At 71.2% G+C, this 57,671-nt stretch carries 43 protein-coding genes and 1 pseudogene (1 of these 44 running past the window's edge); 17 read left to right on the top strand and 27 right to left on the bottom strand.

Translation table 11 applies throughout. The annotated features are described in order from the left end of the window. The 7 genes and pseudogenes from ABH926_RS14840 to ABH926_RS14810 form a co-directional block, all read right to left on the bottom strand. Window positions 1–1,535 carry the 5' portion of an MFS transporter gene (locus ABH926_RS14840; protein ID WP_370366114.1) on the bottom strand. Its footprint begins 157 nt before the window's first position, so 1,535 of the gene's 1,692 nt are visible here — the first part of the coding sequence; it begins with the start codon at window positions 1,533–1,535; its stop codon lies off the left edge, out of view. 336 nt (window positions 1,536–1,871) lie between these two features. Then, the gene (locus tag ABH926_RS14835) at window positions 1,872–2,456 is read right to left on the bottom strand and encodes a flavin reductase family protein (protein ID WP_370366113.1); all 585 of its coding nucleotides are present in this window, start codon (window positions 2,454–2,456) and stop codon (window positions 1,872–1,874) included. A gap of 95 nt (window positions 2,457–2,551) precedes the next feature. Beyond that, a pseudogene (locus tag ABH926_RS14830) lies at window positions 2,552–3,019 on the bottom strand (acyl-CoA thioesterase); the annotation flags it as partial. Between the two features lie 2 nt (window positions 3,020–3,021). Beyond that, window positions 3,022–8,892, bottom strand: coding sequence for an SDR family NAD(P)-dependent oxidoreductase (locus tag ABH926_RS14825; protein ID WP_370366111.1), 5,871 nt, complete (start codon window positions 8,890–8,892; stop codon window positions 3,022–3,024). After that, complete coding sequence (locus ABH926_RS14820) at window positions 8,889–9,926, bottom strand: enediyne biosynthesis protein (protein ID WP_370366110.1); 1,038 nt, start codon at window positions 9,924–9,926, stop codon at window positions 8,889–8,891. The genes ABH926_RS14825 and ABH926_RS14820 overlap by 4 nt, the downstream gene beginning before the upstream one ends. Further along, window positions 9,923–11,905, bottom strand: coding sequence for a CRTAC1 family protein (locus ABH926_RS14815; RefSeq protein ID WP_370366109.1), 1,983 nt, complete (start codon window positions 11,903–11,905; stop codon window positions 9,923–9,925). Before ABH926_RS14815 ends, ABH926_RS14820 begins: the two co-directional genes overlap by 4 nt. 285 nt (window positions 11,906–12,190) lie before the next feature. Then, a complete protein-coding gene (locus ABH926_RS14810; RefSeq protein ID WP_370366108.1) occupies window positions 12,191–13,102 on the bottom strand; it encodes a maleylpyruvate isomerase family mycothiol-dependent enzyme in 912 nt (303 codons plus the stop codon). A gap of 204 nt (window positions 13,103–13,306) precedes the next feature. On the opposite strand from ABH926_RS14810, the gene ABH926_RS14805 reads away from it, so the two are divergent. From ABH926_RS14805 to ABH926_RS14785, 5 genes are all read left to right on the top strand, one after another. Further along, complete coding sequence (locus ABH926_RS14805) at window positions 13,307–14,467, top strand: sensor histidine kinase (RefSeq protein ID WP_370366107.1); 1,161 nt, start codon at window positions 13,307–13,309, stop codon at window positions 14,465–14,467. After that, the gene (locus ABH926_RS14800) at window positions 14,464–15,123 is read left to right on the top strand and encodes a response regulator (RefSeq protein ID WP_370366106.1); all 660 of its coding nucleotides are present in this window, start codon (window positions 14,464–14,466) and stop codon (window positions 15,121–15,123) included. The genes ABH926_RS14805 and ABH926_RS14800 overlap by 4 nt, the downstream gene beginning before the upstream one ends. Window positions 15,124–15,209: 86 nt before the next feature. Continuing rightward, on the top strand, window positions 15,210–16,124 hold the full coding sequence (locus ABH926_RS14795) for an ATP-binding cassette domain-containing protein (protein WP_370366105.1): 915 nt from the start codon (window positions 15,210–15,212) through the stop codon (window positions 16,122–16,124). Window positions 16,125–16,158: 34 nt separating this feature from the next. Next, entirely contained in the window at window positions 16,159–16,938 is a 780-nt protein-coding gene (locus ABH926_RS14790) for an ABC transporter permease (RefSeq protein WP_370366104.1), read from the top strand. A 436-nt stretch (window positions 16,939–17,374) separates the two neighbouring features. Continuing rightward, complete coding sequence (locus tag ABH926_RS14785) at window positions 17,375–18,634, top strand: hypothetical protein (RefSeq protein WP_370366103.1); 1,260 nt, start codon at window positions 17,375–17,377, stop codon at window positions 18,632–18,634. Here the strand turns inward: ABH926_RS14785 and glgB are convergent. The 3 genes from glgB to ABH926_RS14770 are packed head-to-tail and all read right to left on the bottom strand — an operon-like array spanning window position 18,531 to window position 23,832. Beyond that, window positions 18,531–20,444 (bottom strand): 1,4-alpha-glucan branching protein GlgB, encoded by a 1,914-nt coding sequence (gene glgB, locus ABH926_RS14780; RefSeq protein ID WP_370366102.1) that lies wholly within the window; start codon window positions 20,442–20,444, stop codon window positions 18,531–18,533. The genes ABH926_RS14785 and glgB overlap by 104 nt on opposite strands. Beyond that, entirely contained in the window at window positions 20,441–21,835 is a 1,395-nt protein-coding gene (locus ABH926_RS14775) for a glycosyltransferase family 4 protein (protein ID WP_370366101.1), read from the bottom strand. Before ABH926_RS14775 ends, glgB begins: the two co-directional genes overlap by 4 nt. 32 nt (window positions 21,836–21,867) lie before the next feature. Next, a complete protein-coding gene (locus tag ABH926_RS14770) occupies window positions 21,868–23,832 on the bottom strand; it encodes an amylo-alpha-1,6-glucosidase (RefSeq protein WP_370366325.1) in 1,965 nt (654 codons plus the stop codon). 84 nt (window positions 23,833–23,916) lie between these two features. Between ABH926_RS14770 and ABH926_RS14765 the strand changes: the two genes are divergently transcribed. Together ABH926_RS14765 and ABH926_RS14760 are read left to right on the top strand one after the other, a co-directional pair. Then, window positions 23,917–26,592 carry a glucosidase gene (locus ABH926_RS14765; RefSeq protein WP_370366100.1) on the top strand — a complete coding sequence of 892 codons (2,676 nt, stop codon included), beginning with the start codon at window positions 23,917–23,919 and terminating at the stop codon, window positions 26,590–26,592. A 221-nt stretch (window positions 26,593–26,813) separates the two neighbouring features. Then, a complete protein-coding gene (locus ABH926_RS14760) occupies window positions 26,814–27,317 on the top strand; it encodes a hypothetical protein (protein WP_370366099.1) in 504 nt (167 codons plus the stop codon). On the opposite strand, the gene ABH926_RS14755 is transcribed toward ABH926_RS14760, so the two are convergent. Next, on the bottom strand, window positions 27,308–28,234 hold the full coding sequence (locus ABH926_RS14755) for a LysR family transcriptional regulator (protein WP_370366097.1): 927 nt from the start codon (window positions 28,232–28,234) through the stop codon (window positions 27,308–27,310). The genes ABH926_RS14760 and ABH926_RS14755 overlap by 10 nt on opposite strands. A gap of 115 nt (window positions 28,235–28,349) precedes the next feature. On the opposite strand from ABH926_RS14755, the gene ABH926_RS14750 reads away from it, so the two are divergent. After that, window positions 28,350–29,309: an NADP-dependent oxidoreductase gene (locus tag ABH926_RS14750; protein WP_370366096.1), complete on the top strand. Its 960-nt coding sequence runs from the start codon at window positions 28,350–28,352 to the stop codon at window positions 29,307–29,309. 292 nt (window positions 29,310–29,601) lie between these two features. On the opposite strand, the gene ABH926_RS14745 is transcribed toward ABH926_RS14750, so the two are convergent. Continuing rightward, window positions 29,602–30,810 carry an FAD-dependent oxidoreductase gene (locus ABH926_RS14745; RefSeq protein ID WP_370366095.1) on the bottom strand — a complete coding sequence of 403 codons (1,209 nt, stop codon included), beginning with the start codon at window positions 30,808–30,810 and terminating at the stop codon, window positions 29,602–29,604. 176 nt (window positions 30,811–30,986) lie between these two features. After that, on the bottom strand, window positions 30,987–31,634 hold the full coding sequence (locus tag ABH926_RS14740) for a PadR family transcriptional regulator (protein WP_370366094.1): 648 nt from the start codon (window positions 31,632–31,634) through the stop codon (window positions 30,987–30,989). A 202-nt stretch (window positions 31,635–31,836) separates the two neighbouring features. Between ABH926_RS14740 and ABH926_RS14735 the strand changes: the two genes are divergently transcribed. After that, complete coding sequence (locus ABH926_RS14735; RefSeq protein WP_370366093.1) at window positions 31,837–32,997, top strand: acyl-CoA dehydrogenase family protein; 1,161 nt, start codon at window positions 31,837–31,839, stop codon at window positions 32,995–32,997. A 34-nt stretch (window positions 32,998–33,031) separates the two neighbouring features. Here the strand turns inward: ABH926_RS14735 and ABH926_RS14730 are convergent, their stop codons facing one another. The 5 genes from ABH926_RS14730 to ABH926_RS14710 all read right to left on the bottom strand — a co-directional run bounded on the left by ABH926_RS14730 (window position 33,032) and on the right by ABH926_RS14710 (window position 38,922). Then, entirely contained in the window at window positions 33,032–34,264 is a 1,233-nt protein-coding gene (locus tag ABH926_RS14730; RefSeq protein ID WP_370366092.1) for a cytochrome P450, read from the bottom strand. 59 nt (window positions 34,265–34,323) lie between these two features. Then, entirely contained in the window at window positions 34,324–34,749 is a 426-nt protein-coding gene (locus tag ABH926_RS14725) for a hypothetical protein (protein WP_370366091.1), read from the bottom strand. 320 nt (window positions 34,750–35,069) lie between these two features. Further along, window positions 35,070–35,966, bottom strand: coding sequence for a hypothetical protein (locus tag ABH926_RS14720; RefSeq protein ID WP_370366090.1), 897 nt, complete (start codon window positions 35,964–35,966; stop codon window positions 35,070–35,072). Between the two features lie 44 nt (window positions 35,967–36,010). Next, on the bottom strand, window positions 36,011–38,026 hold the full coding sequence (locus ABH926_RS14715) for a hypothetical protein (RefSeq protein ID WP_370366089.1): 2,016 nt from the start codon (window positions 38,024–38,026) through the stop codon (window positions 36,011–36,013). An 8-nt stretch (window positions 38,027–38,034) separates the two neighbouring features. After that, a complete protein-coding gene (locus ABH926_RS14710) occupies window positions 38,035–38,922 on the bottom strand; it encodes an SGNH/GDSL hydrolase family protein (protein WP_370366088.1) in 888 nt (295 codons plus the stop codon). 48 nt (window positions 38,923–38,970) lie between these two features. Between ABH926_RS14710 and ABH926_RS14705 the strand changes: the two genes are divergently transcribed. Both ABH926_RS14705 and ABH926_RS14700 read left to right on the top strand, forming a co-directional pair. Continuing rightward, window positions 38,971–40,317, top strand: a complete 1,347-nt coding sequence (locus ABH926_RS14705; RefSeq protein WP_370366087.1) for a PucR family transcriptional regulator — start codon at window positions 38,971–38,973, stop codon at window positions 40,315–40,317. A 217-nt stretch (window positions 40,318–40,534) separates the two neighbouring features. Continuing rightward, entirely contained in the window at window positions 40,535–41,599 is a 1,065-nt protein-coding gene (locus ABH926_RS14700) for an NAD(+)/NADH kinase (protein WP_370366086.1), read from the top strand. Window positions 41,600–41,680: 81 nt separating this feature from the next. On the opposite strand, the gene ABH926_RS14695 is transcribed toward ABH926_RS14700, so the two are convergent. The 8 genes from ABH926_RS14695 to ABH926_RS14660 all read right to left on the bottom strand — a co-directional run bounded on the left by ABH926_RS14695 (window position 41,681) and on the right by ABH926_RS14660 (window position 52,631). Beyond that, a complete protein-coding gene (locus ABH926_RS14695; RefSeq protein WP_370366085.1) occupies window positions 41,681–42,463 on the bottom strand; it encodes a hypothetical protein in 783 nt (260 codons plus the stop codon). Window positions 42,464–42,506: 43 nt separating this feature from the next. Beyond that, entirely contained in the window at window positions 42,507–44,603 is a 2,097-nt protein-coding gene (locus tag ABH926_RS14690) for an L-tyrosine/L-tryptophan isonitrile synthase family protein (RefSeq protein ID WP_370366084.1), read from the bottom strand. Window positions 44,604–44,616: 13 nt separating this feature from the next. Continuing rightward, a complete protein-coding gene (locus ABH926_RS14685) occupies window positions 44,617–45,276 on the bottom strand; it encodes a TetR/AcrR family transcriptional regulator (protein WP_370366083.1) in 660 nt (219 codons plus the stop codon). 151 nt (window positions 45,277–45,427) lie between these two features. Continuing rightward, window positions 45,428–48,727, bottom strand: a complete 3,300-nt coding sequence (locus ABH926_RS14680) for a penicillin acylase family protein (RefSeq protein ID WP_370366082.1) — start codon at window positions 48,725–48,727, stop codon at window positions 45,428–45,430. Between the two features lie 146 nt (window positions 48,728–48,873). Then, window positions 48,874–49,623, bottom strand: a complete 750-nt coding sequence (locus tag ABH926_RS14675; protein WP_370366081.1) for a DUF4239 domain-containing protein — start codon at window positions 49,621–49,623, stop codon at window positions 48,874–48,876. Between the two features lie 19 nt (window positions 49,624–49,642). Further along, window positions 49,643–50,833, bottom strand: a complete 1,191-nt coding sequence (locus ABH926_RS14670) for a hypothetical protein (protein WP_370366080.1) — start codon at window positions 50,831–50,833, stop codon at window positions 49,643–49,645. A 147-nt stretch (window positions 50,834–50,980) separates the two neighbouring features. Continuing rightward, on the bottom strand, window positions 50,981–51,517 hold the full coding sequence (locus tag ABH926_RS14665) for a TIGR00730 family Rossman fold protein (RefSeq protein WP_370366079.1): 537 nt from the start codon (window positions 51,515–51,517) through the stop codon (window positions 50,981–50,983). A 61-nt stretch (window positions 51,518–51,578) separates the two neighbouring features. Then, a complete protein-coding gene (locus ABH926_RS14660) occupies window positions 51,579–52,631 on the bottom strand; it encodes a response regulator transcription factor (RefSeq protein ID WP_370366078.1) in 1,053 nt (350 codons plus the stop codon). 32 nt (window positions 52,632–52,663) lie between these two features. Between ABH926_RS14660 and ABH926_RS14655 the strand changes: the two genes are divergently transcribed. The 6 genes from ABH926_RS14655 (at window position 52,664) to ABH926_RS14630 (ending at window position 57,160) form a co-directional block, all read left to right on the top strand. Further along, window positions 52,664–53,017 carry an RICIN domain-containing protein gene (locus ABH926_RS14655; RefSeq protein WP_370366077.1) on the top strand — a complete coding sequence of 118 codons (354 nt, stop codon included), beginning with the start codon at window positions 52,664–52,666 and terminating at the stop codon, window positions 53,015–53,017. A gap of 139 nt (window positions 53,018–53,156) precedes the next feature. Beyond that, window positions 53,157–54,056 (top strand): LLM class F420-dependent oxidoreductase, encoded by a 900-nt coding sequence (locus tag ABH926_RS14650; RefSeq protein ID WP_370366076.1) that lies wholly within the window; start codon window positions 53,157–53,159, stop codon window positions 54,054–54,056. Between the two features lie 57 nt (window positions 54,057–54,113). Further along, complete coding sequence (locus ABH926_RS14645; protein WP_370366075.1) at window positions 54,114–55,085, top strand: aldo/keto reductase; 972 nt, start codon at window positions 54,114–54,116, stop codon at window positions 55,083–55,085. A 56-nt stretch (window positions 55,086–55,141) separates the two neighbouring features. Further along, window positions 55,142–55,585, top strand: a complete 444-nt coding sequence (locus tag ABH926_RS14640; RefSeq protein WP_370366074.1) for a universal stress protein — start codon at window positions 55,142–55,144, stop codon at window positions 55,583–55,585. Next, window positions 55,582–55,857 carry a hypothetical protein gene (locus tag ABH926_RS14635; RefSeq protein ID WP_370366073.1) on the top strand — a complete coding sequence of 92 codons (276 nt, stop codon included), beginning with the start codon at window positions 55,582–55,584 and terminating at the stop codon, window positions 55,855–55,857. Before ABH926_RS14640 ends, ABH926_RS14635 begins: the two co-directional genes overlap by 4 nt. Window positions 55,858–56,065: 208 nt before the next feature. Further along, the gene (locus tag ABH926_RS14630) at window positions 56,066–57,160 is read left to right on the top strand and encodes an ABC transporter ATP-binding protein (protein ID WP_370366072.1); all 1,095 of its coding nucleotides are present in this window, start codon (window positions 56,066–56,068) and stop codon (window positions 57,158–57,160) included. 94 nt (window positions 57,161–57,254) lie between these two features. Here the strand turns inward: ABH926_RS14630 and ABH926_RS14625 are convergent, their stop codons facing one another. Continuing rightward, window positions 57,255–57,644 (bottom strand): VOC family protein, encoded by a 390-nt coding sequence (locus ABH926_RS14625; protein ID WP_370366071.1) that lies wholly within the window; start codon window positions 57,642–57,644, stop codon window positions 57,255–57,257. Window positions 57,645–57,671: the final 27 nt, after the last annotated feature.

The raw sequence follows: 57,671 nt of genomic DNA, 5'->3' as shown, positions 1-57,671 counted from the left end.
GGAGCCGCGATCGGCTTCAGCGCCGACCACGCGCCCCCGCGCCGCCCGGGCTGCCAGGAATGCCCAGGCTGCCCGGGCTGCCCCGACTGGCCCGACTGGCCCGACCGCCCCGACTGCCCGGGAACCCCTGGCAGCCCCCGAGCCGGATCCCGTTCCCGGGGCACGGCCAGGATCGCCGCGGCCGCGGCCAGCGCCAGCCCGGCAGCCCAGCACAGCGCCGTGCGCGCGGCGCGGTCCGGCCCCGGAACGCCGGTCCGGCTGGCGTGCGCGGCCACGGCGATCAGCGCGATCCCGACCGCCGCCCCGGCCATCGGCAGCGCGCCGAGCAGGGCCGCCGCCCGGCCCGGCTGCTCCCGCCGGGTCCGGCCGAGCCCGGCGATCCGGGCCCGGGACAGCGCCAGACCCGCGCCGATCCCCGACAGCGCCAACGGAATCGCCGCGGTCCCCGACAGCCGTCCGGAGGGCGCCAGGAACGCCAGCCAGACCAGGCCGACGGCGTGCAGCGTGGAGCCCGCCGCCGAGACCCATTCCCGGCGGAACCGCCCGCGCGCCGGCCAGATCATCGCCCCGGCCATCAGCACGGTCCAGGGCATCAGCCGCAGGCCGATCCCGAGCGGTCCGTGGCCGCCGTAGCCCGCTTGGCCCGCTAGGCCCGCTAGGCCCGCCTGGCCCCCTTGGCCCCCACGACCCCCGTCGCCACGCAGCTCGGCGGCGACCAGGAAGCCGGTGCCGTAGACGGAGGCGAACAAGAACAGGTCGGAGGCGTTGGCCGCCAGGAACCTCCAGCGATGCAGCGGCCCGGACGGCGTGTCCCACCACAGCACCGCGGCCAGGGCGACAGCTCCGGCGGCCACCAGCGCGAGCACTTCCGGCGCGGCCCAGCCGACGCGTTCGGCCCGGATCAGGGCCCAGACCGGGGCGCCGGCCGCGACCAGCGCGGCCAGCGTGCCCTCCGGGTCCAGCTGCCCGCCCCGCCCCCGGTCCGGCCGGATCGCGCGGCAGGCCAGCGCCGCCGCGCAGGCCCCGATCGCGGCGTCCGCGGCGAAGATCCAGCGCCAGCCGGGCCCGGCCGCCACGGCGCCGTCCACCAGCGGCCCGGCGACCAGGGCCAGCGCGAAGCCGGGCGCCACGCGGTGCGCCGCGGTGCCGCGGGAGTCCGCCGGGAACGCCAGGTTCATCAGGCCCAGCGCGGCCCCGACCGCCAGGCCCGATCCGGCGCCCTGGCCGGCCCGCGCCGTGACGAGCACGATCCCGTGCGTGGCCAGCGCGCACGCCGCCGAGGACGCGGCGTACAGCGCCGATCCGGCGATCAGGGCACGCCGGTTGCCCACGCGGGCGCCGATCCGGTCCCCGGCGGACAGCGCCGCGACCAACGCCAGCAGGTGGACCAGCAGTGCCCACAGCAGGGTCGGTGCGGAGGCCACGCCGGTGGCCTGGATCGAGTGCAGCGCCGTGTTGACGCCGAGGTTGTCGGCGCCGGCGGTCGCGATCATGGTCCAGGCCACGGCGGTGGTCCACCGTTGGGTTGCGGTCATGAGTCCGCCTTCCGATGCGGGGCCGAGGCCGGAGTGTCCCCCTGTGTCTGGCGGCCGTTGGCACACACGCGCCGCCACCGTTCGATGACGGAGGGTGCGTGGCGGTTAACTGCGAGCGAATAGAATGCTCTTGCATCTAGATCACGTCAGGCTTCTTCCAACGTGCTCTGATGCACCGCGCGCGCCGATCGGGGCGTAACAAACATAAGTGAACGTTCGTATATTCACGCTCATGAGAACTCATGACATGATAGAGCGCGAACATCGGCATATGCCGGACTTGTGCCCCGGAACCCTGGCCTGCCGGGCAGGCCAGGGTTCCGACGGGGGCGCTCCTCAGGCCCCGGGCTCCAGCCGGTGGTAACCGCCGCCGAAGAACAGCAGCGCGTCCCCGGCCCCGCCCTTGCCCATGTCCAGGACCGAGCCGACGAAGATCGAGTGGTCGCCGCCGTCGTACACGGCGGCCAGCCCGCACTCGATCCAGGCCAGGGTGTCGGCCACCACCGGCGCCCCGGTGACCGCCCCGGGCCACCAGCGGACGGTCTCGAACTCCCGCTCCCCGCGCGGCCGGCCGCGGTTGGCGAAGTGCCGGGCGACCGGCTCCTGATGCGCGGCCAGCACCGAGATCGCGAACGTGCCCTCGCTCAGGATCGCCTTGTGCATCGCCGCGTCGTGCACGATGCACACCAGCACCAGCGGCGGGTCCAGCGACACCGAGGCGAAGGAGTTCGCCGTCATGCCGCACGGCACCTCGCCGCCGACGGCGACCACCGTGATACCGGTGGCGAACATCCCGAAACAGCTGCGCAGATCCGCCGTGGCGTGCAGCCGGGAGGGAAGCCGGTCGCGCAGCGGCGCCGGCTCCTGCTCCTGTCCCTGCTCCCGCTCCTGCTGCACGGCCGCCGTCCCGATGACGCTCACGGCCGCGACCCTTGCAGCACCGCCTCGCCGGCGCGGTCACCGGCCGCCGCCGGCTGCGCCTTGGACACGGACGCGGGCCCCGAGGCCGATGCCGATGCCGACGCCGACGCCGACGCGGACGCCGCCGCAGCCACCGCGCCGATCCGGTACCGCGACAACGCCTCGCGCAGCGCGTCGGGCACCTTGGCCGGCCGGGTGTCCCCGTTCGGGCCGCGCATGCACGCGATCCGCTGCCGGCCGCGGGCCACCAGCACCTCCTGACCGCCGGTGAGCTTCACGTAGTCGAACGCGAACCCGACCTGTGTCTGCGTCAGGTCCTCCAGCCGCATCCGGATCGAGAGCTCGTCGAACGCGGTGATCTCGGCGAGGAACTCGCAGTCCACCTTCAGCGTGAACAGCTTCAGGTCGTCCTGGACCTCCGCCAGCACCTCGGGTGCCTGCTCGCGCAGGAACATCTCCCGGCACCGGCCCTGCCATCGCAGATAATTGACGTAGTAGACGTTGCCCACCAGGTTGGTCTCCTCGAAACCCACCAGGTGGCGGTATTCGTAGTAGGACTCCACCGTTACTCCTTGTCGTCGGCGAGCAGGGCGAGCACCACAGGCTCGGACCGCCCGCGCAGCGCCGTGGCGAAGGTCGCGATCCGCGCCCCGCCCGAACGCAGCAGGACCCAGCGGTCGTCGCGGGCGGGCCCGTCGGCGACCAGGTCGGCCCGCGCCCGGCCGTTCTTGCCCAGCGTCTCCAGCGCGCCCCAGACCCGGGTGGCCGCGGTGGCCAGCGGTTCGCCGGCGTCGGCCGCGATCAGCCGCGCCAGGGCCAGGCCCGCCGGGTCCAGCAGATCGGCCCACGCCTGCTCGGACCGTTCCGTCGCCGCCTCGATGTCGCAGGCCACTGTGACACCCTCGGCGGCGACGCTGAGCGTCACGCCGGCACCGTGCGCGGAGGACACCGCGAACCCGCCGGCGGCCTCGGGTCTGCCGTCGGGCCGGTAGCGCAGGTCGGCCTCGCCGCCCAACAGCCAGCCGACCGTCTGCGCGGTCTGCCGGCGCCGGGTCGCGATGCCGCCGTCCTCACCGGGCGCGTCGGGACGGAGCCCGACGCGCACCGCGACCGGCAGCACCTGCTCCGTACGCCGCTCCACGTAGGGACCGAGCAGCGTCGGCGTCCAGGGACCGGAGCCGTCCTGCTTGCGCACCGCGCGCAGGGTCAGCCCTTCCCAGCGCTCAACCAGGGCGCCGGAGCCGTCGCGGACGTCGACGTCCCAGACATAGGTGTCGCCATCCCGACTGCGCTCGCGGCCGTGCAGCGTGACAGTGTCCTGCGTCCGCACCGCGGCCGGATCGGCCAGGTGCAGCCGCTCGATCCCGGCCGGCAGCAGCGTCGCGTCCGGCACACAGCACTGGATCGAGTGCATCATGGCGTCGCGCGTGCCCGGATCGGCGAGCACCAGCTCGTCGGCCAGGAACGGCGCGAACCACGGCGCGCCGGGCTGATTGGCGATGTCCGCGACGCACGACTTCGCGGCCAGGGACCGGTAGCCGAGCAGCCGCTGGAACCGGCCGCCCTGGAACAGCACGGGACCGTAGAGGTCGCCGGCCGGATCCAGCGGAAGGCGCCCGGTTCCGGCGCCGGGCACCGCGACGTCATCCAGCGCCGGGACCCCGTACCGCAGCCGGGCCCGGAAGTGGTCGGCGGCGAAACCGGTGTCGCTGCTGCGGATCACGGCCGAGACCGTGTCCGGACCGTCGGCCAGCACCGCCACTCGCAGCGTCGTCGAACCCTGAGTCGGCACCACGATGGGCCGGAGGAATTCCACATCCTCCAGCACCGGGGCCTGAGCCCGCCCGGTCAGCGCCGTGGCCGCCTGCGCCATCGCCTCCATGCCGAACACCGCCGGGAACAGCAGGTCGCCGTCCAGGTAGTGGTCGGGCAGGTAGAGGTCGCCGTCGCCGGACAGGTCGCTGTCGGCCACCAGCTCCACACCGGGGTAGTGCACCTGCACCCGGTCCAGGAACCGCAGCAGCGGAACCTCGGAGCGTTCCAGGGTGATCGTCGGCAGCCCCTCCGCGCGTCCCATCACGACCGCGGACGTCGGCGCCGCCGGATCGGCGATCATCCGGGACAGCAGCGCCACCCCGGCCTCGGCCGGGATGGGCTCGATGCCTTCGCGCACCAGCGACTCCAGCACACCGAGCCGCTCGCCCATGCCGGCGCCGGACCACACAGACCATTCCAACGCCAGGCACTTGCAGCCGGGGAACTCCTCGGCCACCCGGTGCGTCAGGTCCGTCATCCAGTCGTTGGCCACGGCGTAGTCGGCCTGGCCGCGCAGGCCCGCGCGGCCGATGATGCTGCCGAAGGTGACCAGCAGCCGCAGCGAGGCCGGATCCACCGCGGACAGCACGGCTTCGAGCCCTGCGATCTTCGGTGCCAGGGTTCTGCGGAACGCGGCCTCGTCCAGGTTCACCAGGGCCGTGGGCACGTTGCGCCCGGCGCCGTGCAGCACCGCGGTCACCGCGCCCAGCGCGCCCCGGACCTGCTCCACCGCGGCCTTCACCTCGTCGGCGACGGTGACGTCGGCGCGCGCGTAGTGGAACCGCACCCCGGCCGCCGCCATCCGTTCCAGGTTGGCCGCGAGCTCGGGGTCCTCGGCCGGGTCGGAGCGGCCCAGCAGGCCGATCGCGGCGCCGGACTCGACACCCAGAGACAGTGCGCACTCGGCGGTGATGCCCTTGCCGCCGCCGGTGACCAGCAGCACGTCGGCGTCGGTCAGCAGGCCCGGCCCCGAAGGCCCGGGAGCCTCCGGCAGAGCCCTGAGAACCGGCACGCGCCGCTCCCCCGCCGAGTCGTAGTGCACCTCGCTGAACCCGTCGGTGGCCGCCACGTCCGCGACGATCCGGTGCACCGCGCGGTCGGCACGCGCCTCGGACATCCCCAGCGGCATCGGCAGGGTGACGACGGTGGTGGCGATGTTCGGCGCCTCCAGGTGCAGGGTCTTGGCCAACCCCGCTCCACCGCGCCGTTCCCCGACCACGACGAAGCGCACCGGGTCCACCGCCGACAGTGCGGCGCGAGCCGCGCGCAGCATCATCAGGACGTCGTCCTCGCCGGCTTCACGGGGCAGGCACAGCAAAACCCCGTCGCCGAATCCGGCGCTCCGCAGCGCCTCGTGCAGCGCGGTGGCCAGCGGATGCCGGTCGGGGGCGAACAGCCGCCACTCGCCGGCCTCGGCCCCGGATGCTGTCGGCGCGCCGACAGCTGTCGGGACCAGGTCCACGGCGAACGCGCGGACCCAGGGACCGACGCCGGGTACGGCGCGCGGCCGTCCGGCGTCCTGCTCCTGCGCGGTCCCGCCGAGCTCCTCGAGCATCGCGGCCAGTTCGGCCATCGTGGAGGTGGCGAACGCCGAGGTGGTGGCCGGCGGCACCAGGCCCAGTTCGCGGCAGGCCTGGTTGACGATCTGGCCGACCGTGATGGAGCTCAGGTGCAGCTCGTCCAGCGGGTTGCTGTCCGGGCGGACGGCTTCGGCCGGGAGCTCGGCGCGCTCGGCGGCCAGCCGGGTCAGGACCTCCAGCACACTCTGTCCCTGCGCGGAGCCTTCGGGCGCGGCCAGTTCGATCCGCGAGGCCGCGCCGGCGGGCACCGCCGTGCCGTTCCCGGCGGTCACGACGGCGGTCGGGATGTCCTCCGGTGCCGTCTCGCAGGGGCTGGCGAAGAAGCTGAACTCCTTGTCCAGCGGCAGCGGCCGGGTGAACCGGTCGGCGAACAGCTCGCCGTGGCGCACCGGGGCGCCGAGCACGTAGGCGGCGGCGACCGTGCGCAGCAGACCGGCCAGCGAAGGACTGTCGGTCTCCAGCGACACCACCGGGACCGCCGGGGCGGTCTCGGCGGCCAGGCCGCGCAGGATCCGGCCCGGGCCGACCTCGATGAACAGGTCGGCGCGGGCGGCCAGCGCGGTGACGGCGTCGGCGAACCGGACGGGCTCGCGGATCTGGCGGGCCAGCAGCTGCGGCAGGTCCGCGTCGGCCTCGGGCTCGGCGCCGGTGACGGTCGAGACCATCGGGCGTCGCAGAGTACTGAAGCGCCGCTCGGCCAGCCACGCTCCGAACGCGTCGGCCGCCGGGGCGACCAGCGTGGAGTGGAACGCGTGCGACACCGCGATGCGCGCGACATCCAGGCCCTGGGAGGCGGCCCGGGCCGCGACCCGCTCGACGGCGCCGGCCGGTCCGGACACCACGGTCTGCGTCGGGCTGTTATAGCCGGCGACGACCACCGGCTCGCCGGCCAGCAGCGGCTCGACGGCGTCGGCGGCGGCCGAGACGGACGCCATGGCGCCGTTCCCCTCCGACGCCGAGGCCATGATCCGGCCCCGCGCCGCGGCCGCCGCCAGCAGCCCGGCTTCGTCCATCGCCCCGGCCCAGTGCAGCGCCGTGAGCTCGCCGAGGCTGTGCCCGGCCGCGCCGGTCGCCTCGATGCCGAGCCGGGTCAGGACCCTGAGTCCGGCGACCGAGGAGGTGACGATGCGCGGCTGCGCGACCTCGGTGGCCACCTGGTCGCCGTCGGCCGGCAGGCCGGCGGCGCGGTAGAGCTCGTCGATCTCGGCGAACCGGTGCCGCAGCGCCCCGCCGTCGCCCCGGCGCCCGGCGCCCTGACCGGGGAACAGGAACGCGATGCGCGGCAGCATCGCCGCGCTGCCCAGGAACACGCCGTCGGCCGAGTCCAACACCGACCGCGCGCCGGAGTCCAGCAGTGTCAGGAGTTTGCCGAACTTGCGCTCGGCCTCCTCCGGCGAGTTCGCGACCACCGCGGCGCGCAGCGGCCGGTCGGCGGTCTCGGCCTGCAAGGTGGCCGCCAGGTCGCCGACCTCGGCGTAGGACAAGCGCCCGGACAGCGCGGCCACCTGTGCGATCCGGCCGCGCAGCTCCGCGACCCCGGCGGCGTCGACCAGCAGCAGTTCCGCGTCCTGGCGGGAGCGGACGAGCCGGTGGACCTCGGCGCCGATGCCGGTGTCTCGGTCGTCGTCGCCGTCGCGGTCGCGGTCGCCGTCACCGTGCTCGACGACGATGTGCGCGTTGATGCCGCCGAAGCCCATCGAGGACACGCCGGCCCGGACTTCCTTGCCTTCCGGCCACAGCTCGGCGGTGCTCGGCACGCGCAGCGCCGGACGGTCGCCGGTCAGTTCCGGGTGCGGGTCGACGTGCCCGGTGGCCGGCGGGATCACCCGGTGGCGGACCGCCAGGATCGCCTTGAGCAGGCCGGCGATCCCGGCGGCGGCCTTGGTGTGCCCGAAGTTGCCCTTGACGGTGCTGATCGCCGCGGGCGCGGCGTCGGGGTCGGCGGCGCGCCGGGCCTCGGAGAAGGCCCGCAGCTCGGTGGCGTCGCCCACGGCGGTGCCGGTGCCATGGCCCTCAAGGTAGGCGACGGCGTCGATGCCGAAGCCGGCCGCACTGTACGCGCGCTCGATGGCCAGCCGGTGCCCGGAGGCCTCCGGCCGCGTCATGCCGCCCTTGCCGTCGGAGGAGTAGCCCCAGCCGGCGATGGTCGCGTAGCGGAACAGGCCGCGCTCGCGCGCTTCGGCGTCCCGCATCAGCACCAACATCCCGCAGCCCTCGCCGGGCCAGAAGCCGTTGGACTTCTTGTCGTAGACCCGCATCTCGCCGGTGGCCAGGGCCCCTGTCTTGGCGAACCCGATCACCTCGAAGGGGTCGATGCTCAGGTCCACGCCGCCGGCGATCGCGGCGTCCAGCCGGCCGGCGGCCAGCGCGTCGCACGCGGTGGCCACCGACAGCAGCGAGGAGGAGCAGGCCCCGTCGACGGTGAAGCCGCCGCCGGCGAAGTCGAAGTGGTTGCAGATCCGGCCGGCGATGGTGTTGGCCAGGCCGCCGGCCAGGGTGTCCTCGTCGATGCCGGGGAACGGTGCCTTGTACCGCTGCTCGAGAGTTTCCAGGAACGCGGTGAGCTCGGCGTCGTCCCAGCCCTGCTCGCGCAGGGCCGCACCGACCGTGCGCCGCACGTAGGGCCAGCGCAGCCGCATCACGTTGGCCCGGGCGAACTCCCCGGTCAGGGTGTTACCGATGATGACGCCGGTGGCCCGGCCGTTCAGGCCCGCGCCGTCGGGGAACCCGGCGTCGGCCAGCGCCCGGGACGCGGTGTCCAGAGCGAGCCAGTGGGTCATGTCGGTGGACCGGAAGGTGCTACCGGCGATCTTGTACTTGACCCGGTCGAATTCGAACCCTTCGATGACCGCGGCCTTGGCGGAGTAGAACCGGTCGGGGGCAGTGGGGTCGGGTGAGTAGTAGTCCTCGGCGCGCATCCGCTCGTCCGGCAGGCGCCGGAAGGCCCGGCGTCCGGCCAGCACGTTCTCCCAGAGCCGCTGCGGGGAGTCGGCGTCGGGATAGCGGCAGGCGATGCCGACGACGGCGATCTTGGCGTTCACGCCGCGATCGTCCCGGCCTCGGCCGGCGCCGGTCTGCCGTACGGCAGCGGCGCCATCGGCCGCGACCCGCGCGCGGCCTTGCGCTTCTGGAGCAGGTGCGCGACCCACCAGCCGGCGCCGCGAGCGGCGCAGACGAAGGAGGTCGCGAAGAACAGGGTGTAGACGATGTTGAAGACCATCATGATCCCGTAGACCGTGGCGACGGAGGCGCCGAACATGAAGCCGTTGCGCGGCCGCGAGGGCGTGGTGCCCGGGTCGCTGATCATGTAGTTGCTGAACAGGATGAACGCCACGCCGGTCATCGGACCCCAGGCGTTGAACAGCGCCACGTGCCAGATCCAGTGCCGCACCACGGCCTGCAGGAAGAAGCCGCCCATCCAGCCGGTGATCAGCAGGGTCTTCTTGGTCAGCAGGGCGTTGATGACGGTGCCCGCGGTGGCGATGATGACGATGATCATCACCCGGAAGAAGGTGTTCGCCTTCTCGGTGAACTCGTACGGCGGCGCGATGCTCATCCAGGTGCCGCCGAACACCAGCAGCGTCATGGTGATGCCGAAGTTCGACGGGTTCATGAAGTGCCGCATGCGTCCCTGGACCGGCGCCTGGAGCGCGTGCTTACCGGTGACGCCGACGCCGACCGCGAACAGGATCGGCCAGATCTGGTTGTTGGCGTACAGGAGCATGTTGCAAGCCAGGGCCGTGATGTGCGCCGGGAGCAGGAACTCGTACATGCCGCGGAAGCCGCGGCCCATGAAGCGCCGGGGACGCCGCTGCGCCCACGCGCTGATCATCTCGAAGCCGATTTCCAGCGTGTACGCGTACAGCACCGAGATGAACGGCCACAGCCACGGCTGTTCGAAGCCCAGCAGGGTGTAGCCGAAGATGTTGAACACGCTGATCGATATGCCGAAGTTGCGCAGCGCCAGATAGCGGGGGTCGGTGTTGCCCCGTTTCTTCTTCGGCGCGGCCTGGGACGGTGCGGGCGCCGCCGGCGACGCCGCGCTCCCGGCACCCGGATTGATGGTGGACGTCATTTCGCCGGAACCTCCTGCGCGTTGCCGGACAGCATCAGGGTGTGGCTGCCCTCGGGGAGTTGCATGTCCTGGGAGTGGAGCCGGCCCTGGGTGTCGCGCCACTGCAGGTGCACCTGGACCGGGCCCATGTACATGCCGAAGCCGAAGTGCACGTCGAAGCTGCGCTTGCCGGTGTGGCCGCTGCCGCCGTCCAGTTGCGAGATTTGGGTCTTGCCGCCGGCGGTCACGGTGACGGTCGCGCCGTAGGCCGGGGTGCCGGCGCCTTCCAGCCCGGTGCCCGTCTGGCCGTCGGTCGAGGGACGCACCAGGTTCAGGTCCAGGTAGTCGCCGAGATCGGTCTCGGTGTTGGCGTAGAACGCCGGGGCGCCGAACTGGCGGGAGATCGCGAAGTCCAGCCGGCCGGTGCCGGTGGTGTCGCCGGTGGCGATGCCGCGGGTCGGGGTCGGCACGGCCAGCCCCAGCTGCTTGCTGACGTTCACGTACTTGCCGCTGGAGTTGGGCGCGTAGAAGGCCATGGACTGGTCGCCGGCGATGTCGTCGCCGGGCCCGACGTTCGGCCACATCGCGGGGTTCGACAGCAGGTCGTCGTTCATCATGGCCATCTCCTGCAGCCACGGCCACCGGTCGATGTCGCCCTTGACGAAGCCGTCGGCCTGCAGGATCTCCGGCTTGCCGCTGTTGGTGAAATCGGCCATCTTGGTGTCCCAGCACCAGCCGGTCCACGCCACGCCGTACTGCTGGGCCTGCTGCGTGAACGGCGCGTAGCCGTCGTCCAAGTCCTTCTTCATCTCCGCGCCGGTGCTCGCCTGGTTGATCCACAGGAAGTTGCTCTCCTCCAGACCCCAGGCGGTGGTGATGTTGGAGACCATGGCGTCGAAGCGGCCGTTGTCGTCCACGTCGCCGAAGTCCACGCCCATGCCCTTGAACGAGCCGTTGCCCATGACGAAGGACTTCGGGGTGGTCGCCGTGCGCTTGCCGAAGACGGTGGAGAACTTGATGGTCTTGCCGTCCGAGACGTTGTGTAGGACGAAGGCGTGCCCGAAGTCGTTGGCGATGTAGACGTCCGGCAGGCCGGCACCGGTGAGGTCGGCCGAGGCGATGGCCAGCGTCCAGCCCGCGGAGTTGGCGAACGGGATGGCGTCCTGGTCCTCGACGTAGCCGGCCGTGGGGTCGGTGCCGGAGGTCGCGCTCACCCAGCGCAGCACGTGCGCCCCGCCGCCGTTGTTGGCGCTGGACAGGCTGTTGGGCATCTGGACGTTCTTCTGCCCCCTGGGGTCCAGGACCGCGGAGTTCGGGAAGTAATTGCCGACGATGATGTCGGGGTGGCCCTGGCCGGCGAAGTCGCCGACGGCGATGGCGTTGGTGTTCCATTGCGGGCCGTGGTACTTGCCGTCGGGGCTGGCCGAGGGCACGAGCTCCACGGGCTTGTAGGACGCCGCCGACAGCGGGCCGGACCCGTTCGTGGCCAGGAACAGCACCGGTGTGCGGCCCCAGTAGCTGACCAGCAGGTCCATCCGGCCGTCGCCGTTGAAGTCGCCGGGGGTGCAGCCCATCGGCGCCATCGAGGAGCTGTCGTACGGCAGCGGCGCCGGCTCCAGGGTGAAGGGGGTGAACCGGTCGGCGGCCGCGGCGGTCGGCGTGTAGGTCACCACCACCTTGTCGGTCCGGGTGTCGACGATGCACATCCCGTCGGCCTTACCGTGCCCGGTCAGGTCGTTGATGGCGACGCCGGCCCCGACCGAGGAGATCCAGGACCGGATCTTGTAATAGGCCGGATTCACCTGGCGGACGGTCTGCTGGGGCAGGCTGTCGTAGCCGGGCGGATAGGCGATCGGCATCTCCTGGAAGGAGAACTGTTTGGCGACCGCGTCGCCGCCGCTGGCCTGGACCGGAACATTCGAAACGAAGACCATGACGATTCCGAGAATCAGCGCCGTGACGCCTGGAACCAGTCTGCGAAGACGTTCGGAGAACGCCATTCCCTACTCCTCTTCTCCATCAACGGGTCGCGGCTTGCGGGATCCGCGCAGGGCACATGGACTCGGTGGGCCGGAGTTTTGGAACATGACAATGGACAAGACTCAGTCATGGCCTTGCCGCAGCATGGGCATCCCGCCCTTATCCCCAGCATGCGTCGGGAGATCCACGGTTACTTCTCTGGGATTGCTCGGCTACGCATTGTCAAAAGGGCCCTGAAACACGCCTAATGGCGACGCCTGGAGAACAGGCGCCGCCGCGACGGAAATCGCTGATCGGAATTCAGCTCAGGGCAGGCGGACCTTCCGCAGAAAGGCCGGGAGCAGCCACACCCGCCGTCCCCACACCCGCACGCCGCCGCCGAGAACCGTCCGGAGCCGCCCCACATGGTGGAACAGCATCAGGTTCAGCGCGGCCGGCTGGAAGGACAGGTGCACGTCCACATCCCGGCCCGGCTCCTCAACGGACACCACCCCGTCCGTGACGACGACCGCCACCGGCGTGGTGTACGCCGAACGGAACTCCACGGCGATCCGCCCCGGGCGCGGCGGCCCGGCGACGTCCAACAGCACGCCGACACCGTTGCGGATGATCTCCACGATGAACAGGTCGAAGAACAAAGCGGCCTGCTCCTGCGGGATCGGCCACGGCACCCCGCCGGCACGCGCGATGTCCCGGCCGTGCAGCAGCATCTCGTTGGTCAGATGCGCCAGCAGCCCGGCGCGCGGCAGGCTCGCCCCGCCGAGCCAGACCACGGTCGAGGCCGGGTCGGCGTCCCGGGTCAGCTCCAGCACCCTGGCGATCGAGGATCGCAGGGTCGCCACCAGCGCTTCCGGGTCGCGCTGCGTGAAGTTGCGCCGCATCGCCTCGTTCAGGCCGGTGTGGATGTTGTCGACGGTCGTGCCCAGAAGGAGATCGCGCACGCCGTCGATGGGGCGCTCGGTTTCGTAGGAAACAACCAACGACGTGTACTGCCACGCGATCGCCGCCACGTGCGCAGCGGTGTCGGCCACGGTCCAGTCCGCGGTGGCCATCACCGCGGGGTCGCTGGAGAGCACCAGATGCGCGAAGCGTTCGCCGACGTCCTGGACGGCGACGCGCACTTCGGACCATCGCTGAGGGCTGATCCTGGACACCGCCGGCGCGCGCCGGTCCCGATCTCGCCGGTCTCGATCTCGCCGGTCTCGAACGTCGGGCACAGGTCCCCCTCGGCATCCGGTACGGGTAACTTTCCCACCTTCGAGTGTGCGTGCGCTGATATGCCCGGCGCCCCTTCGCTATTGCTGTGTACGCCGGCGGCGGGTACTACTCCGGGATGCTGCCGCGGTACTGCGCGGGACGTACATCGCGGTTGCTGCCCTGGTAGGACGTGGCGCAGGCGGCCTGGCGCATAGCGTGGAACCATGGTCCATCCGCAGGTCGCCGCCGACTCGCTGCCCGACGTGCTGGTCGGCGTCATCACGGCGGCGGTGCTGGTGGTGGTCTCCGCGCACATCTCGCCGGGATCGGACGGCCGGTCCGCCGACGCGGTGCAATATGTGCTGCTGGTGTCCGCCGGCGTCGCCATGGCGTCGATCCGGCGGTGCCCGCACTTGGCGGCGGGGATCGCGACGCTCGTCCTGTGTGTCGAGGTCGCGCGGCGGTATCCGGACGGCCCGATCTGGGCCGTCGGCTGGATCTCGCTGGCCGGCGTGAGCTGGCGGACCAGCCGCCGGACCGCGCTGGGCTGGGCCGGCGTCATGCTCGCCGCGCTGACCCTGGCCGCGGTGGTGGTCGGCTCCTCCGGCCTGGTCCTGCCGCTGATCTTCCTGGGCTGGTCGGCCGCCGCGATCCTGTGCGGCGACGCGCTGCGCGACCGCCGGGAGCGGCTGCGGGCCCTGCGGGAGCGGGCGCGGTTCCTGGAGATGACGCAGGAGGAAGTGGCGCTGCGCCGGGTCGCCGAGGAGCGGCTGCGCATCGCCCGCGATCTGCACGACAGCGTCGCGCACGGGATGGCGACGATCAACGTGCAGGCGGCGGCCGCGGCGCACGTGATCGAGCGCCGGCCGCAGGCGGCCGCCGAGGCGCTGGTCGCCATCCGGCGCGCGAGCGGCGAGGTCCTGGAGGAGTTGGGGGCGATGCTCTCGGTGCTGCGCGACGAATCGCAGCAGCCTGATCGGGCGCCGGCACCGGGAGTGGGGCAGATCGCGCGGCTGGCGGAGTCGGTGGCGGCCTCGGGGTTGGAAGTCGAGGTGGTCATCAAGGGCTCGGCGCTGGATCTGTCGCCGGCGGTTGGCACCGCGGCGTACCGGGTCGTGCAGGAGTCGCTGACCAACGTCATCCGGCATTCGCAGGCCCGGCGGGCCCGGGTCGAGGTGGTCGCGATCGGCAAGGCGGGCCTGAGTGTCGCGATCAGCGACGCCGGCCCGGCCGCCGCTGCCGGTACCGTGGAAGCCGGCAGCGGGGTCGGGATCCGCGGCATGCGCGAACGCGTCACGTCCACCGGCGGCGTCTTCCACGCCGGCCGTACCGCGCGCGGCGGGTTCCTCGTCCGCGCCGAATGGGATGCGGAGGAACGCTCATGATCCGGGTGGCACTCGCCGACGACCAGTCCCTGGTCCGCGCCGGCTTCGCGATGATCCTCGACGCCGAGGACGACATGACCGTGGTCGGCCACGCCGACGACGGCGCGGCCGCGCTGGAGCTGGCCGGCTCGGCGCGGCCGGACGTGATGCTGATGGACATCCGCATGCCCGGCCTGGACGGACTGGCCGCGGCCCGGGGGATCTGCGGGGACCCGGCGCTGGCCGACGTGCGCATCATCGTGCTGACGACCTTCGAGCTCGACGAGTACGTCTTCGAGGCGCTGCGCTCCGGGGTGAGCGGCTTCCTGGTGAAGCACACCGAGCCGGCCGATCTGGTGCGCGCCGTGCGCGAGGTGGCGGCCGGGGAGGCGCTGCTGTCGCCCAGCGTGACCCGGCGGCTGATCGCCGAGTTCGCCGCCCGGCCGGACCGGCCGACGCTGGTCCCGGCGACGATGAACCTGCTCACCGACCGCGAACGCGAGGTGGTCGCTCTGGCCGCGCTCGGGATGAGCAACGAGGAGATCGCCGCGGAGCTGGTGGTCAGCCCGGCCACCGCGCGCACCCACGTCAGCCGGGCGATGGTGAAGCTGCACGCGCGCGACCGGGCGCAGTTGGTGGTGTTCGCCTATCAGTCCGGGCTGGTCAGTACTCCCTGATCGCTGCCGAGTACGGCCGACGGCGCAGCGCGAAGTTACGTTCCTGCTCGGACGATCGGAAGGCGCCGCGGGCGAAGGCTGGAGCCATGGACACTTCAGCCGCGATCAGAGTCGCGGACCTCAGCAAGGACTACCACGGCACGCGGGCCGTCGACTCGGTCTCCTTCGACGTGCCGCAGGGCTCGATCACCGGCTTCCTCGGCCCCAACGGCGCCGGGAAGTCCACCACCCTGCGCATGCTCGTCGGGCTGACCCAGCCCACCGGCGGCTCGGCCACAGTACTGGGCCGGCAGTACACCGAGCTGGTCAACCCCGGCCGGCGCGTCGGCGTGCTGCTGGACGCCTCCGCGCAGCACAGCGGACGCACCGGCCTGGAGGTGCTCAGGCTCGGCGCGACGATGATGGGCCTGCCCGCCGGCCGGGCCGAGGAGATGATCGAGAAGGTCGGGCTGTCCGCGAGCGAGGCCCGCCGCCGCACCGGCACCTACTCCCTGGGGATGCGCCAGCGCCTCGGCGTTGCGCACGCGCTGCTCGGTGATCCCAGGGTCCTGATTCTTGACGAGCCCGCCAACGGCCTGGATCCGGCCGGCATCCACTGGATGCGGACCCTGCTCAAGGAGTTCGCCGACGAGGGCGGCAGCGTCCTGCTGTCCTCGCACCTGCTGCACGAGATCGAGGTCGTCGCCGACGACCTGGTGGTGATCGGGCGCGGCCGGATCGTGGCCCGGGGCAGCAAGGAGGACCTGCTGGCCGGCAGCGGAGTGGCCGTGCGCAGCACCGACGACGAGGGGCTGGCCGCGGCGATGCGCGCGGCCGGGCTGTCCTTCACCGCCACCGGCGACGGCGGCTTCACCGTCACCGCCGAGGCCGAGCACATCGCCAACCTCGCCGGCGCGGCCGGCATCACGCTGCGCGAGCTGCGCACCGCCGACGACGCCGGGCTGGAGCAGCTGTTCCTGCGGCTGACCGCCGATGACGCACGAGAGGACGTGAAGTCGTGATCGCCACCGATGACGCACGAGAGGACGTGAGGTCATGACCACCGCCACCGTCACCCGGATCACGCACGCCGACCGGGCCCGGTCCCCGATCCCGTTCGGCCGCCTGGTGCGGACCGAACTGCGTAAGCTCACTGACACCCGCGCCGGCCGCTGGCTGCTGGTCACGCTGGTCGCGGCGACGCCGATCGTGGCGGCCGTCATGGTGGCCACGATGTCGGCGAAGGACCTGAACTACGCCAAGTTCGTCGACTTCACCTCGACACCGGAGAAGCTCCTGCTGCCGATCCTGGGGATCCTGACCATGACCGGCGAATGGAGCCAGCGGACCGGTCTTGCCACCTTCGTGCTGGAGCCCAGGCGCGGACGGGTGCTGACGGCGAAGGTGGTCGCGGCGCTGGCGCTCGGCGCCGGGATGACGGTGCTGATGCTGGCGACGTCGGCGATCGGGAACGTGCTGGGCGCCTGGCTGCGGAACGGCAACGGCAGCTGGGCCTTCGCCGGGCAGGTGGCCGGCGAGGTGACGCTGGTGCTGATCAGCTGGCTGCTGCTGGGGATGGCGCTCGGGATGGCGTTGCTGGTCACCGCCGCGGCGATCCTGGTCGCCTTCGTGGTGCCGAACATGTTCAGCGCGTTCTTCGGCTCGGGGGCGAAGAACACGACGGCCTGGTTCGACCTGAACCAGGCGCAGTCGCCGCTCTACAGTCACGACATCACGGGCAAGGGCTGGGTTCAGCTGCTGACGGCGTCGGCGCTGTGGATCGGGGTGCCGATGCTGCTCGGGGTGATGCGGGTGCGGCGGACGGAGGTGAAGTAGCCGGGGTGCCTAGCCCCATTCGGACCCTTGGTCGCGAATCGAGTGAATTAGACGCCTTCGTGGTATACCGCTGACTGAGCAGACGTAGACGCCCTGCTCCCAAGTCGTTCCCACGAGATACACCCATCCGACGTAGAATAGAACAACACCCACGAAACCCACCAGAATCGCAAGATTCTGGTGGGAGTGAAGAACCGTTGCGTCCACAACGAAGAGAAGATCGCCAGGAGAGCCAGAAAGCTTCCCCGAATCCGGTGCCTGTCCCGATGCGCCAACCGGAGCCCCCATAGATCCCTAGGCGCAGCCATGTCTACGGTCCCTTCCCCGCTCATGCTCCACCCATCATGCACCCGGTGGCATCAGCCTATAGCCGAGAGTGTCAGAGCCGCGTGCGACCATGGCCCAGCCCCGCAACACCCTCAGAGGACTGATCGCCATGACCACCAGCTCTCAAAAGCAGGACCTCGCCTGGCTCCTGGACAGCGACCCCGCGATCCGCTGGCAGGTCCTGCGCGACCTCGCCGACGCCCCCGAGGAGCAGGTCGCCGCCGAGCGCGCGCGGGTGGCCGACGAGGGGTGGGGCGCCCGGTTGCTGGCGTTGCAGCAGGCTGACGGCAAGTGGCCCGGGGGCGAGCCGGCCTTCTCCTCCGAGGAGGCCGCGCAGTGGTGGCGTTCGATGGAGCCGGCGCGGCAGGGGACCCTGTTCCCCGAATGGACCTCGATCGCCTGGAGTCTCACGCTGCTGCGGGAGTTCGGGGTCGAGCCGGGGCATCCGGTGGTGCGCCAGGCCGTTGCCCGCGTCCATGAGAACGCGCGCTGGGAGCACGATGGCGAGCCGTTCTTCTCCGGCGAGGTCGAGCCCTGCATCAACGGACGCACGGTCGCGCTCGGTGCGTACTACGGCATGGACATGACGCCGGTCGTGACCCGGCTGCTCGGGGAGCAGATGGCCGACGGCGGGTGGAACTGCGAGCAGGAAGAGCCATTAGATTCAGCGCCGGGGAGCGGCTCCTCAACGGGTGGCGGTGGGCGACGGGCGGGGGGCTCCACGCGCGGATCGTTCCACACCACCATCGAAGTACTCGAAGGCCTGACCGAGTACGACCGGGCCGCCGGCGGCGGCAGCGTCCCCGAAGTGGCCGGAGTGGCCGAAGCCGTGGCGCGCGGCCAGCAGTACATGCTTCAGCGCCGCATGATGCGGCGGCTGTCCACCGGCGAGCTGATCGAGAAAGACCGCCAGACCGGCGCCGCCACAACCTGGACACAGTTCTCGCACCCCACGTACTGGCACTACGACCTGCTGCGCGGCCTGGACCACCTCCGCGCGGCCGGTGTCGCGCCCGACCAGCAGGTCACCGAGGCGGTCGAGATCGTGCGCGGCAAGCAGGACCCGCAGGGCCGCTGGCCGCTGGAGAACCGGCATCCCGGCGAACTGCACTTCCCGATCGACGACGGCGAAGGCCGTCCGAGCCGGTGGAACACCCTGCGGGCGCTGCGCGTCCTCAAGTGGTACGACGCGGCGCGAAGGCAGAAGCACTGGCGCGCGCCGAAAAGCCACCGGCGCGCGCCCCGGCCTCAACCGTCAGACCGCATCAGTGCCCGTGCTTCGCCGCAAGCCACACGGTCGCGTACGGCCCGACCGTCACCACCCCCGACGCGGGCAGCCAGTCCTCCCCCCGCTCCGCGTCGGCCGTGACCGTGCCCAGGTTCCCGACGCCGGCGCCGTCGTAGAACTGCGCGTCGGTGTTCAGCACCTCCTGCCACGTCCCGCCCCAGGGCAGGCCGATGCGCCGGTCGCGCACCTGCTGTCCGGAGAAGTTCGCGATGCAGACCACGGCGTCCCCGTCGCGGCCGTAGCGGACGAACGAGATCAGGTTCGTGTCCGCGTCGGCGGTGCCCCAGTGGGTGCCGGACGGGTCGTCGTCGCGCGACCACAGGGCCGGATGCTCCTGGTAGCGCCGGTTCATGTCGGCGACCAGACGGGTGACGCCGTCGCCGTCGGCGGCGTCGGCCCAGTCCAGGCCCCACTGCTCGCTCCACTCGCCGCGCTGGGCGAACTCGCCGCCCATGAACACCAGGTGCTTGCCGGGGAAGGCCCACTGGTAGGCCAGCAGGCCGCGCAGTCCGTCCTTCTGTTCGCCGCGCCAGCCCGGGAGCTTGCCGGCCAGCGAGCCCTTGCCGTGCACGACCTCGTCGTGGGACAGCGGGAGCAGGTCGTGTTCCATGAACGCGTAGGAGGACGGCCGGCGGAGCTCGTCGAAGTGGTAGCGGCGGAACACCGGTTCGACCGTCAGGCATTTCAGGGTGTTGTTCATCCAGCCCAGGTTCCACTTCACGTCGAAGCCGAGCCCGTTGTCCGTGACCGGGTGCGTCACCCCGGGCCAGGCCGCCGACTCCTCGGCGGCCAGGACCACCGAGGGGTGCCGGTGGTGGACCTCGTTCGTGAGCATCTTGATGAAGTCCAGGGCCTGCAGGTTGGCGTTGCCGCCGAAGCAGTTCGGCTCCCAGGTGCCCGGCGCGCGCGAGTAGTCCAGGAACAGCATCGAGGACACCGCGTCGACCCGGAGGCCGTCGGCATGGAACTCCTCGATCCAGTACAGGGCGCTGCCGATCAGGAAGTCCTGCACGTCGGGGTGGCCGAAGTCGAAGATCAGGCTGCCCCAGTCCGGGTGCTCGCCGCGCCGCGGGTCGGGGTGCTCGTACAGGGGCGCGCCGTCGAACCAGGCCAGGGCCCAGTCGTCGCGCGGGAAGTGCGCCGGCACCCAGTCCAGGATCACCGCGATCCCGGCCTGGTGGAAGGCGTCGATGAGGCGGCGCAGGCCGTCGGGGTCGCCGAGGCGGGCGGTCGGGGCGAAGAAGCCGGTGGTCTGGTAGCCCCATGATCCGCCGAACGGGTGCTCCATCACCGGCAGGAACTCCACATGGGTGAACCCGAGTCCGGCCACGTGCCCGACCAGCTGCTCGGCCAGGTCGTCGTAGGACAGCCCGGGCCGCCAGGAGGCCAGGTGCACCTCGTACACCGACATCGGCTCGTTGAACGAGAAGCGCTCGCCGGTGCGGCGGCGGGCCATCCAGTCCTGGTCGGCCCACTGGTGTCCGGAGGCGAACACCACCGAGGCCGAGGCCGGCGGGGTCTCGGCGGCGAAGGCCACTGGGTCCGCCTTAAGCCGCCACACCCCGTCGCGGCCGAGGATCTTGTACTTGTAGCGGTGGCCGGGCCGGGCGTCGGGCGCGAAGCCGGACCAGCGGCCGGACTCGTCGCGCCGCAGTTCGACGCCGCGGTGCGGGTTCCAGTCGTTGAAGTCGCCCTCGACGTTCACCTGCTGGGCGTTCGGCGCCCACACCGAGAACCGGACGCCGTCGGCCTGTGCGTGCGCGCCGAAGCGCTGCCAGTAGCGCGACTCGTCCGGCTGCTCCGGCGCGGCCGGCGCCGGCCGGTCGGCGGCCCGGACCCGCGGGCGCTGCCCGCCGCCGGCTCTCTCGATCGTTCCCGTGCTCCAGGTCACGGCAGCAACCCCGCCGATTCCAGCAGGTTGCCCTCGGGGATGCGCAGGGGCTCGGGCTCCAGGACGGACGGGCTGCGCCACAGGTTCGCCGGACGCTTCGCCTTGGGGCCGCCGACCACGGTCGCGTACACCCCGGCGGTGGCCACGGCGACGTCGTCCCAGCCGTAGCGCTCGCGCACCATCGTGCGCGCGGCGTCGGCCATGACGCGCGCCGACTCGCGGTCGCTGATCAGGGAGCTGACGGATTCGGTGAGCGCTTCGGCGTCGCGCACCGGGAAGCGCAGGCCGGTCACGCCGGGCTCGACGATCTCGGCCAGGCCGCCGGTCTTGGACACCGCCAGCGGCGCGCCGGCGGCCGCGGCCTCCAGGGCGACCAGGCCGAAGGGCTCGTAGATGCTGGGCACGACCATCGCGTCGGTGCTGGCCATGGTCGAGGACAGGCCGCGGGCCGGCTGGAAGCCGGTGAAGCTGACCTCGTGGTGCAGGTCCAGGCGGCCGGCGGTGGCTTCCAGCTCGGCGCGCTGCGGTCCGTCGCCGGCTATCACCACGCGCAGCCCCGGGTGGCGGCGGCGCAGCTCGGGCACGGCGTGCAGCAGATGTTGCACGCCCTTCTCATAGACCAGCCGGCCGGCGAAGCCGATCAGCGGCCCGTCGCCGGCGTAGCGCGAGCGCGTCGCGGCGACCTCGGCCGGGTTCGGCGACCAGCGGGGCAGGTCGACGCCGTTGGGGATGACCGCGGTCTTGGCGGCGGAGACGCCGAGCAGCGCGTCGACCTCGCGGCCCATGTACTTGGAGCACACCAGCACTCGCTCGGCCTCCGCCCCGAGCCAGCACTCGACCGAGTGGATCGCGCGGTTCAGGTCGCCGGGCAGCCAGCCCTGGTGGCGGCCGGCCTCGGTGGCGTGCACGGTGGCCACCAGGGGGACGCGCAGGTGGTCCCGCATGGTGATCGCGGTGTGCGTGACCAGCCAGTCGTGGGCGTGGACCAGGTCGAACTCGCCGGTGTCGGCGGCGTGCAGGGCGGCGCGGGTCAAGGTGTGGTTGAACGCCATCGTCCAGGCCAGCAGGTGCGGGGTGTCCAGGGGGATCATCGGCGGGTCCGCCGGGGCGCGCACCACCCGCACGCCCTCGACGATCTCGTCCAGCGGCGCGCCCGGCGCGTGCCGGGTCGCCACCGTCACCTGGTGGCCGGCCCGGACGAGGTTGCGGGCCAGGGCGTGCACGTGCCGGCCCAGGCCCCCGACCACCACCGGCGGGTACTCCCAGGAGAGCATCAGGATCCGCAGGCTCCGGGAGGCAGGGCCGTGCGGGGCGGGGACCGTGGCCCGCACCGCTGCCATGGCGTCGTTGGCCTCTTTGGTTATCGTCAGCTCGCGCACCGGTGCGGACATTGGCATTGCTCCCCTTGATAGTGCTCGGTGGTTCATGTGCAGTCGGAGTTCTTCAAGATCCAGCCTCGCAAGGACTCGGCCACGGACCAGGCCTGGAACGGACAGCCGGTGGTGACGTGCGGTGCCAGGCCCTCGGCGGTCTCGGAGACCGAGCCGAGGCCGGCCTCCCCGAGGTGGCCGGGCAGTCCGCCGAACACCGCGCCGCCGGAGCCGGCCGGACCGCCGGCCGCGGCGACCGCGTCGCGATAGGGCCCGAGCAGCCACGGCCACGCGGTGCCCTGGTGGTAGGCGGCGTCGCGCTGCTCTGCGGATCCGCGGTGGTGCGGCTGGTAGGCGGGATCGTCGGGGGACAGGGTGCGTGGGCCCAGCGGCGTCATCAGCTTCTCGCCGACGATCGGGGCCGGAACCTGTCCGCGCAGCGGAGCGTAAGGCAGGCTGTAGGCGAACAGCTGGTTGGGGCGCAGTGCGGCGTCGTCGCCAGCCGGGCCGTCCACCACGTCGTAGAGCCCGCATTCGGGGTTCGGAAACCGGCGGCGGAACGAGGTTGCCGCGGCTTCGCGCCGCTGCAGGACGCCGGTCGCGTCCCGGCCGACCGCCTTCCACAAGTCGGCGATGGTCCCCAGTGCGTTGATCCACAGGGCATTGATCTCCACGGCCTTGCCTCTGCGTTGCGTCATCGGCCGACCGTCGACTCGGGCGTCCATCCAGGTCAGTGCGTACCCCTCGGCACCCTGACTCACCAGCGAGTCGGCGGGATCCACCCGGATGCCGTAGCGGGTGCCCTCCAGGTGTGCCCGAAGGATCGCCTCCAGCGCCGGGGCCAGTTCGGCGGCCAGGTCCGCGTCGCCGGTGACGGCCGTGTGCCGGCCGATCGCGTGCACGAACCACAAGGTGGCGTCGGAGGTGTTGTACTCGACCGAGCCGGTGTCGGCGGTGTTGGCGAGCATGCCCTCGGACAGCGTCCCGGCATAGGCGCGCAGCAGCTCACGGCCCTCCTCGGGGCGCTGGGCGCTGAGGAACAGGCCGTCGTAGGAGACCATCGTGTCGCGCGACCACGTCCCGAACCAGGGGTAGCCGGCGATCACGTCAGGCGTGGTGCCGCCGTCGGCACCCGTTCGGGCTATGACGAAGGCATCGGCGGCCAGCAGCAGTTGGGAGGCGACGGCGTCGGCGCCCTTGGCCTGGATCGCGACGGCCCGGTCGCGGGCCGCCTCGAGGATCCGGGCGGCCGGCGGCGGCGCGGCGTCCAGGTCGTCCAGGTCGCCGGCCCAGGCCGTGAGCTGCATCTTCGCACCGGGCTCGGCCAGCGGTGCGGAGAACGAGCCGGCGAACCACAGGTCCTCGCGCGCGCCGAGTCCGCGGGCGGCCTCCTCGCGCAGGTACACGTCGCGGTACCACTGGCCGGCGGCGCTCCAGCCGGGGCCGGCGAGGCGGTACGCCTCCTCGACGACCACGCCGTCGGCGGTCGGACGCTGCCGAAGGTCGCCGCCGCCCGCGAAGCGGTCGCCGTGCTGGTCGCGCCAGGTGCACAGGGCTTCGACGCGAAGCGTCACCGGGCCGCCGGCCAGCAGGCGGTAGACGTAACCGTAGGCGGGCCGGCCGTGCACGGCGGCCAGCTCGGCCTCCAACACGGTGTCGCCGAGGCGCCAGCGCCAGCGCGGCAGGCCGTGTTCCAGGGTGAAGCTCTCCAGCAGGGTGTGGCCGTCCGGGGCGATCGCGCCGGAGGCCCATTCGTGCACGGCCAGCCGGACCTCGGCCCCGGAGGGCAGGACGAGCACCGGGTCCAGCGCGGCCAGGGCCACGCGCCGCGCGCTGCCACCGTTCTCGGCCGCCACTAACAGAGCGTGATACCTGCGGGTCCGGAGCCCGCTCGCAGTACCCATGGCATAACCGCCGGCTCCATCGGGTACGAGCCATTCCCGGCCCGCGCCCTCGGAGAGGTCGCCGCACACACGGGTACCCAAGACGTACGGGTTGGAGATCGCCACGACCGCCATATTCGCAGTGGTCGTCATCGCGCGCATTTCGTAAGGGCTGCGTAGGGTCGAACCGCAACGGTACCCAAGGAACGCGAGGGCACGGTGACCACAGCAGAACAGGCGCGACTGGACCAGTACGACGGCGAGGAGAACGAGCCGTGGCGTGCGTGGGGTCCGTACCTGTCGGAGCGGGCGTGGGGCACGGTCCGTGAGGACTACTCCCCCGGCGGGACCGCCTGGGACTCCTTCCCCCACGACCACGCGCGCTCGCGCGCCTACCGCTGGAACGAGGACGGCCTGGCCGGGGTCTGCGACATCGACCAGTACTTCTGCTTCTCGCTGGCGTTCTGGAACGGCCGCGACCCGATCCTGAAGGAGCGCGCGTTCGGCCTGACCGGCACCGAGGGCAACCACGGCGAGGACGTCAAGGAGTACTGGTGGTACCTGGACTCCACACCGACCCACTCCTGGATGCGCTGGCGCTACCACTACCCGCAGAACGAGTTCCCTTACAACGACCTGGTGCAGACCAACCGCGCCCGCGGCACCGAGGACCCGGAGTACGAACTCGTCGACACCGGGATCTTCCAGGACGACCGGTACTGGCGGATCACCGCCGACTACGCGAAGGCCGGACCGGAGGACATGTGCATCCGGGTGCACGTGGAGAACAAGGGCCCCGACGAGGAGACCCTGCATGTCCTGCCGCACCTGTGGTTCCGCAACACCTGGTCGTGGGGCCTGGCCGGCCGCGAGGCGGTGCCGGAGCTGACCGGCGACGTCGGCACGCTGGTCGGCGAGCACCGGCTCCTGGGGCGGATGGCGCTGGTCGGTTCCGGTGAGCCGGAGGCGCTGGTCTGCGACAACGTCTCGAACGCGCGGCGGCTGTGGGACACCGACGGGCCGCGCTACCCCAAGGACGGCATCAACGACCACGTGGTCTCCGGCGCCGACACCGTCAACCCGGAGCGGCGCGGGACCAAGGGCGCGCTGCACTACGTGCTGACCGTCCCGGCCGGCGGTACCGCGGAGATCCGGCTGCGGCTGCGCTCGGAAGGGCCCGACAGCGAGGCCGTGGGCCCGGCGGACCTGGACACCGGGTTCGAGGAGCTGATGGCGCGCCGCGAGAGCGAGGCCGACGAGTACTTCGCCGAGCTCACGCCGGACGCGTGCAGCGCCGACGAGGCGAACGTGCTGCGCCAGGCGGTGGCCGGGCTCATGTGGTCCAAGCAGTACTACCATTACAACGTCTCGCGCTGGCTGGAGGGCGACCCGGCGCAGCCGGACCCGCCGGAGGGCCGCGAGCACGGCCGGAACGCGCACTGGTGGACGCTGTCGGCGCGCGACGTCATCGTGATGCCGGACCCGTGGGAGTACCCGTGGTTCGCGGCGTGGGACCTGGCGTTCCACTGCGTGGCGCTGGCCGAGATCGACCCGAAGATGGCCAAGGAGCAGCTGCTGTTGCTGCTCCAGGAGTGGTACCTGCACCCCAGCGGCCAGGTCGCGGCCTACGAGTGGGCGTTCAGCGACGACAACCCGCCGGTGCAGGCCTGGGCCGCGCTGCAGATCTACCGCGCCGACGGCTGCCGGGACCACGTGTTCCTCAAGCGGGTGTTCCACAAGCTGCTGATGAACTTCACCTGGTGGGTGAACCGCGCCGACGCCGACGGCAACAACGTCTTCGAGGGCGGGTTCCTGGGCCTGGACAACATCGGGCCCTTCGACCGGGACGCCGGGGTGCCGGTCGGGGACCTGCTGGAGCAGAGCGACGGCACCGCGTGGATGGCGATGTACTCGCTGAACCTCATGGAGATCGCGCTGGTGCTGGCCGAGCACGACCCGGTCTACCGCGAGCTGGTGATGAAGTTCTTCGAGCACTTCGGCCTGATCGCCGCCGCGGCGAACAAGATCGGGCTGTGGAACGAGGAGGACGGCTTCTTCTACGACGTGCTGCGCACCCGCGAGGGCAGCTGCATCCCGATGAAGGTGCGCTCGGTCGTCGGGCTGCTGCCGCTGGTGGCCACCACCTCGGTGAGCGCCGAGGCCATGGACGCCGTCCCGGAGCTGCGCAAGCGGGTGAAGTGGTTCTTCGAGAACCAGACGGACAAGGCCGATCTGCTGATGGGCTGCGTCGACATGAACAAGACGCACCGGCTGCTGACGATGATGACCTTCGAACAGCGCCCGCGGGTGCTGGAGCGGATGCTCGACGAGGGCGAGTTCCTGTCGGAGCACGGCCTGCGCGCGCTGTCCCGGGCGCACAAGAGCCAGCCGTTCCGGCTGAACGTCAACGGCACCGACTACAGCGTCAGCTACGAGCCCGGCGAGTCGCGCACCACGATGTTCGGCGGGAACAGCAACTGGCGCGGCCCGGTCTGGTTCCCGATGAACTACCTGCTCATCGACGCCCTGGACCGGCACCAGGACTTCTTCGGCGACCACATCACGCTCCCGTACCCGAGCGGTTCGCCGAACCAGGCGACCTACGGCGCGATCGCCGACGACCTGGCGCACCGGCTGGTGGGCGTGTTCCTGAACGACGAGGCGGGCCGGCGGCCGGTGTTCGGCGACGTGAAGCTGTTCCAGGAGGACGCCGCCTGGCACGACCAGATCCCGTTCCACGAGTACTTCCACGGGGACACCGGCGCCGGCATCGGGGCGTCGCACCAGACGGGGTGGACCGCGCTGGCGATCAACCTGCTGCTGCGCAAGAGCCGGCCCCGGCGCACGGCCGAGATGGACCACCTGGACGGTGGGACGGCTTCGCGTGAGGAGTGAACCGACGGCTTCGCGTGAGGAGTGAACCGCCGGATTCCCGGAAGGCCCCTGTGTAACGCAGGGGCCTTCCACGGCGTCTATGGAGAGGACGGCGGCAACCTCAACGAGATCCCGGGCCGCCGCTTCGCGGTTGGTAGCATCGGCGCTTCGGGGGCGATGCATTTCTTGGCATGGCTCTGGCGTCCCTGTTTTCCCTGAAAGCTTTGACACTGGAGTCTGAGATGAAGCGCCGTCGTAGTGCTGCCCTGCTGGTGGGTTCGGCCGCGATCATGCTGTGCGCCGGGTGCGGTTCCGGTGCGACTCAGGCCGCTTCGACAGCCGCGGTTCCGACCGGCGCCGCCGCCCCGACGGCCGCGGCTTCGACGGCTTCCCCCTCGACCGACACCACCGGCCGCAAGCCGTGCTCCCACCCCACCGCGATGAGCGGCTTCCTCAAGCTGGACTCGGCCCAGGCGGCCCAGGGCGGCACTCGATTGAGCGTCACGATCGTGAGCTGCACGGTGGACCCGGTCAACGACGAGGACGTCGACTACACGCCGACCCGCACCGACTCCTACCCGGCCGCCGCCGGCGCGCAGATCCAGGTCCTGGCGCCGGACAACAACCTGCAGACGGTCGCCGCGGCCTGGCTCGTCTCGCACCAGGTCGTGAACACGCCGTACTTCTACTACCAGGACGACGCGCAGCACCAGATCACCGCGTTGCAGGAGATCTATCACCCCTGAGCGGCGGCGACTCCGGCAGCGGTGGCGGCAGCAGCGGTGGCGGCAGCAGCAGCGGTGGCCGTGGCGGCACGCACGAAGGCCGCGACCGCCGGGGAGCGCGAGTCCTGCGGCCAGGCCACCGCCAGGGTGGCCGGCGGCAGGTCCTTGACCGGGAGGTAGACGATGTCAGGGCGCGGATACCGGTCGGTGAGCGAGACCGGGAAGAAGCAGACGATGCTGCCCAGTTCGATGAGCCGGAAGATCTCGGGCAGGTCGGAGGCAGCCGAAGATCGTTCGCTCTGGATGAAGCGGCACCGGTCCTCCGACACAGGGCCCTGATCCGCGGGCTCGCCGCCGGGCATCGTACGCCCGGCCAGGTCCGCGAGACAGACCTCTGAATTCCCCGCGAGCGGATCGGTGGCCGCGACCGCCACCAGGAACGGCTCGGTCCGCAACGGCTCGAAGTCCAGTCCCCGCGCGCCGGCCGGGTCCAGCAGCAGTCCGACATCGGCGCGTCCGTCGAGCAACGCCGCGGCCTGCTCGCCGTAGCGTCCCAGGACCAGCGCCACCGGCTGCCCGGTCTGCTGCGCCGCGTACGCCTCCAGGATCCGCGGCAGGAGCCCGCCGTCGACGTCCGCCTTCAGCGCGACCCGCAGCTGCGGCGTCGTCTCGCCGGCATGTCGCGCGCGCCGCGCCGCGGCGGTGACGGCGTCCAGGGCGGTGCGGGCGTCGCGCAGCAGCACTTCGCCGGAGGGCGTCAGTCGCACCCGCCGCGTCGTGCGCTCCAGCAGTGCGACGCCGAGTTGCCGCTCCAGCATGCGGATGGCCCGCGACAGCGGCGGCTGCGCGATGCCCAGCCGCTCCGCCGCGCGCCCGAAGTTCAGCTCCTCCGCCACCGCGACGAAGTACCGGAGCTGGCGCGTCTCCAGCTCATTCATACCTCCAGGGTATCAACAGCGACCGAAACGGTCCTTCAGCGGCGGGCCCGCCCCGGATTGACTGGGCATCGAGGATCCGCCGGCACCCAGGCGGGCCCAACGAACAGGAGTCGCCATGCGCGCCATCGCAGTACCCGATATCGGCGGGACCCCCGGCCCGGCGGACGTCCCGGTGCCGAGCCCCGGCCCGGAGGAGATCCTGGTGTCGGTGACCGCCGCCTCGCTGAATCCGATCGACCTGGACATCGCGGCCGGCGGGTTGCCACTGCCGACGACCCGGCCGCTGGTGCTCGGCGTGGACGGCGCCGGGCGGGTCGTGGAGGTCGGCGCCGCGGTGCGCGGGTTCGCGCCGGGAGACCTCGTGCACGGCCAGTTCCTGGACGCCCCTTTGGGCCGGGGGACGTTCGCCGAGTACACCGTCCTCGCGCAGTCCCCCAGCCACGGCGCCCTGCTGCGCACCCCGGACGCCCTCTCGGCCGACGTCGCCGCCGCTCTCCCGACCGCGGGCATGACGGCACTCGGCGTCGTGGAAGCACTGGACGAAGCACTTGACCTGGGCACCGGCCGCTCGATCCTGATCGTCGGCGCGACCGGCGGCGTCGGGGTCCTCGCCGTGCAGCTGGCCGCCGCACGCGGGGCGGAGGTCATCGCCACGGCACGCTCCGACGCCGACGCGTGGATCCGCGGCCTCGGGGCGTCGCAGACCATCGACCACGGCAGCGACGACGTCGCCGAACTGGTCCGCAAGTCCCACCCCGACGGCGTCGACGCCCTCCTGGACCTGACCCGCGACCAGCCCCGCTTCACCACGCACTCGGCCCTGGTGCGCGACGGCGGCTCGGCGATCTCGATCACCTTCACCGCCGCGCCGGAACTGCTGGCCTCAGAACGGATCGCGGTGACCAACTTCATGATGCAGGACAAGCCCGGGCTGCTCACCCGCATCACCGACGAGGCGGTCTCGGGCCGGATCACCGTCCCGATCCAGCGGACCATCGCCTTCGACGAGATCCCCGAAGCGTTGGCACGCAACGCCGTCGGCGGTGCGCGCGGCAAGACGGTCGTGCGGATCTGACGGCCGTGCGGAACTGACGGTCGTGCGGATCTGACGGGTTCCGGCCAACAGACGCGGCCCGATGCTGCGCTGCCTCGCAACGACTACTGCGTCGGAGCCGACCACCGCGACCTGGTCCTGCTGGTCCAGCTGCCGGACCTGCGCCGGGTGGTCGGCGGCGGGTGGCGGATCACCGGCCGCCGCATCGTGCGCCCCCTTCGATCCAGCTTCACTCGGAACCTATGTGGCGGTCAGGAGATCGGTGACGCAGATTCCTGACTAGCACCGGCTCAGGCCCGCCCCCGCGAACAACTCACCGCACCGGCGTCTCCCACTCGATCCGGTACCGCTGCTCCCATCCCATGACCTTGTCGAAGTTCATCAGCTTGAAGAACAGCGGCATCGTCAGATGCATCGCCTTGCGCCCGATCGGCCCGGGCGTCTTCTTCCGGTTCGTCCGGGCCCCGCGCTTGGTGATGCGCTCGACGCGGTCGCGGCGCAGCGCCTCGTACGCGGCGAAGGCCTCGGCCGGGTCGGCGATGTCACGCAGGCAGCGCGCCAGCTGCAGCGCGCTCTCGATGGCCAGGGAGGCACCCTGGCCGGTGCTGTTCGAGGGGGCGTGGACCGCGTCGCCGACCAGGGCCATGCGGGCGGTGTGCCAGTGCGGGACCGGCGGCATGATGTGGATGGCGCCGGTGACGTCGAGGTTGTCGGCGGTGGTGCGTTCGGCGAGCAGGCGGCCGGGGCTGTCGTCACGGTAGGTCTGGCGCAGGCGGTGCAGCCATTCGTCGGCGGGGATCGCGCGCGCCTCGGTCAGGGACAGGTACTTCTTCGAGGGCAGGTTCGCGCCCCACGTCATGCGGCCGTCGGCCTGTTTCCAGTACAGGTAGTACGCGCGCTTGCCGAAGGCGAAGGTCATGACGCCGGGTTCGGCGTCGAGGTCCGGCGCGGCGTCGACGTAGCCCTGGAAGCTGAGCAGGCCGGTGTAGTCGGCGCCGGGTGCGGCCGGGTCTATCAGGGTCCTGACCGTCGAGCGGACGCCGTCGGCGCCGATCAGCACGTCGGCGGTGGCGGTGGTGCCGTCGGCGAAACGGGCCTGGACGCCGTCGGCGGTCTCGGTGGCCCCGGTGAGGCGCTTGCCGTACTCGAACCGGACGCCGGCCTCGGCCGCCCGGTCGCGCAGCACCCGGTGCAGGTCGCCGCGGCCGACGATGCGCAGCGGTTCGACGCCGGACAGGGCTGGCAGCTCGGTGAGTCTGCCGTCGACCGCCATCCGGGTGCCGGCGATCGGGGTGGCCATGGCCCGGACCTCGTCGGCGGCGCCGATGAGGTCGAGGGCGGCCATGCCGTTGGGGGCGAGGGCGAGACCGCCGCCGATGCCCTCGCCGAGTTCGGGATAGGCCTCGTACACGGTGGCCTGGATGCCGGCCTCGACCAGCGCCGCGGCCGTCACCGGACCGGCGATGCCGCCGCCGATGACCAGGGCGGTACGGACTTTTCGGACGTTCTGTCCTGTGGACATGGTTCTTCCTCCGCAGTGCGTGATGATCCGCCGCGAGTCGCGGCGCCGACGTCACGCCCGGAAGGCCCCCCGATATCCTGGGGTCGGCACCTCGTGGCCGGGGTCCGTCCATGCGGACGTCGGTTCGAGAGCAGATCCCGGCGGCGGTGTTGGCGCATCGCCGCCGGGGTTGTGGGTCAGTCCTGGCTCGCACCCCTTTCCTGCAGGTCGAGCATCTCCTGGGGCAGCCCGGCGCCTTCGTGGTAGCCGTGCCAGGCGTCCAGGTCCGGGAACGTGCCGGAGGTCAGCTCCGCCAGCATCCCGCGCACCCAGTCCGCCTCGGCCCGCACCATCGCCAGCGCGTACTCGTCCTCGACCAGGAACAGCCGCGGCACGGTCTCCAGCGTCTCGGCCAGCGCGGCCTCGCGTGCGCTGATCCCCTCCTCCAGCGCCGCGAGCCGCTTGCGCAGCAGGTCGATGACCTCGTCCGGCGGCAGGACCATCTGCACCGACAGCCCGGCGGCGAAGCGGGTGTGCTCCGGGGCGGGCGTGCCGATCAGCTCGCGGGTCCAGTCCGCCAGTTCCTGCCGTCCGGCCTCGGTGATGCGGTACACGGTCCGCTCCGGCCGCGCCCCCTGCCGGCTGGTCCCGATGACTTCCAGGAACCCGTGCTTGGCGAGGTTCTGCACGACCGTGTAGAGCGACCCCCACTTCACGTCCAGCTGCTGGTCCTTGCCGTGGGCGCGGATCAGCGAGGCGATCTCGTAGCGGTGCATGGGCCGCTGGATCACTGTGGCCAGCACGGCGAGCGCCAGCAGGTTGTCGACCTTGCGTTTGGCGGCCACGGCTTCCTCGTCTCGAGCGGATCCGGTGCGATTACCGGTGCGATTACTCGTCAACAAATATACGTCGGCGAGTATTCGGCGGCAACCGGACAGCCTGGGAGTCGGCCGGAAGTTCCGACTAGCCGCGCGGCAGCCCGACCGCGAAGCTGAAGGGAGCCGCCCGGCCCGAGCCAGGACCCGATCCCAGGAGGAGACACGCATCGTGCGCCGTTCCGTTTACACCGAAGACCACGAGGCCTTCCGCGAGATGATCAGGGACTTCATCGCCGAGGAGGTCGTCCCGGTCTACCCCGAATGGGAGAAGCAGGGGCACGCCCCGCGCGAGTTCTACTACCGGCTCGGCGAGCTCGGCATCTTCGGCATCGAGGTGCCCGAGGAGTACGGCGGCGCGGGCGAGGCCAACGGCTTCAAGTACCAGGCCGTCACCACCGAGGAGCTGATGCGCGCCGGAGTGGGCTTCGGCGGGTCCTCGGTGCACACCGGACTGGTGCTGCCGTACCTGATGGAGTTCGCCAACGAGGAGCAGAAGCGGCGCTGGCTCCCGGACTTCGTCTCCGGCGCGATGATGACCGCGATCGCCATGACCGAGCCGGGCACCGGCAGCGACCTGGCCGGCATCAAGACCACGGCGAAACTGTCCGAGGACGGCACGCACTACGTCCTCAACGGTGCCAAGACCTTCATCACCGGCGGCGTGCTGGCCGACCGGGTCCTGGTGGTGGCGCGCACCGCGCCGCACGACCCGGACGACCGCCGCGCCGGCCTGTCGATCCTGGTCGTGGACGCCAAGTCGCCGGGCTACGCGGTCGGCCGCAAGCTGGAGAAGATCGGCCTGCGCACCTCCGACACCGCCGAGCTGTCCTTCACCGACGTGCGGGTGCCGGTGGAGGACCTGCTCGGCCAGGAGGGCAAGGCCTTCTCCTACCTGACGCACAACCTGATCCCCGAGCGCCTGGGCATCGCGGTCTCGGCCGTCGCCGCCGCCGACGCCGCGATCCAGTTCGCGATCGCCTACACGAAGGAGCGCGACGTCTTCGGCACGCCGGTCGCCTCGTTCCAGAACACGAAGTTCGTGCTCGCCGAGTGCTCCGCCGAGGTGACCGCCGGCCAGACGATGATCGACCGCGCGATGGACCTGTACGAGGCCGGGGACCTGACGGTCGCCGACGCCGCCGGGGTGAAGCTGTTCACCACGGAGATGGCCAGCCGGGTCATCGACAAGTGCCTGCAACTGCACGGCGGCTACGGCTACATGCTGGAGTTCCCGATCGCCAAGCTCTACACCGACAACCGCGTGTTCCGGATCTACGGCGGCACCAGCGAGGTGATGAAGACGGTGGTGGCCAAGTCGCTCGGGTTGTAGGCGGGTCGGTCGGGCTGTAGCTCCGCCACCGCACTCACCAGATCAGATTCAGCTCCTGGAGCGAGCCGTCACGCGGCACGGCGCTGCGGCCCATCGTCCCCTCCTCCTGCGGCGCGAGCCGCAGGTCCGGCAGGCGTTCGGTCAGGACCCGCAGCGTCGCCCGCGCCTCCTCGCGGAACAGCTGCGCGCCGACACACGCGTGCGGGCCGTGGCCGAACGAGAGGTGCCGGGCGGCTGCGGCTCCGGCTGCCGTGCCGGCCGGTCTGGTGATGTCGAAGATGTCGGGCCGCTCGTGAACCGCCGCGTCCCGGTTCGCCGAGGCCAGGGCGACCAGCAGCGTCGCGCCGGCCGGGATCTCGACGCCGGCCAGCGTCACCGGCGCGGTCGTGATGCGGCGGACGCTCTGCATGGAGGTGTCATAGCGGACCGCCTCCTCGACTGCCGCCGGGATCAACTCAGGCTTCGTACACAGCAGCTCCCACTGCTCCCGGTGTCGCAGGAGATTGAGAACCATCGTGCCGAGCAGCGGCGTGGCGGTGATGAAGCCGGCGATGAACAGGTTCAGCACGTTCGAGGCCACCTCGTGGCGCTGGTCGAGGGTCAGCTCTCCGCCGTCCGGGGCCAGCGCCGCGACCAGCGCGCCGCACAGGTCGTCGCGCGGCTCGGCGCGCCGGGCACGGACCTGGTCGTCGATCATCGCCCGCATCTCGGCGAACTTCCGCGCGGCCTGCGCCTTCTGCTCGTCGCCGACCGGGAAGAAGTACATGACCAGGGCCTGCGTGGTGCCGTACACCGCCTTGGCGACGTCCTCGGGCGCCAGGCCGATCAGCCGGCCGATCGTCTCACTGGCCAGCGCCGAGGAGTAGCCGCCGACGAACTCGACCCGGCCGTCGCCGGCGAACCCCTCGACCAACGTCTCCGCGCGCTCCTCGATGAACGGCACGACCTGCTCGACGCGCGCGGGCGTCAAGCCGGCGAGCAACGGCGCCCGATACCGGCGGTGCGCGGCGCCGTCGGAGTTCACCACGACCGGCCGCCCGCCGATGCTGTCGGCCAGCTCGGCCCGCACCGCCGGCGGCAGCATGTCGTCGCGCGGCAGGGTGTTGGCCGAGGAGAACTCCTCGGCGCGCCGCAGGACGTCCAGCACGTCCTCGTGCCGCGCGACCACCCACGCGCCGAGCGCCGGCACGAACGCCGGCCCCGCGTTTCGGCGTTCCTCGGCGAAGGCGGTGTACGGGTCCTGAAACCAGATCTCTGATTCGGTCATGGTTCGAGTCAAGCGCAGGTGGCGTCCGAGGCCAACGGGTACGCGGCTGTCGGCTCGCTCTAGCTCGCGGTGCCGATCTCCGTGGCAACCAGTTCCACCGCCAGCGCTCCGCTTTGCAGAACCGCGGCCAGGCTCTGCGCCGTGGACTGGGTGAACTGGCCGGAGATCTCCATGGCGCCGCCGGTGATGGGCTCCTGGATCGAGGGCGCCGAATAGACGACCCCGTCCAGGGTGATCGCGACCGCCTGCCCGGTCCCGGCCAGCCGCGTGGTCAGCTGGCCGAACTGCGCCGCGCCCTGGCTGCTGAATGTGACGTTCACCTGCCAGCCTCCGGAGGAAGCGCTCGCCGCGCTCGCCGCGGTGACCGACGTCCCGCTGACGACCGTGGCGTCCAGCACGAACTTCTGCGAGCCGTCGCTCTGACAGGCGGCGATCTGCGCGCCGGCCTGGTCCTCGCCGGGCGGCGTCCCCTTGCAGTCCAGCACCAGGAATCGACCGTGGTACTGCTCAGCTTCGCCGCTTGAATGCGCGTCTTGATGATGGACACCACGTGGTTCAAGGTGTCAGGTGTCGTTCCCGAGGCTGCGAAGGTGAAGGTGACGAGCCGACACCTCGCCGCCGCTGCTGCATCCGCTGACCGCGATCGCCGCCGTCAGTCCGAGAGCCGCTGCTCCCGCTTGTGCGCGTCGGCCGAATGCAGTCACGTTTCCCCCAATGGCCTGAATCCCGTACACGGCGGCGGGGCTCAGGGTACTGGGCCCACCCCGCCGCCATGGCCTCACAGGCGTCAGTTGCGTCAGTTGCGTCAGTTCAACGCGTAGTGCTGGAAGTACAAGAAGATCGACTTCCATCCGGACCCGACGTTCAGAATGTGCAGCTGTCCGCCGCCGGACCCGAGGTCCAGCGCCACCAGGCCCTCGACCTCGTCGTTGGGCTGCACGTCCTGGGTGAACTGCTCGGCGACGGCGCCGGTGGTCGGATCGATCGTCCAGACCGACTTGTTGCCGGCGATGTCCGCCGAGGCCCACAGCTGGCCGCGCCACATCTTCGCGCCCTGGATCCGGCTCAGCGGCTGCGGGAGCGCCACGGTGCGCAGCACCGGGAGCGCCGCGCCGGCGGGCAGGGTCAGCAGGTCGTGGAGGCTGTAGACCACCAGGTGGTTGCTGCCGTCGGTGGTGCTCTGGTTCCAGGGCGCGGTGTAGACCAGGCCGGCCGCGGCGTCCACGGCGACCCAGGGGACGCCGCCGGGCATCAGGTTCAGCGGCAGCTGCACGTAGCGGCCGGTGTAGCTCAGGTCCGAGGCGTTGAACAGCGCCAGCAGCGGGTGCTGGTAGTTGCTGCCGTCCTCTATGGGGGCGACGACGTAGCCGCCGTAGTAGTCGTTGTCGCCGATGTGGTTGGAGCCGTATTGGGAGGAGAGCTGGGACGGGATGGCCGTCGCGTTCGAGGTGACGTCGTTGATCCCGTTAACCGTGGCCTTGTCGAGGGAGTAGGTGCCGGAGAAGAAGTAGTAGGTGCCGTCGGTCGAGACGCCCTGGCCGCGTTCCAGCGCGGTCACCAGCGTCCAGGTCTGGTAGGACGGCAGCCGGGTCCAGCCCGCCGCCGACGTGTCGGCCAGGGGAAGCAGGGCGAGCAGCGCGGCGGTCACGGCGACGCGCCACGGCCACCGGCTCCTCCGGTGATGCCGCAGACGATGCTTCATGACAGGGGCGTCCTTTCTCAGGGGACTGCGAGAGGTGCTGGCTGTCACGACGCCGGCGGCTCGGTGCACGGCGCACCGCCGCAGACGTCGATGACCACACCGGTGGTGAGGAACACGGCTTTCTGAAGCCGTACCGCCGGCGAGTTCCGGGGATCCTCGTGCGGATCGTGGCCGTACCGCGGGCCGGCCGGGGCGGTGTTCGTCAGCGGCGCCGGGGGCGTGCCGCTGTCCCAGACCACCATCGCCGAGCCGCGGTAGGCATAGGTGTGGCCGGGGCCGGGCAGCGGCGCGATGCCCCAGTACGGGACGGTGTCCGGCGAGCGGCCGGCGGCCAGCGCGGGGACGTGCAGCCGCGCGCCGATGGTGCGGGCCTCGACGTCGGCGGCGACATTCGCCACCTGGTGGTCGCCGAACGCGACATCCATCAGGACCTGGTGGCCGTCGGTGAGGTGCTCGGCGTAGCCGTCGGTCTCGGCGTGGTCCCACAGCATCTGCATCAGCTGGAACACCACTTGCTGCTGGAGTTTGTCCGGGTAGCCCGCGTCGAGGGCGGGCTGCAGGGCGGCGAAGTCGACGGACCGGTTCAGCAGGATGCTGTAGTCCATCGCGGTCACGCCCAGGACCCCGCGCTTCACGTCCGGCGAGACCGCGACCAGCACGCCGCCGAGGATGCCGCCCTGGCTGTTGCCGTCGTAGACGACGCCGGCACGCGGGTCGAGCAGCGGACGGCCGTCGGCGGTCCGGAAGGCCGGGGACGCGGCGAAGCCGGCCGGGTCGACGAGATCGCGGCCGAGGAACAAGGCGTTCAGGACGCCTTGCTGGGTGCGCTCGGTGACTTCGGGGAACGCGCTCAGGTTTTCCAACGCGGACACGACAGTGTTCTGATCCCCTGCGGCCATCCCGATCCAGTCGGTGGCGCAGAAGGTGAAGTCGTGCTCGCCGGCCATCGCCCGCACATTGGCCGCGCCGACCTCGTCCCGGCTGCCCAGCAGGCCATGGCCGTAGAGCGCCGCTTGGGACGGCTTCGACCACGCCGACCGTGGTATCTCGCAGCGGAAATCGGCGGTCTGGAGGTTGCCGGGGAGTTGGGACGGTCGGCCGTGCGGGCCACGGTTGAAGACCGAACCGGTGGGGCCGCCGGGCTGGGACAGGTAGCTGGGGACTTCGATCGTGCCCTCGACGACGCGGGCTATATCCGGGTCCTGAGCCGGGGTCGGGTCGGTCACGGAGGTGACGGTGTAGGTCGGCGCGGCCGTTCCGAGCTTGGCGAAGGCGTCGTCCCGGATCGAGGTGAGGTCGCCGGTCAGGCTCGCGGTGCTGGCGACGGTGAAGTCCCAGGCGAGGTAAAGCCCTGAGGTGCGGACGCCGCTGCGGGCGAGTGTCCGGAAGACCGGCTTGAGTTCTTGCTGGCGCTCCCACAATGGATCGCGGCGCGGCAGGCGGTGGTCGAGGATCCGGGCGAACGGCGCCGGGGCCGGGATCGCGGCGCCGGAGGTGGTTCGCAGGCCTCTGATGGCGACCGCGTAGCGGTGGCCGTCGAGGAAGTCGCGAGCCGGGTGGACGAGCAGCGTGCGGTGCCACGGGTCGTTGGCGTCGAGTTCGGCCCAGTAGGGCCAGCGGGCGCCGGTGGTCTCGTCGACGATGACGATCGGGGCGTCGGGGGCGAGCGAGCGGCCGATGTCGGTGACCGGGGCCAGGCCGCTGGCGGCCGGGTCCAGACCGGGAACCGTCAGCAGCAGCGCCGAGCCCGGGGAGAAGCCGTCCAGGCGGTTCCAGGCGGTCGGGTCGGTGGCGCCGGCGAGGCTGCTGGCCGGCAGATCGGCGGCCGAGAAGTGCACGCGGCGGCCGGTAGGCGTCGTCCGGTCAGGACGGGTGTACCAGTCGTCGGGGAACGGGAGCAGGCACGCGGTTCCGGCGATGGGGTCGCAGCCGGTGTGCGCGGGCGACGGCGCGGAATTGTCCGCCTGGGCCGGCGAAGTGAGCCCGGCGGCCAGCACGACCGCGAGGCCGACGGCGGACACCCGGCCCGCCGCCGACCTCATCAGGGAACGCACACGCATGGCCGGTCTCAGCCGTTCGCGACCACGGCGCCGACGATCCGCGCGTACGCCGCCTCGCCGGCCTCGTTCGGGTGCAGCGGCGCGGCCAGGGACAGCGGGACGTAGCCCTCGACCCAGCGTGAGCTCTCGCCCTGGCAGGAGTCGTGGCCGGCGCTGGGGGTGCGCACGTCGACGTACGTCGCGCCGTTGGCCGCCGCCGTGCCGGCGATGACGCCGTTCAGGTAGTCGACCTCGCTCTGCAGCCAGGTGGCGTCCGAGCCCAGGAGGGGCTCGGTCGGCCAGCAGCCGCCGGCCTTGATGTAGAGCCCGTATCCGGTCACCAGGACCCGGGCCTGCGGCGAGCGCTGGTGGATCCCGGCCAGGACGGCGGCCAGCTTCGGCCCGAAGGCGTCGCTGCGGGCGGCCACCGAGTCGACGCCGTCGACCACGTACTTGCCCTTGCACGGCGCGGCGAAGGGGTTCAGCTGCTCGCAGGCCTGGGCGACCCCGACCAGCCCGACGTCGTTGCCGCCGATGGTGAGCGTGACCAGTGTGGTGTCGGGGGTGAGGGCGTCGAACTGCGGCGGCGCGGTGCCGGCGGACACCCCGGCGATCGACAGCGGCTGCGGGTTGGTCATGTGGAAGGTGCTGGCGCCGCTGCAGGTGACGTCGCGCAGCACCGGGATGCCGAGCGCGGCGGCCATGTCGTGGGCGTAGTTGTGGGTGGACCGGGCGCACGCCAGCTCCCCGGTCGGGTCCGGGATCAGCGGTCCGGAAGCCATCGAGTCGCCGAGGGCGACGTAGACCTGCGGGGTCGCGGCGGCCCGGGCGGTCGCCGACGTCGCCAGGGTGAGGGAGGCGGCGCCGAGCAGGGCGCACAGCCCCGCGGCGGCCTTGACGGTGCGTGACGCTTTCACGGTGGGGCTCCTCGCACGCTAGGCGGATGGACGCTGTCGCCTGTCATCATGCAGACTCTTCGGGCACTGATTAACTGGACGGTAACCCAGACTTCGGCGGTGGATTCTGTGACGCGTCACAACGGCGTTGAGGATCCCGGCGGGCGTCAAGGCGCTCCGGATGAACGCCCGCCGACAGGTGTGCCGCCGCCCGAACCACTGCGGATCGCCGGCCGCCCGGTCGCCGCGGGCCTGCGGGCCCTGGCCCCGGACCTGTCCCGCCGCGTCCTGGCCCGCCTGCTCGACGAGTTGCCGGTCTACGCGCGCCTGCCCGGCGAGGAGGTCGCGGGCGACATCGCCGAGATCGTGCAGCACTCGGTGCGCATGTTCGCCGACGCCATCGAGGCGCGCCGGGCCCCGGACGACACTGAACTGGCCGCCCAAAGGCGCTCCGCGCAACGCCGGGCCGAGGAAGGCGTGCCGCTGGACGCGATCCTCGCGGCCTACCAGCTCGGCATCTCGATGGTGTGGTCCCAGGTGTCCGCCGGAGCCACCGGCGCCGACCACGCCGACCTGCGTGCGGTCCTCGACATACTGCTGGAGGTCCAGCGCCGCATCCTGTGCTCAGTCACGGAGAGCTATCTGGCCACGCGCCGAACCATCGACAGCGAGGAACACGGCGGCCGGCACGCGTTGATGGCGGCGTTACTGTCCGGCACGGAGCCGGACGGAACGGTACGCGCGGCGCCGCGTTACGCGGTACTGACCCTGCACCTCGAACGCCACCCCGACGAGGACGCCGCCGCCCCGGGAGTCGCGGCACGAAGGAAGATCCGTAGGGTACGCGAGGCCCTGGACGCGTTCGCCTCCCAGCCGTGCCTGACCGCGTTCCGCTCCGACCGCGGCACGGTCCTGATGCCCCTCGACGAGGACGACCCCGCCCCGGACCACACCGCACTACGAACCCTGATAGCGAACGCCGCCGAGGGGGCCGGAACCCCGGTGACGGCGGCGGTCGCCATCGCCGACGCCGCCGAGATCCCCGCGGCGGTCACGCACACCGCGGAGATCGTCGACCTGGCGCGCGCCACCGGCCGCCCACCGGGCCTGTACCGCCTGGCGGACGTCCTGCTCGACTACCAGCTCAGCCGCCCCTCACCGGCCCTGCCGGCGCTGGCCGCCCGGCTGGAGCCGCTGGCGGGGAAGCCGGAGCTGCTGAGCACGCTGCACACGTACCTGCGCGTGGACCGGGACCGCCGGGCGGCGGCGCACGCGCTGCACGTCCATCCCAACACTGTCGACTACCGGCTGCGGCGTATCAGTGAGCTGACAGGGCTGTCGGCGCACCGCACCGAGGACTTGGGGGAGCTGCATGCTTCGCTGGTCGCCCGGCAGGCGTTGGGTGAGCGTGGGTAGGTTCACCCCGACCGTGTCGGTCTGGCCGCCGGAGTTCCCGCCGGTGTAGGTGCGACATCGAACACATGTATGTCAGCGGCTACGGCGCGGCGTGGCGGGGGCCATCGTCGAATGTCGCCGTCTCGTGGCGCCGCAGCGCTACAGCGAGCCGGCTCTGGCACACTCGGCCTGCACAGAGACAAACAGTGCGACAGTGACAAGCAGCTGGGAGTCTGGGATGACGGTGGAACGAGTCGGCCTCGTCGTGCACGGCGGACGGGCGGAGGCGGCGGCCGCGTCCGAACGTGTGCGCGAGTGGTGTGCCGCGCACGGTGTCGCCTGCACCGATATCGATGTCTGGCACGGCCCGCGGCGCAACGCGCGCGAGGAGGTCGAGGCCGCGGGCAACCCCGACCTGATCGTGACGCTGGGCGGGGACGGCACGTTCCTGCGCGGGGCGCGGCTGGCCGCGGCGAACGACGCCCTGCTCCTGGGCATCGATCTGGGACGCGTGGGCTTCCTGACGGAGGTGCCGATCGCCGAGATCACCTCGGCCCTCGACGCCGTGTGGACCCGGCAGATCACCATCGACAGCCGCATGCTGCTGACCCTGCGGGTCTCACGGCAGCTGGAGCTGCCGGAGGACCTGGAGCACTGGGCGTCCGTCTACGGCCGGGGCCAGCTGCTGCCGGTACCGAAGGTCCGCACCGACGGAATCGCCTGCGACGAGTGGGGCATCCCGCTCAACGTCACCGGGGTCAACGACATCGTGCTGGAGAAGCTGTCCCGCGATCACCAGATCTCGGTCGGCGTCTACGTCGCGGGCCACCTGCTCGCCTCGTACTCCTCCGACGCGCTGGTGGTGGCCACGCCGACCGGATCGACCGCGTACAGCTTCGCCGCCGGCGGTCCGATCGTCTCTCCGCGGGCCGAGGCGATCGTGTTCACGCCCGTCGCGCCGCACATGGCGTTCGACCGGTCGGTGGTCGTCGCTCCCGACGAGCCGATCGGCCTGCGGCTGCTGGAGCGTTCCGGCAGCGCCGCGGTGAGCATCGACGGCCAGTTGCGCGGGCTGCTCGAGCCGAACGACTGGATCGGGGTCTACGCGGCGCAGCGTCGGCTCAGAGCGGTACGTCTGGGACCCACTAACTTCTACGGCCGCCTGCGGGAACGCATGAACCTCACCGACGCCCCGGCCGCCGTGGCCGACGGGATCGCGGGTCCGGTCTGGTCGTTCACGACCACGCCGCCGGACGATCTCGCGCATCTTTCGCTGGAGATCGGCCCTGCGGACGTCGACTGAAGGCGGCTGAAGGCAGCTGGAGGCGACTGAATGCAGCTGGCGGCGGCGCGGTCGGTCGCGCTCGGCCGCGCTCGGCCGGACTCAGCCGAGCGCGCCGGCCAGTCGGAACACGGCCACCTCGACCTGGTTCTCGGTCTCGTCCCAGGCGACGACCATCGAACAGCCCTCGCCGGCCAGACCCCAGAAGCTGAGTTCGTCGTCTGCGACGCGACGCAACGATGCCTCGCCGGCGTCCTGGCAGCCGAAACTCAGGTGGGCACGCAGCCCCGGGTGCGCGACGCCGGAGAGGCTCGCCTCCCAGTGCTCGTCGGGCTCGCCGTCGAAGTCGATGAGGCTGTCGGGACCATCATCGACACCGACGGCGGCGGCCACACGCAGGGCGTCGACCAGCGTGCCGTCCGAGGCGATGCGCGGGTAGAGCACGGACCAGGCTCCCGCAAAGGCCTCGTCGGCCAGGTCCACCGAATGCCGGGCCAGCAACGTGCCGAGCTCTCGGCCCAGCACCAGCCGCTCCCCCGGCTTGCTGGAGGGGAAGGCTGCGGTGCTCAGCTCGGTGGCGAACTCGGCCGGCAGCGCCGACTCGTCCTCGAACACGAAAACCGACGCGCCGGCGTCGAAGCGCGGCGGAACTTCGCCGACGTCGTACATAACGATGTTCTCGTCCTCGATGAGGAGTCGCCCGGCCAGCGCCTCGGGATCCACCCACCTGGCATCGCCGGCGAAGCCGATCTCGGTGAGGAAATTACCGGCCCAGTAGTACGCGCCGTAGGAGGCGTCCGGGTCGTATTCGCTCAGCGGACGGTCCAGAAACGCGCTGAAGCCCTCGGTGAGCACCTGCCGCCACGCTGATGCATCGTGTGTCATGGCGCAGGACGCTATATGAGCCCTGTGACAGCGTGACGCGCATCTAGTGGCGCCGTAGCCGCACCCCGTCGAGGAACGCGTCGGACAGCCGCGCCGGCCCGGTGTTCGCCACGTCGGTCGCGCAGATCGGCGCCATGAACCATGGCTGACTGTCGCCGAGCGCGTCCGCGTAGACCGGCACGAAAGCACGGTCCAGCAGGCTGATGGCGAAGTCGGTGGAGACCACGCCGTACCGGTCGACGGCGGCGGTGCCGTGCCACGGCAGGAGCGCGGAGCCGCCAAGACCCGCGAAGCCGCACTGGCCGGGGCCGGGAGTGGCGGCGGTGAGGTGGAGGTGGGCGCCGGGCAGTTGGTCGTGGCCCAACTCCTGGTCGGTACGCAACACCGCGACATACCGGATCGCGGCCTCCCACGCGGCACGCAGGACCGCGCTGCGGGCGGCGGCCAGGGTCGGGGGCACCGAGTCGCCGGTGCGGTACACATCGGCGTAGACGCGGGCAGACCAGTCGCTGCGGTCGGCGCCGTCGGGGAGTGGGACGGGGACGGAGTGGATCAGGGAACTGAAGAGGGCTGCGACGCCCGAGCCGGACGCTGCAAGACCGGCGAGTGCGGTGGGGCCGGCCGATCCAGCAGCGCGGCCCGAACCAGCAGCACCAGCCGATGGGCCAGCGGCCAATCCAGCAGCATCAGCCGAAGCGGCAGCGCCCGAACCAGCAGCGCCAGCCGAAGCGGTGGAACTCGCAAGGATCGCGGAGCCGGCGAACGCGGCCAGGTCAGCCAGGACGACCAGCGTGTCGGAGCCGGTGGCCGCGGCCAGATCGGCGAGCGCGGCCAACTTGGCGCGTGCGGCCTGCGCCACGAGTCCAGCGGCTTGGCTAGCAGCTTGGCTAGCAGCTTGGCCGGCGGAGGCGGCGAGCCCAGCGGGGTCGAACAACACCGATCGCCGCAACGTCCCCACCGGATCCGTCGCGATGTCGAGCCCGCCGAAAGCCTCCGTCAGGGCCCGTATATGTGCCGCCAACCGGTTGGGGCGCTCCGTCGCGGGCTGCATGTCGTCGATGTCGCGCAGTTCGAGGAAGTCCGATGCCTCGGCCAACCTGATGTACTCGCTGATCTTCTCGGCATAAGCCCTCGCCTGCTCCACCGGGCGCGCCCGGTAGTGCTGGGCGTCGGAGACCAGAGTGACCCGCAAGCCGGGCTCGTAGATCCGCGACACCGCGGCGTGCAGCTCCTTCAGCCGCACCAGAAACGCGAACTCGGCGAAGTCCGGCAGCGCCCCGAACGCCTTGAGGCCGCTGTCCGCCTGCTTCACCGGGAAGGCTGGAAGCACCGCGTGGATCGGCTCGCCGGCCTTGATCGCGGGCAGCATGTCCTGGATGGCGCGAGCCGCCGGGTAGCCCTCCATGGACCCGCGGCGGAACTGCTTGCGGGACAGGATCCTGTGGATGAGCCGCGCGATCCGTTCCTCGTCGCCGATGTCCGGCAGCGTCCGGCCCCACTGTGTCACGCGCTCGGCGGTCTGCTCCCCCGACCGGACCGCCGCCCGCACCAGCTGTCCGGTCAGCCGCTTCGTCTGTGCCGTGGTGAGCCACACCGCGTGCGAGGACGCCGTCGGCCGGGACGAAAGCTCCGAGAGCCGGAGCTGGGAGATGGAGCGGGTGTTCGACACCGTTCCCGCCTCCGGCCGCTCCACGGTTTCGTCCAGTTCGTGGTCGGCGACCGCGCGCAGCCAGGCCCGCACCTCCTGCCCGCCGGTGACGCACCGGTCGGCCAGGCGTCCGACACAGCGGGCCAGCAGCCAGTCCGGCAGGCTGGCGTCGCCGTCCGCGTCGGGCAGCAGCTCCGCGACCACGCGCCCCGTCGGCCGCCCGGCGCGGTCCACCTCGATCGTGAAGCGGGCCGGGTCAAGGTCGACGACCGCGCCGTACTCCCCCGCGGCGCGCGCCACGATGGCCAGCGGCCGCATCACGTACTCCGCCGCCTGCCACAGCGTGTGCGGGCCGGTGCGGTCCATCGGCAGCGCGCGGGTGCCCTCCGGGAAGCCGGGGTGCGGCGGCCAGACCGAGCCGCCGTCGGGGACGGCGCAGTACATGCGCAGCAGTGGGTCGGTGAGTATCAGGTCTCGAAGCGTCCACCCCACCGGCGCGACGATATCAAAGAGTGGATGGCAGAGTCCTGTCGCCCTCCGGCTGCGCTTCCTTTGCGCCAGCCCCGGCCGCACCGTTCCGCGCCCCGGCGTCGATTAGACTCACCAAATGATCGCCGGCTAGGTCCAGCGCCGCCCGGCAGGAGGCGTCGTCGCCCTCGTTCAGCCACAACAGCGTCATACCGTCCATGACCGAGATCAGGTAGCGCGCGACCACCGGGGTCGGGGCCTTCCAGGCCACGCCGAGGGATTCGATCAGTGTGGACGCGGCGGCGATGTAGGCCTCGTACTGCCGCCTGGCGATGGTCGCCAGGCCTGGATGGCGCAGGGCGTACTGCGTCAGCTCGTAGGTGACGCGGTGCTCGCCCGGGTTGGCGATCACGTGGTGCCAGTACGTGTCCAGGGCCGAGCGCACCTTGTCCTCGGCGCTTCCGTCGCCGCCGAGCACCTCGACGGCGAGGTCGAGGGTGTGCGCGGTGATGGTCTCGATAACGTTCTCCAGCAGTTCCTGCTTGGAGCGGAAGCTGTAGTGGAACGCGGCCAGCGCCATGCCGGCCTCGGCGACGATCGACCGCGTGGTGGCCTTGGCCACGCCGTCGCGCACCATCACCCGAATCGCCGCCTCGACGAGCAGTTCCCGGCGTTCGTCGACGGCTATACGCGGCATCCGCTGATCATCCCCAAACTCGTGCTCTTGCTCTTGCTCGTGCTCGTGCTGTCGACCGCCCCGATCGGCCTCGCCCGGACCGCGTCGCGGTCCGGGCGAGGCTGTGTGGGGTGTCAGTTGTGCTGGTACGTGGGTCTACTGGGCAGGTTTTCTACTGGGCATAGACCTGGAATTGGTACAGAGAGTAGCCCCATCCGGTGGCGCGCTGGACGCCCTGCATCCGGACGTATCGGGCCTGGGTGACCGGGAACGCGTCCACTTCCTGGCCGCCGAGGCCGGCGGTGGTGGAGTAGACCGTGTGCCAGGTCTTGCCGTCGGTGGAGACCTCGATGTTGTACGCCTTGCCGTAGGCGCTCTCCCAGTTCAGGATCACGCGTCCGACCTGGTGCACCGAGCCGAGGTCCACCTGCAGCCACTCGTTGTCGTCCCAGTTGCTGGCCCAGCGGTTGGCGCCGTTGCCGGTGACCGCGTTCTGCGCCGGGTAGCCCGACTGGGAACTGGACGCCGAGGCGGTGCCGGACGCCGCCAGGTCGGCGACGTTCGCGCCGCGGTGCGACGGATACTGCACGACCTGCTGGAACGTCGGCCGGTTCTGCCAGTTGCTCTGCGCGTCGGTGATGCCGCCCAGCGGGTGCTGCTGGATGGAGTCGGCGCACCACTGGTCGCCGGCGGAGCAGACGGAGTCGGCCGGGTAGACGGTGCTCGCCGGGGTGGCGGCCGCCGCGGACAGCGCCGACAGCAGCGCCGAGCGGCAGTTCGCCAGGTTGCCGGCGCCGCAGTAGGTCTGCGCCAGCGGGCCGGAGACCTGCTCGCCGAGGACCGAGCGCAGGTCCTTGTCGACGTAGGAGTACCAGCCGGACTGGAACGACGAGCCCTTGTGCGACACGCCGGCCTCCGAGCCGCCGTACGGCGAGTCGTCGACGGAGAGCACACCGGTCATCGCCGAGTACAGGTCGGTGCCCATGCCGGGCTGGAACTCGGCCTGCACCAGCAGCGGCCACCAGGCGTCCATGATGCGGATGGCGTCGGAGTCGGCGTAGGTCTTGCTGCCGGCCGAGGTCTCCTTGCGCTTGGCGCCGTCGGCGAGCCAGGTCTTCAGCTCGTTCACGGCCGCGGCCTGCGTCGGGTCGGTCGGGGTGCCGATCACCTGCAGCAGCTCCGGCAGCAGCTTCTCACCGCGCAGGTCGGTGACGGCCGCGTCCTCCATCGCCTGGGTCAGGTTGGCCCGGGTGACCTTGGTGCCGGAGGTGATCAGGCCCTTGATCCGCTCGTCGAGCAGGTTGCTGCGGTAGATCGAGCCGTCGCCGAAGCCGGAGGTGGTGTAGTTCTGGGCGATCTTGTTGTTCCAGGACTCGTAGTAGTCCTGGTCGATGGAGTTCGGATGCGAGGAGAACGGCGTGTTGGCGACCGTATTCGTGCTCGGATCCCAGTTCAGCCACTGGTGCGCGGCGTCGGCGGTGATCGGCAGGTTCGGGTCGTCGGTGGCCGGGCGCGTCGGGTTCAGGCCCGAGTTGTAGTAGGCGGTGTGCTGGGAGTCGACGTAGAACCAGTTGAACGTGTAGGTGATGTTCGAGGCCGCCTGCTGGAAGCCGGCCGGGCCGGTCACCACACTCGGGTCGTTGAACATCTGGAAGCCGATGATGGTGTCGACCTCGTGTTGGTACGTGGAGCGCAGCTGCGTGTAGGCGACTGGTTGACCGCCGACCGTGGCGCGCGCTTGCACGATGCCGAAGTTGGTTCTGAACGCGATGAGTTTGTACGACCCGGCCGCTGTGCCGTCGGCGACGGTCGGGCTCCAGGAGTCGTCGCGCTCGATCTGCTGCATCGGCGTGCAGACGCCGTTGTACAGGTAGGCGTTGGAGTCCTTGGTGGCCGGCGTGCCGTCGGTGTTGCACAGCTGGACGGCGAAGGTGTCGATGATGTCCTGGCCGGCCGAGGTGGCGCTCCAGGAGTAGTCGGCGCCGCGGCCGAGCTCGACGTAGAAGTTCAGGCCGGCGAAGGCGGCGCCTTCGGCACTGATACCAGGGGCCTGAATCTCCTCGAGCATCAGCAGCTGCGGGGCGAAGTAACCGGTCTGCGGGCCGAAGACCGCGACCGGGTTCCCGGTATCGGTGTACTGGCCGGAGACCACGAGCGCGTTGGACATGCCGCGCTTGGTCTGGAACAGCCCGGCCGGCAGCACGCCGTTCGCCATCGAGTTCTTCGCCTTGGCCAGCGCGGGATCCGCCTTCAGGTTCGCGGTGGACGTCGCAGACTTGGCGGCGGCTTGGCCGGTGGCGGTGGTCGGGACCGCCGGCGCCTTCGCGGTCTGCGCCGTGGTGCTGGAAGCGGCCGAACCGGTCGGGTCGAAGACGACCTGCTGGGGCGTCACCGAGCCCGGGTCGGGCATGGCCACGCCGGAGGGGTTCGCCGGGCTGCCGTTGAAGGGGAACGACTGGCCGTCGTGCAGGGTCAGGTTCGCCTCGGGGTCGTTCTCCTCACGGAAGGAGTTCCACACCTGGTCGCCCTGGGTCACGCCGTACTTGGCCTCCGCGGCTTCCTTCACCAGCGCCGAGGCGACCTGGTTGCCGCCGCCGGCGCCGAACAGCGCGCCGACGACCGAACCGATCGCCACCAGGTCGGTGGGCTGGAAGTTCTGGATGCCGTCGCCCGTGAGGATGTTGGCGTTGCCGGTGAGGTCGTACTCGCCCGGGAAGTCGTCGCCGGCCTTCACGTCGGCGATGTACTGGTTCAGGCCGGCCAGGTAGTCGGTCATGTCCTGGTAGGCCTGCGCGCCGCGCGGACCGCTGTTCTTCACGCGGTCGACCTGCGCCTGAAGATCGGATTCGGTGTAGGCGCCGTTGAGGTAGAACTGCTGTTCCAGCTGGCGGTTGCCGGCCGCGCCGCCGGCGAAGCCGCTCAGCTCGCCGCGGCCGACGTGCCGGAAGACGTCCATCATCCACAGCCGGTCCTGGCCCGCGGCGTATCCGGCCCCGTATTCGGCGCCGGAGCGGGTGGTGCCGTAGATGTGCGGGATGTCCTGCTGGTCGCGGGTGATGGTGACGTCGCTGCGCCCGCCGGGGTCGGTGGTGCTGGACACCTGGTTGGCCGGGACGCCGAAGGAGGAGCTGTCGAAGAAGTTCCCCAGCGTCCCGTTGGTCAGGCCGGTGTAGCCGTCGACCAGGCTCGCGTACTTGCCGAGCTGGTCGTCGGTGTTGGCCGGGCGGTTGCCGGTGGCCTTGAACCACAGGATCTGCGCGGTCGTGGCGCTGCCGTTCTCGCCGGGCGGCAGGATGTCGTTGCACTGGCCGAGGCAGTAGTCGGCGGCGCCGGAGGCCGGGACGGCGGCCGCCGTCCTGGCCTTGAGCGCTCCCGCGGAGGCGGCCGAGGCCGTCACCGCGGGCACCGCGAGGGCACCGCCGACTACCAGCGCGGTCACCGCCGCGGCCATCGTTCGGGCACGGATGTGCATGCTCGGTCTCCTTCCGGGATGGGTGGCGCGGCGCACGCTACTACCGAGTAACACGTTGCGGAAGGGTTTCCGAACAATCGACTGGGACAGTTGACCTGGTTCCGTCACCGGGCCCTGATGTCATCGAGCTCTGATACCGCCGGCACTCAGGGGAAGTACCTGGTGAAGGGGACGGAATCGGCCCCGGTCCCCTGATTGAAGGGGTTGTCCAGGTTGTAGATCAGGATCAGCATGAACCCGATCAGCGCGGCCAGCCCCATCACCATCCCGATGTGGGTGAAGCGTTGTTCGATCCCGTAGATGAACGTGAGCGCGACGGTCAGCACGCCGCCGAGGAGGAGCCCGATCCACAGCACCGACGGCATGCGTTTGTCGGCGTCGTCCAGACGTCCGCGGCGTGCGTCGGACAGGTTGCTGAGTTGCGTCGTCGCGTCCGAGAGCACGGCCTGCCGGGCGGGGGTGGCGACGTCGGAGTTCAGGAACGCCGTGCGCAGATTGGTGAACAGCTGCCAGCCGGTGTCGCCGATCTCCTTGTGCGCGCGCATGGCCGGGAACTCGGTGTGCACGACGTAGCCGGCGTAGGCGTCGGCCGCCTCCTGGATCCGCAGCTGGTCGGCGGGCAGCATCGAGGCACCCAGCAGGTAGACCTCGTGCAGACTGCTCGCCTCGGCCGCGACGTGGCCCTCGGCGCTGTCCTTGTCCTCCCACACCGACACCAGCGCCAGGGCCAGGATCAGCGCGAACATGACGCCGACCATCATGGTCACGTAGCCGGCCACGTCCTCGCGCTCCTCGTCCTCCTTCCCCGGGAACACGCGCACCCGCACCAGCAGGCCCACCGCACCGATCAGGCCTGCCACGGCCACGACGATCAGACCACCGATCACATTCGACATTCGCCGCTCTCCCGCGGGTCTATTTCCGGCGTGCCGCGAGCACCGCGGCGGCGCCGGCGGCCGGCATCATCATGACGAGGAGGAACAGGGGGGTCTTGACTCCCGGACGCGCGAGTTGCGCCGGTTTGGGCACGGGCGGAAGTGCTTTGCGGGTCGGGGACGGCGCCGGCGGTGTCGGATGCGGCGGGGGCGGAGGCGTCGGGCGCACGGTCGGGGTGGGGGTGGGGGTCGGCTTTGGCGTGGGGGTGGGTGTCGGGGCCGGCGGAGGCGGAGGCGTGGGGGTGGGACTCGGCGTCGGCGTCGGTCTGGGCGGCGTCGGTGTCGGTGTCGGTGTCGGCGGGACCGGCGTGGGGGTCGGGGGCGGCGGAAGCGCGACCACGGTAAAGCCGGCCGATGCGGACGCTGAGAGCGTCGGCGCGGGAACGGTGCCGCCATCGGAACCGGCGGTCGAGGTGCGGTCGCTCGCGGTGGCCGTCAGGGTGCTGGTATGCGTACCCGGTGCCAGATCGACGGTCGCCGTGCAATGGGCGACCGCGCCGGGCTGGACTTCCGTCGGTACAGCACCGCAACTGGTCGCGCCGGAAGGGACCAGCGGGTCGGAGAGCGTGACGTAGACCGGCAGGTTCCCGGTATCGGTGACCGTATACGCGAAGGCCGCCCGACCGCCGGTCGCGGTCGGCGTCACCGACACCGAGTCGGTCGCGGCTATCAGCCCGCCGACTCCCCGGTAGCCGACCGGCGAAGAGACCGAGACCGGGGTCTTCCAGTCGTCGCCATGGTGATCGACGCCGTGGTCGTGGTCGCCGAAGTGGTCATGGTCGAACGGCCAGAGGTCCCAGGCATACCCGGTCGCGGTGACCGTCCCGTCGTGGCTCCCGGCCGCCGCGCTGAGCACAGCGGTGCAGACCACGCTGCTGTGCTCCTCCAGCTTCGGCACCGTGGCGCTGCCGGAGGGGCAGACGATCGCCTCGCCGGCCCCGGCGAGCCGGATGTCCGCCACGTCCTGGTCACCGGTGTTGCTCAGCCGGTAGACGACGCGGACCTGGCCCCCGGTCCTGATCAGCGGATCCGGGGACGCCGGGCGTCCGTTCACCGTGACCGACAGCTCCAGACGCGGCGGGTGACACTCCGCGCCGGAGAACAACGCCGACATCGGCAAGGTGCCGAGTAGCGCAACCAATATCGAGGCAGGGCTCGCCATAAGGGTCATCGAGCCGCAACGTAGCAATACGTCAAAGCCGCGACCAGGCGTGCAACACCTGGCGAAAGTGGCGAAAAAGCAGACCGGCGCGCATCATCGGGATATTTGCGAAAGGCGCGCCGATCTATTCACCCTTTCGGGAATTCCGTCCGGGGATCAGGCCCGCGTCGCAGACTCCAGATATGCCAGCGCCTCGGCCGGCTCGTCGGCGAAGCGCACCAGATCGGCCAGCGGCACCGGCAGGAAGCCCTCGTCCTCCATGCGCTGGAACTGCTGCTTCAGGCCGTCGTAGAAGCCGGCGGTGTTCAGCAGGACGACCGGCTTGGCGGTGTGGCCGTGCTTCTTCAGCTCCAGGATCTCGGTGGCCTCGTCGAGGGTGCCGGTGCCACCGACCATCACCACCACCGCGTCGGCCTTCTCCAGCAGCAGCCGCTTGCGCTCGGCCAGGTCGGCGGCGACCACCATCTCGTCGGCCTCGGCGCGCGCCTTGCCGGACAGGAAGGCGACCGACACCCCGACCAGCCGGCCGCCGCTGCCGCGGACGCCGTCGGCGACGACCTTCATCAGGCCGACGTCGGATCCACCCCAGACCAGCGTGTGGCCGCCCTTGCCGAGCCGCTCGGCGAAGTCGCGGGCCGGGGCGGTGTAGCGCTCGTCAAGGTCGGCGGCGGAGAGGAAGACACAGATACGCATGTGATCACGGTACCCGCGGTGGATCTCCGGACGGGCCGGTGCACGGTCCGTGCGCGGCCGTTCACAGTCCGGCGCCGGTCTCGGGCGTCCCTGCGACCCCTTTCGGCTCCAGCAGTCCCAGCCCCGCGGCTATCACCCCGGCCTGGAAGCGGCTGCGCGCGCCGAAGGTCTCCATCAGCTCGGCGATGTGGCCGCGGCAGGCGCGCACCGACAGGCCCATGCGCTTGGCGATGACGTCGTCCTTCAGGCCGTTGGCCATCAGCGTCAGGATCGAGGACTTGATCTCGGTGACGGCCATCCGGGCGGCCGAGGGACCGGTCTGGTAGGGGGTGCCGAGGTTCCAGGACTGTTCGAAGGCCGCGCACAGGTAGGCCAGGATCGAGGGTTCGCGGACGACGATCGCGCCGAACTCGTGGTGGACGTGCGGCAGGAAGGCGGTCCGGGCGTCGACGACGATCATCTGGCCGGGGATCTCGGCGACGGTGCGGATCTGGGAGCCCTCGGCGAGCACGGCCTCGGCGTAGTCCTGGGTCGGGACGTGGAAGCGCGCAGTGTGCTGATACAGGCTGCGCAGCACGACGCCCCGCCGCAGCAGCGCCAGGTCGCGCGGGAGCGCGTCGGCCAAGGCCCGGGGCGGCCGTCCGCCGCCGGGCTGGCAGGCCATGATCTCGGTCTCGCAGGTGGCGGTGAGGTCGTTGATCAGGGCCCTGACGGCGTGCATGTCCTCGATGACGTCGACGCCGGGTGAGCCGCCGGCGCGGGCCAGTTCGGAGTAGACCGGCGCCAGGGCGGCCAGCCGGGCCCGGAGCCGGTCGGTGCGGGCGCGGTCGGCCAGCAGGTCCAGCTCGGCCTGCCGGTGCGCGCTCTCGCGCGGGCCGACCAGGGCGGCGACGGCCACGTCGGGGCTGGCCGCGCGGACCGAGGCGCCGTCGCGGATCAGGACGTGTCGTTCCTCCAGGTGGGCGACGGCCCGTTCGCAGTCGGCCACACTGTGGCCGAGTTCGGCGGCCATGCGGGGCAGGTCGGCGTCGTCCTGCCGCCGCTCGGCGACCACCCAGGCGTACACGGACGCCAGGACGTCCTCCCCCTGTCCGGTTCCGGACGGTCCGTCCATCGGTGTCTTCCTTCCAGTTCTTCCCCTGTCACATGGTGAACCATCCGGCGCCTGCCGCCCGGCACATTCCAGGAATCATTGTGTATGCACGAACCCTGACCCAGGCTTCGGCTCGGCACGTGGTCGGCGGGACCGAGTTGGTGAACCGCGACGGGACGCCGTGGGCGTTCCTGAAGGAGATCTCCTCCGATGGCAATGTCTCCACGGTGGACGTCGCGCCGGACCACCTGTGGCGGATCGTCGACGCCGGCGGCGGGTGGTCGAAGATCCAGAACGTGCACAGTGGGCTGGTGATGGCGGTCAACGGCGCCTCCACCGCCGACAACGCGCAGATCACGCAGTGGACCGACAACGGGACCACCGACCAGTTGTGGCGGCTGGTGTGATCTCCAGCGACTGACCGGACAGATCGGATTGCACCGGATCGGATTGCATCGGATCGCAGAGGGCTCATGCGCGTTCGGCATGAGCCTCATGCCGAACCCTCGCTTGTCGCCGGATCCGGCGTGCTCGTAGCGTTCGGACGTGGTCGATGTGGTGCCGGTCGTGGGCGTTTTCGGGATCGGGATGGGGCCGTGCGCCACGGCTGCCGGGCTGCGCCGGATCGGGGCCCTGGCCGAGGAACTGGGGTACGAGTCGGTCTGGGCGCCGGAGCACGTGGTGCTGCCCAGCCCCCGGCAGGAGCCGTCGCCGATAGATCCGGACCACCCGATCCTCGACCCGCTGATCGCGCTGGCGCTGGTGGCCGGGGTGACGCGCAGAGTGCGGCTGGGGACCGGCGTGCTGATCCTGCCGCAGCACAACCCGGTGCGGCTGGCGAAGGAGGTGGCCTCGCTGGACGCGGTGAGCGAGGGCCGGACCGTGCTCGGGGTCGGCGTGGGATATCTGGAGCCCGAGATGGCCGCGATGGGCGTCCCGCCACGGGGGCGGGGCGCCCGCGCGGACGAGTTCCTCCAGGCGATGCACACGCTGTGGTACGACGAGGCGCCAGCGATGGACGGCTCCCATGTCTCCTTCTCCGGTCTGGACGCCCGGCCTCGGCCGGTCCAGGAGCGGATCCCGGTGGTGATCGGCGGCCGGTCCCCGGCGGCGTTCCGGCGGGCCGTGCGGTACGGCTCCGGGTGGTACGGGTTCAGGCTGGACCGGGCGCGCGCCGAGGGCGATATCAGTTCTCTGCGGGCCGCAGCCTCGGCGGCGGGACGGGATCCAGACGAGCTGACGGTCACCGTCACGCCGACCGAGAAGCTGACACCCGAGGTGGTCGCCGACTATGCCGAGCTGGGGGTGCACCGGCTGGCCGTGATGCAGCCGGACTTCCGGTTCCGGGTCGTGACGGCCGGGGAGTTCGAGGAGTTCGTGTACGCCAACGCGCCGCGAGAGGTCGGGGCCGCCGGTCCTGCCGGTTCCGCCGGTTCCGCCGCCTGAGCTGGCAGACCGAACCCGGGGGTATCGTCTCCACCAGACGATCACCCCGGAGGAAACATGGCGACCACCAACCTGCCCACCGTCCCGCTCGGCGCCACGGGGCTGCCGATCACCCGCGTCGGGTTCGGCGCGTGGGCCATCGGCGGCGGGGACTGGGAGTTCGGGTGGGGTCCGCAGCAGGACGAAGCGTCGATCGGTGCGATCCACCGCGCGCTGGAGCTCGGCGTGAACTGGATCGACACCGCCGCCGGGTACGGCTTCGGGCATTCGGAGAGCGTCGTCGGCCGGGCGTTGCAGGGGGTGGATGAGCGTCCTTATGTCTTCACCAAGTGCTCGCTGCTGAACGACGGCACCGGCCGGGTCGTGCGCAGCCTCAAGCGGGACTCGATCCTGCGCGAGGCCGAGGCGAGTCTGAAGCGGCTCGGCGTCGATGCCATCGACCTGTACCAGATCCACTGGCCGCGGCCCGAAGCAGAGCTCGAAGAAGGCTGGGCCGCGATGGCCGAGCTGAAGGAGCAGGGGCTGGTGCGGCACATCGGGGTGTCCAACTTCGACGTCGCGCAGATCCGGCGGGCGCAGGCGATCGCGCCGGTGGAGTCGCTGCAGCCGCCGTACTCGCTGCTGGAGCGCGAGGTGGAGGCGGAGATCCTGCCGGCGGCGCGGCAGGACGGGATCGGCGTCATCGTGTACTCCCCCATGGGTTCGGGCCTGTTGACCGGCGCCATGACCCGCGAGCGGATCGCGGCGATGCCGGACAACGACTGGCGCAAGAACGACGACTGGTTCACCGAGCCGCAGCTGACCCGGAACCTGGCGCTGGCCGACCGGCTGCGCGCCGTCGGGGAGCGGCACGGGGTCTCGGCTGGCGCGATCGCGGTGGCGTGGACGCTGACGAACCCGGCGGTGAGCGGGGCGATCGCCGGCTTCCGACGCGCGGAGCAGGTGGATCCGGTGGTCGAGGCGGTGCGGGTGGAGCTCACCGAGGCGGATCTGGCGGAGATCACCGGCGGATCTCCGTATGCTCGGTAGGTAGCAGGGCACAACGCCCCCACACTGGCCACCCCCCACACGCCGGGAGTCGCACAATGTTCGAACTGGGCACGGACGGCCCCCTCGTGATCATGGCGGGCGTCGACGGCTCCGAGAGCTCCGTCCGCGCCGCCGCCTACGCCGCCGGCCTGGCCCGCCGCCAGGGCGCCAAGCTCGCCCTGGTCTACATCCAGCCCTACCCGGCCAGCGTCTCCCCCTCCGCAGCCTCGGAGATGATCGCCGCCAACCGCGCCACCGCCGAGGACCTCCGCCGCCAGATGGAGGAAGCCGTCGAGCGCCTCCCGGAGGGCACCGTGGCGCGCTGGGAGTTCTACACCGGCGAGGGCGACCCGTTCCACGGCCTGTGCGACTTCGCGACCAAGCTGCGGGCCGACGCGGTGGTGATCGGGGCTTCGCAGAAGACCGGGCACCGGATCGTCGGCTCGGTCGCGGTGCGGCTGGTGAAGGCGGGGAAGTGGCCGGTGACGGTGGTGCCGTGAGCGGGATCGAGCGAGTCGAGGCAGACCTGTTCACCGACGGCGGCAACAACGCAGTCGTGCGCCTACCGGGCCGGCGGTTTCCGGGCGTGCTCATCCAAGGCGACAGCCTCTCGGGCCTGCGCCGCGATGTCGTGGAGATCCGGGACGCGCTCCGGGCCGGCGATACAGCCGAGGCACTGGAGGCGGCGGAGTTCCTTGTCGAGGACCTGGATGGTCTCCTGCTGCGTTACACCGACGCTCTGGAACGCCACGGCCTGCGCAGACCCTTCTGACAAAGCCGAGTGCCGCCGTGCGGACGAGAGCGATTCACCGCCTCCCGTCAGCGGTTTCGCAATCTCCACACTTCCAGCACTTCCCAACACGAAATCCCGGAGTACCGTCACTATCCAACAGCGGCGGCACCTTCGACGGAGGCGGCGCGCTGGCCCTCGGATTCGGATCGTCCGGCACGTTCCTGCCGGTCAGAAGGGTAAGGTTGGGATGTCAGGTGTCGTCTATCAGGACGCGTCGTGTGTCTACCCCGGGGCGGATTCGCCCGCCGTCGACAAGCTGAACCTCGAGATCGCGGACGGGGAGTTCCTGGTCCTGGTCGGACCTTCGGGCTCCGGTAAGTCCACCGCGCTGCGCATGCTCGCCGGCCTGGAGGAAGTGTCCTCCGGCGGCATCTTCATCGGCGATCGGGATGTCACGCACCTTCCGCCGAAGGACCGGGACATCGCGATGGTGTTCCAGAACTACGCGCTCTATCCGCACATGACCGTTGCGGAGAACATGGGCTTCGCGCTGAAGATCGCCAAGGTCGACAAGGCGGCGATCGCCAAGCGGGTGGAAGACGCGGCGAGGCTGCTGGAGCTCACCGACTACCTGGGCCGCAAGCCCAAGGCGCTGTCCGGTGGCCAGCGGCAGCGGGTCGCGATGGGGCGCGCGATCGTGCGGGAGCCGAAGGTCTTCCTCATGGACGAGCCGCTGTCGAACCTGGACGCGAAACTGCGGGTGCAGACCCGCACCCAGATCGCCTCGCTGCAGCGGCGCCTGGGCATCACGACGGTGTACGTCACCCACGACCAGGTCGAGGCCATGACCATGGGCGACCGGGTCGCCGTCATCAAGGACGGCCTGCTCCAGCAGTGCGACACGCCGCGCGGCATGTACGAGAAGCCCGCGAACGTGTTCGTCGCCGGCTTCATCGGCTCGCCGGCGATGAACCTGGTGGAGGTGCCGATCGTCGAGGACGGGGTGAAGCTGGACGGCCTGGTGGTGCCGGTCTCGCGCGACGCCCTGGGCGTGGCCACTTCCGCCGGTGCCAGCACCCTGATCCTCGGGGTGCGGCCGGAGTCCTTCGACCTGGTCGGCGACGGCGAGGGGGCGATCGCGATGGAGGTCAACCTGGTCGAGGAGCTGGGCGCCGACGCTTTCGCGTACACCACCGCGCACGTGGGCGAGCACGACGTGGACATGATCCTGCGGGTCGACGCCCGCGCCGTCCCGATGAAGGGCGACACCCTCTACGCCAAGCCGCACGGCCACGAGACGCACCTGTTTTCGGCCAGCACCGGCGAACGGCTGGAGGTCTGATCCGCTGACGCGGAACGGGAAAGCCGGGCGGGCCCGACCGCCCGGCTTTCGCCCTGTGCGGGACTGTGGGGAACTGTGTGGGACTGTCGGGGCGCTACCCGGCGACGGCCGCGTTCCAGTCCACCAGCTGCACGATCACGCCGTTGGGATCGCGCACCTGGAACGCCCGCTCGCCCCACTCCTCGGAGGTCAGCGGCATCGTGACGGCCACGCCCTCGTCCTGCAGGCGGGCCAGTTCGCCCTCCAGGTCCTCGACGGTGAAGGCCAGGATGAGGCCGCCGGCGTGGTCGTCGCGCTGGTCGGCCGGCAGCGTCGGCAGGCCGCGCCGCAGGAAGACGACGTGCATCCCGGCGTCCTCCCTGGTCAGGGAGGCAAAGCCGTCGGCAGCCAGCACCTCTTGGAAGCCGAGGTGGTCGGTGAGGAAGGCACTGGAGGCCGGGACGTCGTCGACGGTGAGGGATACCGCGCTCGCGGTGATCTGCATGGGCTTCAACTCCTGCCGTTTAACTCT

This window comes from Catenulispora sp. GP43 (assembly GCF_041260665.1).
Taxonomy (GTDB): domain Bacteria; phylum Actinomycetota; class Actinomycetes; order Streptomycetales; family Catenulisporaceae; genus Catenulispora.
The sequence above is the reverse complement of the archived record's forward strand: the minus strand, read 5'-3'. Positions and strand labels throughout refer to the sequence as shown.

What these genes read in the sequence shown, in the direction of transcription:
- ABH926_RS14820 (WP_370366110.1), bottom strand. Translation starts at nt 9,926, where the DNA reads ATGACGTCCACCATCAATCCGGGTGCCGGGAGCGCGGCGTCGCCGGCG.
- ABH926_RS14815 (WP_370366109.1), bottom strand. Translation starts at nt 11,905, where the DNA reads ATGGCGTTCTCCGAACGTCTTCGCAGACTGGTTCCAGGCGTCACGGCG.
- ABH926_RS14805 (WP_370366107.1), top strand. Translation starts at nt 13,307, where the DNA reads ATGGTCCATCCGCAGGTCGCCGCCGACTCGCTGCCCGACGTGCTGGTC.
- ABH926_RS14800 (WP_370366106.1), top strand. Translation starts at nt 14,464, where the DNA reads ATGATCCGGGTGGCACTCGCCGACGACCAGTCCCTGGTCCGCGCCGGC.
- ABH926_RS14795 (WP_370366105.1), top strand. Translation starts at nt 15,210, where the DNA reads ATGGACACTTCAGCCGCGATCAGAGTCGCGGACCTCAGCAAGGACTAC.
- ABH926_RS14790 (WP_370366104.1), top strand. Translation starts at nt 16,159, where the DNA reads ATGACCACCGCCACCGTCACCCGGATCACGCACGCCGACCGGGCCCGG.
- ABH926_RS14785 (WP_370366103.1), top strand. Translation starts at nt 17,375, where the DNA reads ATGACCACCAGCTCTCAAAAGCAGGACCTCGCCTGGCTCCTGGACAGC.
- ABH926_RS14775 (WP_370366101.1), bottom strand. Translation starts at nt 21,835, where the DNA reads ATGTCCGCACCGGTGCGCGAGCTGACGATAACCAAAGAGGCCAACGAC.
- ABH926_RS14770 (WP_370366325.1), bottom strand. Translation starts at nt 23,832, where the DNA reads ATGGCGGTCGTGGCGATCTCCAACCCGTACGTCTTGGGTACCCGTGTG.
- ABH926_RS14760 (WP_370366099.1), top strand. Translation starts at nt 26,814, where the DNA reads ATGAAGCGCCGTCGTAGTGCTGCCCTGCTGGTGGGTTCGGCCGCGATC.
- ABH926_RS14755 (WP_370366097.1), bottom strand. Translation starts at nt 28,234, where the DNA reads ATGAATGAGCTGGAGACGCGCCAGCTCCGGTACTTCGTCGCGGTGGCG.
- ABH926_RS14750 (WP_370366096.1), top strand. Translation starts at nt 28,350, where the DNA reads ATGCGCGCCATCGCAGTACCCGATATCGGCGGGACCCCCGGCCCGGCG.
- ABH926_RS14745 (WP_370366095.1), bottom strand. Translation starts at nt 30,810, where the DNA reads ATGTCCACAGGACAGAACGTCCGAAAAGTCCGTACCGCCCTGGTCATC.
- ABH926_RS14730 (WP_370366092.1), bottom strand. Translation starts at nt 34,264, where the DNA reads ATGACCGAATCAGAGATCTGGTTTCAGGACCCGTACACCGCCTTCGCC.
- ABH926_RS14720 (WP_370366090.1), bottom strand. Translation starts at nt 35,966, where the DNA reads ATGAAGCATCGTCTGCGGCATCACCGGAGGAGCCGGTGGCCGTGGCGC.
- ABH926_RS14715 (WP_370366089.1), bottom strand. Translation starts at nt 38,026, where the DNA reads ATGCGTGTGCGTTCCCTGATGAGGTCGGCGGCGGGCCGGGTGTCCGCC.
- ABH926_RS14705 (WP_370366087.1), top strand. Translation starts at nt 38,971, where the DNA reads ATGCAGACTCTTCGGGCACTGATTAACTGGACGGTAACCCAGACTTCG.
- ABH926_RS14700 (WP_370366086.1), top strand. Translation starts at nt 40,535, where the DNA reads ATGACGGTGGAACGAGTCGGCCTCGTCGTGCACGGCGGACGGGCGGAG.
- ABH926_RS14695 (WP_370366085.1), bottom strand. Translation starts at nt 42,463, where the DNA reads ATGACACACGATGCATCAGCGTGGCGGCAGGTGCTCACCGAGGGCTTC.
- ABH926_RS14685 (WP_370366083.1), bottom strand. Translation starts at nt 45,276, where the DNA reads ATGCCGCGTATAGCCGTCGACGAACGCCGGGAACTGCTCGTCGAGGCG.
- ABH926_RS14680 (WP_370366082.1), bottom strand. Translation starts at nt 48,727, where the DNA reads ATGCACATCCGTGCCCGAACGATGGCCGCGGCGGTGACCGCGCTGGTA.
- ABH926_RS14675 (WP_370366081.1), bottom strand. Translation starts at nt 49,623, where the DNA reads ATGTCGAATGTGATCGGTGGTCTGATCGTCGTGGCCGTGGCAGGCCTG.
- ABH926_RS14670 (WP_370366080.1), bottom strand. Translation starts at nt 50,833, where the DNA reads ATGACCCTTATGGCGAGCCCTGCCTCGATATTGGTTGCGCTACTCGGC.
- ABH926_RS14665 (WP_370366079.1), bottom strand. Translation starts at nt 51,517, where the DNA reads ATGCGTATCTGTGTCTTCCTCTCCGCCGCCGACCTTGACGAGCGCTAC.
- ABH926_RS14660 (WP_370366078.1), bottom strand. Translation starts at nt 52,631, where the DNA reads ATGGACGGACCGTCCGGAACCGGACAGGGGGAGGACGTCCTGGCGTCC.
- ABH926_RS14655 (WP_370366077.1), top strand. Translation starts at nt 52,664, where the DNA reads ATGGTGAACCATCCGGCGCCTGCCGCCCGGCACATTCCAGGAATCATT.
- ABH926_RS14645 (WP_370366075.1), top strand. Translation starts at nt 54,114, where the DNA reads ATGGCGACCACCAACCTGCCCACCGTCCCGCTCGGCGCCACGGGGCTG.
- ABH926_RS14640 (WP_370366074.1), top strand. Translation starts at nt 55,142, where the DNA reads ATGTTCGAACTGGGCACGGACGGCCCCCTCGTGATCATGGCGGGCGTC.
- ABH926_RS14630 (WP_370366072.1), top strand. Translation starts at nt 56,066, where the DNA reads ATGTCAGGTGTCGTCTATCAGGACGCGTCGTGTGTCTACCCCGGGGCG.
- ABH926_RS14625 (WP_370366071.1), bottom strand. Translation starts at nt 57,644, where the DNA reads ATGCAGATCACCGCGAGCGCGGTATCCCTCACCGTCGACGACGTCCCG.